The organism is Endozoicomonas sp. SCSIO W0465 (genome assembly GCF_023716865.1).
Lineage (GTDB): Bacteria > Pseudomonadota > Gammaproteobacteria > Pseudomonadales > Endozoicomonadaceae > Endozoicomonas.
The window spans coordinates 3208765-3262908 of sequence record NZ_CP092417.1 but is presented as its reverse complement, the minus strand read 5'-3'; the positions used below and the strand labels follow the sequence as shown (position 1 = coordinate 3262908).

Below are 54144 nucleotides of genomic sequence, written 5' to 3'. Positions count from 1 at the left end.
AGGCCGACAATATAACGGGCGCTGTTGGCGACCAGATCTACAACAACGGAGGCGATTCGCAGATTTCTAGCCATTATCCCAGTACCTTGCGAAGCTGGATGTAGTCGTCATGTTCAGAGCTCATGGCGGGTTCAGTCTGAAGGCTGAAATAGGCAATCCAGCCGGTGAGTTCACTGCAGGGCAACGACTTAATTTCCTGCACGCTTTTGTGAAGGCGCAAAGCCAGATCGAACAACAGACGCTGCCAGCCGTCACGCTTCAGTGCTTTTTTTCCTGCTCGATGGCGTCTGCACCCAGCTGGCTGAACCTCAGCGCTTCGGTGTAAATCGCCATGACACTGCTGGTCCCGAACCGGTCACTGACAGTGACCAGTTCCTTGTCAGTGGGTTCGCGACCGGCCAGTGCCCAGGTGGCCACATAAACGACGTCGGACATGTCCACCTGATCGTCGTCCTCGCTGATCGTGCGCACCCGGTCAATGGCACTGATGGGCAGTTCGTGGATCTGGCAGGTCACGTCATTGGGCAGCGTCACCAGGGTCGTGCGCACCGGTGGGTGCTCCAGCAGTGCGGCCAGTGAATCGTAATTCATGCGGCTTTCTTCAGGGCGGTTTTGGCGCTGGCGAGGGTCCACGTCACGTCACCGGACTGCTTGCCGTAAGCGGTCCAGACCAGTGCCCCATCGCCAGCGGGTTCGTTGATCTGCCAGCCGGACATGACCAGGGTAAAGGTGGCGATCCTGCCGTTGGCCAGCTCGACTTTCATGCTGATGGTGGCCATGGCTTTGGCCAGTGCCAGAAACTTCTCCTGGTTGGCGTCACCGGGTACGTCGTTGCCGGTGATCTCCTTGTCGGGCGGTGTTTTCAGACCGGGGATATAGGTGCGCGTGGTAGCGGCAATGGGCGTGGTTTCGACAAACTCGCCCTGCTCGCCGATGGCACCAATACTCAGGGCTTCAACCAGAGGTAAAAAGGTGTCGGCAGTGTCCGGGTCTTCAAACGACAGGATGCTGCCTGCGCCGATTCTGGCAACGGTGGATGCAGCCATGATAAAGCTCCTATGTTCAGTTTGAGATGAATCAAACCAGTTGCGATTGCTGGGTGACGGGTGACCACAGAACGATTCGCTGACCATTGCGGACGTCAAAATGAAACCAGTCCACATCGTCTTCCATAAAGGTGATGTACGGGAACAGCAGCCGGTTCCGGATAACCTGGTCCCGGATATCCGCCGCCGGGTGTTCTTTGAACTTGCAGTCCATGGCCCGGCCAAAGGTGTGCTGGCTGGTCGGGCTGAACTCAGGGGCATCCGCTGTGCGCAGGCCCGATTGCTCAAACCGGCCATCCCAGTGCCAGTCATTGACGGTGCAGGGGCCGAAGGTGTCACGCAAGGTATCCAGGGTAATCAGCACCCGTTCGTCGATCAGCTCAAAGCTCTTGTCCTTGCGGCTGGCAAAGATCTCCGGCGGCACCAGTTCATAGGCCTGGAAATGACGTGGCAGGTACATAATCAGCCATCCTGGTCCGGCTTGGTGATGGACTTCACCGCCCACATGGCACCGTCCTCAAAGGCGGTCTGGGCCAGTGCCGTGCAACGGTCGTTGTTGCCACAAGCGGCAATCTTGTCAATCAGGGCAGCCGCGATCTGTTTTATCTCGTCCACATCGCTATCACCGGCGGGATTGAATGTGATGCCAACCCGGTATTCGCCTTCGGTCATGAGGTGTCTCCATTGTGGTAAATAACAAACGTCATGATCTGACGGTGCAGTCTGGCGTGCTCTTCAAAGCCATCCATAATGTTGTCCAGCAGCACGCGCTGGACCGGGTAACCACCCAGGTTACCGGTGTGGTTGTGCAGTGCTTTAACTACCTGGTGCGCCAGTTGTTTCGATTGCAGGTATTTGCGGGTGTAAACGTCGATCTGGTAACGGGACGCGTGGATCTGGTCCACGGCAGAGACAGAAATAGAGACAGGATCGCTGATCAGCGTATAGACCACGGCAGGCAACTGCGGACCCCGCAGCAGGCCGTATAGGGAAGCGGTGGGTAAAGCGGTTTTCAGGTAGTTGAACAGACCTTCTTCAAGCAGCATGGCGTCGTGCCTGTCGGCGTCGATAGGACAGCAGCCGCTTCTCCAGCAGCGTGCCGAAATTTTGGGTAATGCCACGCCAGTGGCCATCGATGGCGTGGCGCATAAAGGGCTGCGCCGGTGAGTGTTCGGTACCCAGCTCAACATAGTGGGCATAGGGCGTATAAGCACCGATGCGCACCTTGACCAGGCCGTTGGCTTCGTCCGGTGTGCTGCCAAGATTGCGGTTGCCGTAGCCGGTCTTGTTGATGTAACTGCGCCGGCGGATGCGGCTGCGCAGGAAGCCGGGGCGAATCTCAACGGTGCCACCCTTGCGGCTTTTGCGCTGGCGTGGTTTTGGGTCTTTGGCAACCGGCGCGGTGGCCTGCAGGTGTCGGTACATGGGCAGGCTGGCGGTCATCAGGGCACTGCGGATCACCTTGGCACCGGCGATGCTGTCGTCGTTGCTGATGTCGCGCAGGGCTTGTTCGATGTCCGACAGGCCGTTGATCTGGATGGAGACGTCAATCATGGCAGCAGGTTATCTGAATAAAAGGGTTGTAAATTAGGCCGATTCGGCCTATTATATTCACCAATGGCCGGGCACACCGCCAAGGCCGAACACCGAGAAGCATCGATGAGCGAAAAACGCGAACAACTCGAAATTGTCAAGCTGGAGCTTGAAATCGAAAACCTTAAAAAGGATCTGGTTTACAAGGATTTCAAAATCAAGGCGATAGCATGGGGTCTTTTCTTTTCAGGGCTGACCTTACTGGCAAAACTTAAAGGAGGCGGGGCGTAAGCCCCCCTTTCCAAAGCGAGCGTGACGGCATGACCAACGTTGAAAAAGACATTCAATCCGACCTGGATCGCATCCATCGGGCTGCCCGCTGCGAAGCGAACCGTACCTTGCTGCTCTGGGGTGGATTCGGAGCCTTTTGTGCCATTACCCTATGGTGGCTGCTATGACAGCCACAATCCGACAGCAGGTGCTTGCGCCTTTTTCTGCGCAATGGCCACAGCCGACCGGCAGCGAAGTTCGGGCACTGCTTCAGATGGCCGACCTGACCGGCGGCAAGGCAGCTGCGCTGGTCGGTGTGAACCCACGAACCGTCCGCAAATGGGTGGGTGAGGAACAGAAGATTTCATACTCCAGCTGGGCATTGCTGGCAGAGGCGGCAGGGTTTGGTGAAATCTGGAAGTCGTGAGTTTATAAAATGAACGACGCAGGTCGTCAGACCCGCAGGTCTTCAATAATCATCCAGCTTCAAAATATGCTGATACTCTTCCAGCAATTTTTCATGCCGCTGCTGCAGCTCGGTTTTCTCACTTCGCCGTCTGGCCAGTCCCTTGCCATGAAAAGCACCCATTTTTCTGGAGCACTTCTCGTCGATGACAAAATCGTGCAGTGCCTGCCAGCTGTCCTTGCTGGTTAGCTCACCAGAGAAATACTTGTCCAGCACGGTATAGGTGCCCACTTCAAAATTGGGATCAATCCAGCCCGCGTATTTATAGGCCACCAGTTTGTCGGCCCATGTACCGGCAGTCTTGCCGCCCTTGATAATGGTCAAAGGCGGAATTCCGCCTTTGCACTTGAGCGCTTCAACAAATGCTTTCGTCTGTTCATTTTCAAGAAAGTATTTCGGCCTTGTCTTATTCGCTTCTCCGCTTGCCTTCCACATATCAGTAAGAGAGACCATACCATTCTCGTCGACACGTACTGTTTTTCCACACAGGGTTAAGTCTTTCATGCAATGTACTCCTATCCCGAAACGGGATAAAAAAAACCATCCCTGGCAACCCAGGTTCGTCAGATAGCGATAAGAAGGTGTAACGGTGGCGGGCTATGCCCACCTTCTGGCCAGCAACGCATTGACCGGGTCGATCAGCACGTCACCAAGATCGCGGTTATGAATGCTGTCACTGTCGTGGACAATGGTTTTCACCATGTTGGCATTGATGCCAAACCGGGCAGCCACGTTCTTGTAGGACCAGTTCTGTCTGACCAGCGCCTTGACCTGCTGGCGCTGCTCACCGGTCAGTTCGACCTTCTGCGGTTGCTGCGCCAGGCCCATTTTCTGGCGGTGGTAATAAATGACGTCCCTGGACAGGCCCAGCGCGTTTCGCATGTCCAGCACGGTAGCACCGCTGTCGTGCAGCTGCCGGATCTGGTCGCGCAGTCTTTGGGTCCTTTCGTTGCGGGTCATGAGGGTGCCTTGAAAGTGACGGTAGCGTTTCGGTCATCCAGCAACCGGCGGTTGTAGTCAATGCTGATGCGGCAACGCCGAAAGTCGTCACCGGTCAGCGCCCACTGCTTTTCTGACAGCTGGTCAATGCGCTCATGAATCCATTTCTCTTCAATGGCTTTCTGGTTGTCCGGCACAATCAACTGGTACTTGCTCATGTCAGCTCCGGCATGATCACGTTAACCACTTCCTGCAATGGCTCATCAAAATCGGGATTGTTCAGACGAATGCTGTCTTCGCTGCAACTGGTGAGGATCTTCAGCCACTTATCTCGGGCATCGATGTTCAGCACACCCGCCACGCCCAGCTTTCGGTTCTGCCACCAGATTCGCCAGGTGTGGGTCATGTCGTCCAGCTTCGGATCGTAGCGCACGGTCACCACCACGTCGTTCTGGCCAACAAAACCGCCGGCAGCGAAAATCTCTTTGGCCGATACCGGCCGGATGGCGGCCCAGCACTCGGTGACGGTCTGCCAGCATTGTGGCTCGTCGGTCAGCGGGTCCGCAGGGTCGCAGGCGATGGGCTGCTCAATGATCACCCGGTGTTTCAACTGGCCGGGAGCGGCAGGACGCTTCACGGGTTGCTCCGGATACGGTAATCGTTCAGCAGGTAGGTGTACCCGTAGGGCATTTCCTCCAGGTTCACCTCAAGGGCCGCTTCACGGTTTTCGTTCAGCTAGCTGACCATCAGCAGGGCGGCCTGTTTGATCACCGGGTCAACCACCAGGGCGTGATCCACCGGTGGCTCCATGGCGTCCAGTGCCGCCTGGCTGGCCAGCACCGGGCGGTTCAGGTGCCGTTCGATGCCCAGTTCCACCGCCTCACCGATACCGGTCAACACCGACCGGGTGTGGTCATTATCCACCTCCCGGCACCAGAGCAGCATGTCGTCAATAGATAACCAGTGACTCATGACTTGGTCTGCGGCTGGGCAGCCTGTTGCAGGAATTTCACCGACTGTCCGCTGGCATCCAGCAGCGCGCCGTCGTGGCGGCTGAAGGCCAGGAAACCCACCTGCCCCTTGCGGGTGTAGACGCTGTCGGTCATGCGGAACAGGGTCACGGCCATGACGTCACGGATCAGGTAATTGGACAGCTGGCCAAACAGGATGGACTTGGCATTCCCCGCCGGTGCCGCCATGTACTGGTTAATGACGTAGGGATAACCCAGGATCGTGTCCGGTTCGCTGACGGCGATGCCCGGTATCCACAAGGGACGGCCCTCGTTGTCTTTCAGCATCTTGATGGTTTTCAGCGCCTGGTCGGCAAACATGAACCGGGCGTTCATGCGATAGATCGGGTCAACGCTGTGCTCCAGCTTGATCAGGTCGTCAAAACCCACCGTGGCAGCGGTGGCGGCGGTGGCTCCCTTGCTGGCGGAGGGCACAATGCCATCGGGCTGACCAGTGCCGGTGCCCAGGGTAAAGTGCCGGTTGGTGATGCGGCTGATGCGCTGGGCCAGCAGGCGAACCACGTACGCTTCGATATCAATGCGTGAGTCCTGCAACAGCTCAAACGGCACGGCGACGCCCTTGGAGCTGTACTTCCAGGCACCAATGGTCTTGATCCCGAAGGTGGGGTCTTCGTCGGTGACGGCGGTGTTCTCGGCGACGATCTCACCTTCCTGGTCCAGGTTGTCGGCCACCGGCCATTCGATGGGGACGCCGGAGTCGGTCTGCTGGATGGTGGCCACCAGTCGCATGTTGCCGAACAGCTTCATCTCCTCAATCAGCCGGGTGGCGAAGTCGGTGGGCACCAGGTAGCCACCGGCGGTGTCGGTACCGGTGGACAGGTCAGCGCGCAGCCGGCGCTGTTCTACATACTGGCGCTGATCAACGTCAAGAGATTCCACGCCGCCACGGATAAAGCTGTTAAATATGCTTTTCTCCATGTGGATACGGTTGTCGGCCTCATCGTCAGATACTCCGTCCCGTTCGCCCCGTTGTCGGGTAATGGCGTGGTCGGCGGCTTCGATTTTCAGTTGTTCTTCCAGCCGTTCCAGCTGGTCATCGATACGCCCGATCTCGGCGACAATGGCGTCGTACTGCTGGTTGTGGTCGTCGTTCCAGTGTTCCGGTTCGACGCTGTCCAGTAATTGTCTGGCAGTACTGGCGGCCTGGCTGCGTTGTTCTCTCAGGGTTTGAATATCCATGGTGATTTCCGGTGGTGAATAAAGGGGCGTCGTCCAGCTCGGTGGCCAGCAGGGCAAGGCAGAGCAAAAACGTCCTGTGCATGGTCAGGCAATCAACGCCAGCCGTCGTTCAAGGTGCGCGCGCAGGGCGGCAGGATGGGTTGGTTGATAACTGTCTGGCGGATGCCGGTAGGCACTCAGGTCGAACACCCGGTCTTCGATCTGCGGTTCGGTGTCGGTGATGCCGTTGGCAATGCGGTCGGCAAAACCGTGGCCCACCGCCTGCTGTCCGTTCATCCAGGTCTCGGCGGCCATCATGTCCACCACCTGTTCGTAGCTCAGGCCGGTGCGGCTGGCGTAGGTTTTGGCGATGCTGTCGTCAATGGCGTCCAGCAGTTTCGCGTGTTCACGCAGCTCATCGGCGTTGCCCATCATGAAGGTCCAGCCCTGGTGGATCATGAAAAACGCGCCGTCACTGATGCGCACCTCGTTGGACCCCATGGCCAGAAAGGTGGCAGCACTGGCAGCCAACCCGTCCACATGGGCGATGACGTGTGCCGGATGCTGGGCCAGTGCCGTCTGCATGGCGCGGGCGGTGAACACGTCGCCACCGGGTGAGTTGATGCGGACATTGAGGGTGTCCACATCCAGACCATTGACCTCACGAACAAAGCTTTCGGCATCGATGCCCCACCAGTCGTCAATGACGTCATAGACGTAAACAGTCGCCTGCCGGTCATTGGTCTGTACCCGGATGCCGGAGTTCTTCGGGTTCTTCTGAATCAGGTTCATCAGTTTGCGCGGGTTCATGTTGCTCACCGGTGACAGGTTGATAAAGCGCGTCGCCGTCATCCACGGGCCGCAGGTTCTCTTCCCGGCGGATCTCGTTGACGGTCTTCCAGCCGGGGTTCTGGTTGCCACCCAGGGCAATCTGGTGCGCTTCATTGCGGGCCTTGATGTCACCGCGCAGCAACGCGTTGACGTCAAACTCACTGAAGTGCAGGTGACTTCTGAACAGCTTGCGGTTCAGTTCCTGCTCAATGCGGGTCAGGTGCGGGCGCAGGGTGTAGCGGACAAAGCCGATGGACTGCTGCTCGATGCCGGTGCCCCAGCTGGTCGTGGTCTCCTGCGCACCGATCATGTGCGGTGGCACGCCGAAGATGCGGGCAATGTCCAGGACCTGGAACTTGCGGGTCTCCAGCAGCTGCACGTCGTCGGCCTTGATGTTCAGCGGCGCAAATTCACCGCCCTCGGTAATGATCGGCGGCAGGTGCGCCTGTTCAGCGCCAACCACGTGGGACTTCCAGTACTCGCGCATCATTTCGAACTGCTCGCGGGTCAGCTTCTGCGGGAACTTGATGTAACCGGGACTGGATATCCCCTGCTTGAAATAGAGGCCGGTGAACTGGTCAGCACTGAGGGCATTGCCGACACTGTTCAGCGCCGCCGACTTGATCACCGACATGCCGGTCTTGCCGTTCCAGCCGACGCCGGGAAAGTGCAGGATGTCGCTGGGGTAGAAACCGACAAAGGCAATGTCGTCCCGGGTGGCCCTGGGCAGCTGCTCCCGGTCCGGGCTGATGGCGACGATGTAACTGAGTTCACCCTCGACCAGCCGGACATTGACGCTGGCCGGGTTGACGTAAATCAGCCGCCGGACCCGGCCGTTCAGGTCGCGGTCAATCACCGCGTAGGCGTTGCCGTCCAGCAGCATGTCGGTGACCAGGGTCTCCCAGAACACCAGCGCGGTGACCATGGGCGACGGCTCCAGGCAGAGCTTCAGCAGCAGCGGATGGTGGTCGCTCTCTTCCCGGATGCCATTGGCCTTGCGCTGGTAAACCTTCAGCGGGATCGAGGCAATGGCACCGGAGATCAGCGACACACAGGCAAACACGGCGGCCACCTGCAGGGCGCTCTGGTGGGTCACCACCGAACCGGAGTGGGACTTGATGCCCAGCACGTCCATCAGTTCTTCAAAGGTGCGGCCCCGGCTTTCAGCGGCGTCCGCTTCGGCCCTGATGGTGGCCAGCTCCTGTTTAACCCGGGCCAGTTCCTGCTGCAGTTGTCGTTTGCTGTTGAACCATTTCATCCGGTCATTACAAAATCAGGTATTGGTGTGTCGTGGTAACCGTCGTCCGGTGCTTCTTTCACCATGGCGCGGGACATGGCGGTGATCAGGGCCACCGGGCCGTCGATCTTGTTGTCCGGCGTGTCCTTGTTCGGGAACACGTTCTCGTTGCGGTCGACGCGGGCGGTGACGTTGGACATCATCCAGTTCATCACCGGGTGCTGCTCGTGGTGCAGCCGGCCGTCAATGATCAGCGCCTGGATCTCTTTCATCGGGTCACTGAGTTGCTTGACGGTCTGGCCCACTTCGGTCATGACCCGTTCGTCCTCTTCCGCCAGCTGGGTGGCCAGCTGAGTGGCACCCCACGGGTCGTAGGCGATTTCCAGCGGGTGGTAACGGTCCGCCCAGTCGTTGATGGTCTGGCGAATGGCGTCGTAATCGACGATCTGGCCCGGCGTCAGGGTCAGCAACCCCTGTTCTGCCCAGGCTTTATACAGCTGCTGGACGTGGTGCGACTTGCCGCTGCGCTGGTCGTCTGTCTGCACCTCTGGCAACCAGAAATGCACTTTCAGGTGATAGCGCCGCTCCTGATCGCAGAACAGGGCGACCAGGGCGGTGATGTCCAGCTTGCTGGCCAGGTCAACGCCGAAGTAGCAGGGCAGGGTCTGCAGCTGCTCTTCGCTGGCCAGCGCTGGACATCGTGACCACAACTCCATGTTGAAAAACACGTCTTCACCGGCACCCCAGATGTCCAGCCGCTTGCGCTTGAACTCACTGGCAGCGGCCGGGTTCTGTTGCGCCTTTTGGCACAGGCGCTGCATGTCCTCCAGCTTGACCGAGATGCCCAGGTTCGGGTTGGCCTTGATCCACTGGTCAGGGTCTTTCCACTGCTCCGGGTCGTCCAGGGTGTAGATCATGCCGAAGCAGCTGTCGTCGTCGATGACGCCCTCAAGCACCTTGGTCAGGTAGTTGCGCACCTCGTAGCAGATGCCGGTGCGGTCACTGCCGGCGGTGGTGATGACCAGCAGCAGTGGCTGTTGCCGGGCAGCCAGGGACAGCTCCAGCACGTCGTACACACGACGGTTCTTGTGCGCATGGAGCTCATCGATGATGGCGCAGTGGGTGTTCTTGCCTTCCAGCGTGTCGCTGTCGCTGGCCAGCGGCTTGAAACTGCTGGCGCTGGCTTCGTGGCAGACGCTGTGGTTGTAAGCCTGCAAGTGGTAGCGCAGGGAGGACTGGCGGGTCATGTCGCGGGCAGCGTCGAACACAATGCGTGCCTGGTCGCGACTGGTGGCGGCGCTGTAGACCTCGCTGCCCGCTTCGCCGTCCTCTTTGAGCATGTACAGGCCAACAGGTGCAACAAAGGTGCTTTTGCCGTTCTTTCGACCCACTTCGATATAGGCAGAGCGAAACCGGCGGGTGCCGTCTTCTTTGTACCAGCCGAACAGGTTGACCAGCGAGAAGGTTTGCCAGTCGCTGGGCGTGATGGACTGACCGGCCCATTCGCCCTTGATGTGGGGCGTCAGGTTGTAATAGTCCAGAATGTCCTGGGCTTTTTCCGGACTGAATGCCAAACCACGTTGGTGACCGTGGTGCAGGTCGTCAATGAATCGCTGGCAAGCCAGGCGCACCCATTTGCAGGCGGCTATCTCTCCGTCAATAATCTGGTTGGCGTAATGCCAGGCGTCTTCCCAGTGTCGGGCCACTAAACACCTTCACGGGCCATCCGCCGTTTCTTTTGCCAGGCTTCGTAGTCGTCATCAGGTTTATCAATGTTAGTGTGGATGCGGGTTCGGCTGCTGGGCGTCATGCCAAATTCACGCAGGATCGACAACAGCTGGTCCAGGTACTTCTGTGAAATCTTGAAGTACGGCGACAACGCCGGATGGCCGGTTCTGGTTTTGATCACCGGGCCGTATTCGTCCAGCTTCTCATTGCTTTCCTGCCACTTGGCATAGATCCGGCAGTACAGTTTCAGTGCCTGCACGTCCATAACCGTCAGCACACCGGCTTCCTGTAAATGACCAGCGACCTGTTGCCAGTGCTGTTGTTCTGCTTTGGTCAGGCCGTCGGGCATGGAGATATCAGCCGTTGGTGGTTTTGGTTCCTTGTCGTTCAAACGGCAGGGTTGCGCGGTGCCGCGCAGTACTTTCAGATTGGTCGGTAGTGGGTGTGGGGCTGCCATATCAGGCCACCTGTTGTTCTTTCATGGTGAAGGTCTGTCCTGTGGTTTCATGCACCGCGTCCTTACCGGTGAAGGTTTGCCAGCGACGAATAATGACGTCGCAGTATTTCGGGTCAATCTCCATCAGCAGTGCCTGACGTTTTAATTTTTCGCAGGCGATGAGGGTGCTGCCAGAGCCACCACAGGGATCAAGGACGCGATCACCGGGCTGGCAGGAGTTCTGCAGCATGCGCATGATCAGCGCCACGGGTTTCATGGTCGGGTGCTCTTTGCTGGTATTGGGTTTCTTTGCCTTGATGACGGTTGATGCCATCACGTACTGCCAGGACTTGGCCAGCTTAAGCAGGGCTTCGTGGCTCATGTCGTCCAGTACCAGGTTGGCGTCCATGATGGTGGTCTGTGTCCGGCCACCGTACCAGCTGTGTTCTCTGCCCTCTTTCCAGCCATAGATAATGGGTTCGTGCTGCCAGTGATAATCTTGCCGGGACAATTTGAAATGCTGTTTCATCCAGATCAGGGTTTGCGATAGTTTCCAGCCAGTGTCGGTCAGGGCTTCACGAAAGGCGACGTTTTCACTGTCGGCATAGGCCACGTAAATCGGGCAGCCGGTTCTGGCTACAGCAAAGGCGTTTTCAAATATCCGCGACAAAAACTGGCAAAAGACCGTCGACTCCATCCGGTCGTTTTTGATCGTCAGTTGCTTTTCAGTACCACCCTGGTAATTCACGTTATAGGGTGGATCGGTCCAGATACAGTCGACCGGATAATCACCAACCAGCTTCCGCATATCCTGCTGGATGGTACTGTCACCACACAACAACCGGTGGTTGTCCAGTAACCAGACGTCCCCGGTGCGTGACAAGGTATCGTTATCGTCCGGCAAATCAGGGATCTTATCGTCCTGGTCGGTGCTGCGGGTCATTTTCTCCGGCAACATTTTCTGCCAGTGCTGATCGTCGAAGCCGGTGATCTCGGTATCAAAGTCAACGGCCTTCAGTTCGGTCAGCTCCAGCATCAGCAAGTCTTCGTCCCACCCCCCCCCTTGTTCGGACAGCCGGTTATCTGCAATCCGGAAAGCGCGTTTCTGTTGCTCATTCAGGTGGTCCAGAACAATGCAGGGGATCTTATCCAGCTGCAACAATTGCGCCGCTGCAAAGCGACCATGGCCAGCGATGATTTCACCGTCACTGTCGATCAGCACCGGGTTGTTGAAACCAAACACTTCAATGCTGCGGGCAATCTGTTGTACCTGCACCACGTCGTGCTTTTTGGCATTGCGTGGGCAGGCTTTCAGGTGGCTTATAACGAAATCTTTAATTTTAACTGTGTTTATATACAGTACTTAATAGAAGTTGCACGCACAAAAAAAGAGCTGGACGCGCGCAGTCTTTATTGAAAGGGCCAGAGTTTTGACCCGCCCCCTGCCCCTTGCAGCACTAAGACGTAGCGCCCTGTCTAGTCAAGGCTGGATGCCTTGCGCGGCAAGGGCTGCAGCCAGCTGGCCACAACAGGGCCGGTCGTTGGATTCAGCCTGCGTCTTCAGGCGGTGGCAGGTGTCGCAGAGGCTTTGCAGGTTGCTCAGGGCATCGTCACCGCCCCGTGACTTTGGCCTGATATGGTCAACACAGGTTGCCCTGGTGAATTGACCTGCCTGATGGCAAACCCGGCATAGCCAGCCATCGCGGCGCAGGACCTGTGACCGCAGCCTTGTCCACTGATGGCCATAGCCGCGCTGGCTACTGCTGCCCTGTCGTCCGTTGCGCCAGCCGCCGGATGTGTCGGATGGGCGAACCCGTTGCCGGTCACTGTGCTGCTCACAATAGCCATGGTCCAGCGTGGTTCGGTGGCGGCAGCTTCTGACACGGCAGGGTCGGGCGATTCGGTCAGGCATTACTCGATGACCTCTTCGGTCTCGGCAAAGGTCCGGATGATCTTCATGGGCGTGTAAGGCCGGATGCGAATGGTGCGGGCAACCTGGTCTTTTTTGGGTATGCAGCGCACGCCCATGACGCTGTTGTCGGTGCGGATATAAACCAGTGAGGCCAGGTCGTTATCCTGGCATTCATCCAGTGCGGCCCGCAGGGTGGCACCGGTCATGGGGCGTTGCAGGTGGCTGCAGGCTGGTATCATTATCACGGTCAAAAGGCAAAGCAATCTGAGGCGGTGCATTCAGGTCATCTTGAGCAATGGCAGTTATCGGTGGCTTGATCAGCTGGTGCAGGTTGTATGCCGAATGGATAATGGGCTTCTTGATTATTTTTTCAGCAATGGCAAAATCAGCACGGTCATAGACAATCAGCCTGCTGTCGTTCAAATCCCGATTTTCATGTATCTCTTGTTCTCGTGCGGTTTTGTTTGCAGCTTTAAGCCGTCGTTTGGTCAGCAGTTTGACTGACAGGCCGTCACCAAGTTTTATGGCCTCACGGAAAACATTCAAATCCCAACAAACCGCACTGAGAATCCCCTGCTTTGGGTCATTGCTGGGTGTGGCAAAACAAATCAAAAGATAATCGCAAAACCCGTTTAAGTATTTCTGATGTTCCGTTTCGTAACTATTCAGCACTGAGCAAAGGCATATTACAGTAATTCCGAACAGCTCTATGAAGTGATTGATATATGTCCATTCCCTGTTTTCTGGCAGACGACAAATAGCTGCGAATCCGTGCAAACATAGAACCACCGTCTGCACTCCTGAAGCAGCCTGAGATTTTCTGCTTTAACTTGGCCATTCGAACATCCCGCTCACTGCCATTGTTATCGAAGGGAATGGTAAAATCTGACATGAAGCGCAGTGTCTCAGCCTTGAACTCAGTGAGTCGTTTGAAGAGATTGTAAGCTTTAGTATTCTTGACTTTCTTGCGCTTAAGCTCCTCTCGTTGCTTCTCCATATAGACGACTTCTTTCATTAGAGCCCGCTGAAGCAACCGGTCATAAATCTTCTCGATTCGTTCACAGACAACACTTGGCATCTGTAGCATACCTATGGTCTTAAAGCCCTTGCAGTAATGCCAGGAAAGCCTCAGTAGCTTCATCAATCGCAACGCCAGTTGATTGCTGTCCCTATCAACAACACCCAAAAGCTCCCTCAGGTGATGGGCATTGCAAAGTACGTGAGTTGCCGCATATGCAAAATAGGATTTCCAATGATCATGAACCAGAACGCCTGCAAATGTTAGCAGTATGCCCATCGTGTCCATGGCCTCACGACCTCGCTTTTCAGACAAGTAGTAGAGCGTCCATTGTTCATCCCGCATAACGTGTAGCCAGTGCAAAGAGCCCTCGGCCCGCATACCCGTTTCATCGGCTCCGGCAACAGACGATTCCCGCAAGGCGTCACGAATAACCTCTTCAGTAGAAGCCAGATTTTCATAGGTTCTGGCCACAAAATTGGCGACAGTGCCTGCACTTACACTCATTTTATAGAGAGTATTAAAATACTCTGACACGCGCTTAAAAGGCAGGAAATGGTATTGGTTAAGATAGACGGCCATAGCCTGTGTGGCTGAGCCATATTGTGCGGCAGCGGTAACACCTTCCGGGAATTCAGCCTGATTCCGACAACCACAAGTGCAGATTTTTACTTCAGCTCTATGGGCCGTTACTTCAAATTCACCCGGTCTCCCTGGTTCAAACACCTGTCGTTCAATATATTTGACCGGCTCACTATCAAGAAGAGACGCCTGACATTTATTGCATTCTTTAACCGGAAGGTACTCAATATAGTCAGGGATATCGACCTGTTTAAGACAAGTGCCCTGATGCCCTTTCTTTCCACCGGCTTTATTACCAGAAGACTGTCTCAGACTTTTAGGATTGGGTTTTTCATCCGATGGATCGGTACCTTTATCTGCGGAAAGGTCGTCAGAATGATCTGGAGAATTACTGTTTTTACAAGGTTTTTGATAACCATCAGACGATGGCGGCTTGCTGCTGTTTTGACTGTTCTTGCCAACCTTTTCTTCCAATTCTCGACATCGCTCTTCCAGACAGGCAACTCTCATCCGCAGCTCTGCATTCTCTTTCAAGAGAATCTCAGCCGACATAGTTGCGGGTAGTTCTGGAATCATGCTGGCGAATATTGTGGAAAAATGGTGCTTAAGAGGATGGTATAAAAATCAGAAAATTCCAGATTTATGTGGGGGTGCTGAACAGTTACTCCGTTTCTATATGCGGCCTGCCCGGAAAGTCGTACCTCATGGTTTGCTGATGGCGATACTTGATGTATTGATATCTTCGAATGCGCAGGGCAACGGTTATGTCGCGATTACGAATAATGACCAGATCGGTTGCCTGTTTGGTGTCTTCAAAAAATGAACCATACCGGGCATCACCCAACCAATCCATAACGATCAGTTTTTGTGCAGGCAGAAAGCCTTTGGACCATTCGAACTCGTCAGAAAACATCAATTTCTACTCCGTGCTGTTCAAACCCTTCACGCTTTTCACGGCTGAACATATCAATGCGCGGCCCCGGACTGACCCGCCTGACCAGGTCATAGAATGCATCCGGCTTTCGTGAATGCTCTCTTCGTGGTGCGTCAAAACACAACGGGAAGTTTTTGGTGGTCATGAATTCCAGCCCACCCTTTCTGCCGATCAATACAAATTCACAGTTGTATTGCGGCAAGCCTGCGGGCTGAAACCCGCCGTTTTTATGCCAGACCTGAATCGCCAGGTGTTTGAATCCCCAGTGCGTCAGGAGGTCTTTGGCGCACCAGATAAAGCGCTGTGTGGTCCACAAATAAAGGTGGCACTGGTCAGCAGCCGGCAGATCAATGTCAGAAATATCCTCCAGCGTCATCACCGGGTAATCCAGCTCCGGAGTCTGTTCCGGGTGCAGGTCACGTTCAATCTTCTGCATTGGCCAGGGCGGATCGATGACGATGCAGCGGTACTGGCCATCCGGCGGTGGTGTGGTCAGCGCTTGCTGGCGGATACGGTTATTGGCCTCTTGTCGTTCTATGGCTTTTTTCTGACGGATCTCTTTGGCCGCCATCAGTATGGCTTTTTCACCCAGGCTGACGATGATGTCCTGTTCGTTGGGTGGCAGGGTGGCGATGTCGGCGGCGGTGCTGACGCTGACTTTATCTTCTACTACTCTTTGCGCCAGTCTTTCTGTACCGGTTTTTAATACCTGTTTTGCAGACTTAACTGTTGTAGAACCTACATCAAACTGTTTTGCAGCCTCTGATATTGTGGTTTTTCCCGAAGGACGAATTTGTCCTTCGGAACCCCGTTTCAAATTGTCTTCTTTCTTTGCATCCGCAGCTTTACCAGCGGAAATGGCTTTTTGTCCTTTATTCAAATGCCGCCGATGCAAATTCAGCGACACCACAAACCCGACCGGGTCATCATCCTGGTAATCCGCAAACACCGGCTCCACCCCGGCCGCCAGACATGCCCGGTACCGGTTGCGCCCATCCAGTATCTGCCCATCATACAACCAGATCGGTTCGCGCAAACCGTGTTGTTTGATGTCATCAGTCAGGTCAGCCAGCGGCTGCCCGTCCATCAGCGGAAAAATATCCGCAATGGCGTGAAAGGCCAGTTCAGTCATGGCAATTACCGTTGATTAAGCGCAGCCCATCGCTGGTGACGTTGGCTCAACGGTAACAGGCCAACAACCAGGACAGGCTGCATAAACAGAACCCGAACCAGGGTCTGCCCATGCGAGCAAACAGGTGTCAATTCGGGAAAAAAGGAAGCATCTCGGCCGATTGAAGGATCAATAATGGCGAACGCAACAGCCGACTGCGATTCGGATCAAAACCCATCAGACAGTGGTTTTGATGGACTGGCGAGAAAATAGCCCCGTTGAATAAATAACGGGCGCTAAAAAACCAGCGTAGACTTTAATATAGGTTTAAGTGGATATTTTTCAAAAAAACTTGGTTAGCAGCGCCAATTATCGGACAAACAACAGTGATCAAATGCGGTTTTAGACAGGGAGGCAATGTCCTCATCTTGATAACCACCGCCGGTGCATTCTTTGGGTCAAGCCGATGGGTCAGGCGTCTGGCGACAATATGGGCTTCGCGTTTATTCACTGCCAGTTTCAACCAGCACCACACGGCCACCGTCGTCATGCTCGGCCAGCACCGGTTTGTCCAGTGCTTCCAGCTGATGCAACAGGTCGTCTTTCAGTCCTTCAAGGTCTTCACCGGCAACGGCGTCGGGCTTTGCTGACCAGTACTCAATGGCACCGTCGTCGTCAAAATAGACTTCAATGATTTGATAAATCACGCTAGATTCGTTGTCGGAAGTTTTGATGACCCGGTAGTTCCAGCCAGTCATGGCTCATTCCTTCAGGTCATCAAATTGCCTGGCGTCATAAAGCTTCTCACCGACACTGATAATGACATTGGGTACCACTCCAAACTGGCTGATGCGACCAACCTGGTAGGCTGTTTGATCGCCGATCCAGATTTCAACGATTGGATCGCAGTCGCCTGCATAGTCAACGCACTGGTCAATCAGTGCTTTTAATTGCTTCAGTTTCATGTCCGTTAATAAACGTCCTGTGTACCAATCAGCCTGGCATCGACACCAGTGAGCGCCTTGAACTGCTGCGCTTTCTCTTGGACGTCAGCCAGCCATTCGTGTTCGATGTCACTCACGGCAACATCGGGTACTGTAAACCCGTAAACCGTTTGGGTGCAATCCGCGTCAAAACGTTCACTCATGCTGTCCAGTCCCACCTCGTCCGCCCACAGCTCGAGGGTTCCGTCATAGTCATCGGGTGGATTGAACCGATAGCCGGATTCACCCACAATCATGCCGCCGCTGATATCAATACTCATGGTTCACTCCTAAGATTTTTCGGAAAGCATCAGCCAGTCATCCTTCGCCGAATACGGCTGGACGGGTCGACAGCGGACCGCATGCTATCCAGTAATGTGCCAATCATGTTTTGTCTGTTCATCACCACACCTCCGAACCAGAAAGTGTATTGAGGATTCTGAGATTTGCCACTGATCAAAAGACAGGCAATCGCCGATTACGATTTGCAAAATCGTAATTAATGAAACTAAAATCAGTTACAACAAGAGGTCGCTATTGTTGCAGTACCAGAAGCTATTGGAAAAACTGAAGGACAACCCGAAAACCTTTCCCTGGAAAGATGTGGTCAGGCTTCTCACGGCACTGGGTTACCAGAAGGAAGAGATGTCAGGTTCGCGGGTACGCTTTTATCATAAATCGAATAAACATATGCTTCGCTTTCACCGGCCTCACCCGGAAAACCATCTCAAAGGAGGCGCTTTGAAAGACCTGATTGAAGCATTGAACCAGCAGGATTATTTTTCATGACCCAGTATTTTAACTACAAAGGGTATCAGGGCACCGTTGAACCGCAGATTGAAGACGGCACGCTGTATGGCAAGCTGGCGTTTATCGGTGACCTGGTGACCTATGAGGCGGACACAATGATAACCCTGGAGCAGGAATTTCGGCGCTCAGTGGACGATTACCTGGCGGATTGCGCTGCACTGGGCAAAGAACCCGACAAGCCATTCAAGGGAGTACTGAATGTTCGCCTGGGTGCAGAGCTTCACCGAAAGATTGGATTACTGGTCAATAATCGCCGTGGCAAATCGGTCAACGCCTTTATCTGTGACGCCGTCCGGGAAAAACTGAGTCGTATTGACACTGAAGATACCCTCCACCATCACCGGTAGGTCAGAACAGCTGTCTGACCTGCGCCTTATGGTCGGGCCAGTCATACTGGCCACCACTTTTGGTAATGAACCCCTCTTTCACCAGCTTCTGAAAATACCCGCGCACCTGTTTGTCCCGGTAACCATCGCGAATGCAGGCCCGCTGACTGAGTACCTCTTCACCCTGGTCACGCCGGGCCAGCTGCATTTTTTTAAAGGCCGGGTAACTGTGGGACAAAGTTTCCAGGTTTTTTGCTTTAGGTGCTGGCTCCGGATCGGTGGCAACCCCGGAGTCCGGGTCAACGGGCCGTTGCATGAACAGCACACCCAACGTATCCAGCAACCCGGCCAGCAGCAGGATCACCACGCCGGTGATCACGTCAACGGGTACCTGCATGACGTTGGCCAGCAGTGACAGCACCGCCGCCAGTTCAGAGACCTCCGGCTGTGGCAAACTGGCCAGCTGCTCCCGCAATTCAGCGTTGCGCTGCTGCAGTGGTTGTGCGTGGTTTTTGATACGGTCCATGGCCAGATAGGTCTGGATGGCCTGGTTGTTCTGGTCAATCTCGTCAGATACCAGTCTCCGCTGTTGGTTGATATGGTCTGCACTGTCCAGGTTGATGGTCAGCGCCCGGTGCAAACCACCGGCCGATCCCAGCACCGAAACGGTGATCAACAGACCGGCTATCCAACGTCGCTGGTCGTATAATGAGCACCATTTACCCAGCTCAAACACCAGCGCCATGGTGGCCAGGATTGACCATGAAAACCAGCTGTCAGCGACCGAGGTCAGCAGCAAAATGGACAGGATTGCCGACAAACTGGCGGTGATCAAAAAGCCAGAAAGCTGGACAACAGGATAAGAAACGGGAATTTTCATAATTAATTCGCAATTAATTCGCATTTAATTCGCAATTAATTCTCAGGCTCTGGCCTTAGTGCCGCAAGGAAACCCTGTTTCTGAGAATTAATTCGCACTTTTAAAAAAATTCAGCGTTTTTTGATAATCCGGTTATTAAGCGTCAATGTTTTATAACCTGCTTAAAATGACGTTTTTCTTTCACTTTTAACCAGCCGTTCAGAAAACTTTGACCATAAAATCGATAAATAATCTCGTTGGAAGTAGTTAATGTTAATACCGGCTTTTTTGTTAAGTCATTGTCGTTTATTAGCGGTTGACCAGTGGTCAGTAAATCAAGCTGATTCATAAATGCCTCCACTGATTTGCGCAAAAAGCACATCGTCGGCGGTCAGGTTGGGCACCTCAATGGAGGCTTCGGATTGATACCATCGCCGCAGGGCGTCCTGGTGGGCTTCAACAAACAGGCAAAAGGCATCGAATACATCGTGGTTATCCAGACCATAAGCCTGGAACTGCAGCTTCCGTTCCGGCTTCAGTGTGGGTACACCGTATTTCACAAACTGGTAAATGAGTACATGACAGAACACATAGTCTCCCGGGTTCAGTGAATATCCCTGTGGTTTGTCTGTTTTATCAGTGTTATTAACTTGTATTATAGTGCCAATTTTACCGCTATAAGGGTTTTTCGTCGTACTGTTCTCTAATACCTCTGTATTACTACTCTCCGTTGACTTAACGTCATTATTATTACTGCTAATTAATACTTCGTTACCCTCTATACCTGTTTTTTCTGACCGTACGTTCATGTTATTTTCTGAATCCAAAGAGAGATTCATTCTGTTTAATAAACGGTTGTAACTGTTCAGCACCCCCACATAAATCTGGAATTTTCTGATTTTTATACCATCCTCTTAAGCACCATTCTTAAGGTAGACATTAAGCTCCACCCACTGCACAGAAGCCTAATCTTGTACGCCCTGAACAACCATCCCGTGCAGGGTGTTCTCGTTTCGCATTATTTCCCCAGAAGTCCAGTAGCTTTTTAATGCATGAGACCAATGACTTTCCTGCATTCATCAACGATGAAATCACATTACCAAACAGGTGAGTCCCACTTTTCATCACCTTGTGCGTCGAGATTTCCTCAATGCTCCCACTTTCACAGAGGTTCGCCTGTGCAGCATGGGCAAGGTACCTTTTCAACGTCACAACCACAAAGGACATCAGAATCAGGCTAAACACCAGTGTCGCTGATTTGGTGTTAAAACGATGCCACCCTGAATAGGATTTGATCTCTTTGAAAATCAGCTCTATCTGCCACCGTAGACGATAGGCCTGGAGCACATCACTCAAGGTGAACTCCACCCGGTTCAGGTTGGTCACAACGAAAACCCACTTCTGTTTTTTGTCATTCCAGCGGACAACCAAGCGGAATGGCCAGGCTTTGAATCCCGGCCATTCTACATCCAGGTCGAGGCACTGGTCTTTGGGGAAGCCAGACAGTACATCCTTCAGTTTTTGTCCTTTGTAGCGATTGAGATTCTTGCCATCCTCCCGTACCGCGCTGAGTATCGTCGGGTTGATACTCTGAGGTGCCTTGCAGATAAAAGAACCCTCCCTGTCATCAATAGCGGCAAAGAGTTCCAGCTCAAAATAACCGGCATCCATTAGCATCAGGATATAGGCCATGGATGTTGGCAGTGGTGGCAGACAGTCTCTTTCTGAACGGGTATCTTCAGTCAGCTGCACCCGCACCAGGTTGTTGGTGAGAAGATCCATTGTCGTATGAAGCTCGACGGCAGCAGGACTGACCGTTGAGAACCTGCCGGGAAATGCTTCTTTCAGGGCATCATAGACAGCTTGTGACGAACCGTCCTGAATCAGAATGTGCTCAAACTCTGAAAATGGACTGTCTTCATCAAACGCCATGACTTTGCGGGAAAATATTTCCAGACACTGCACCCATAGCCACAGGATAAGAGTAGGCAGCGCGTCCTTTTTAGCTTGATTTGCCCAAGAACGATAAGAGACATTCAGCCCCGTCAACTCGTTAAATTTACGGTGTAGATCCGCCTGGGTATCGCAGTTTCCATCACCAGCGAGGGCATCGATCAGTGAGAGGATAAAATCCAAAGGACGGATATCTCGCTGTCGTATAGTAAAACCAAGCTGTTCCGCCATACTTAGGAGTTCTGACCGGTCGAAACAGGTCAACAGTTTTTTTCAACTAATCTACTATTTGCAGTACTCATCTTGTTCAGCCATTGATAATGGTTTCGAAGCTTTATTGTGGCTGTTCAAGGTGGGTTCTGCCGCCGGAAACGAACCTTTTTTGAGCTTAATGTCTACCCTAAGAAGCACCATTTTTCCACAATATTCGCCAGCATGATTCCAGAACTACCCGCAACTATGTCGGCTGAGATTCTCTTGAAAGAGAATGCAGAGCTGCGGATGAGAGTTGCCTGTCTGGAAGAGCGATGTCGAGAATTGGAAGAAAAGGTTGGCAAGAACAGTCAAAACAGCAGCAAGCCGCCATCGTCTGATGGTTATCAAAAACCTTGTAAAAACAGTAATTCTCCAGATCATTCTGACGACCTTTCCGCAGATAAAGGTACCGATCCATCGGATGAAAAACCCAATCCTAAAAGTCTGAGACAGTCTTCTGGTAATAAAGCCGGTGGAAAGAAAGGGCATCAGGGCACTTGTCTTAAACAGGTCGATATCCCTGACTATATTGAGTACCTTCCGGTTAAAGAATGCAATAAATGTCAGGCGTCTCTTCTTGATAGTGAGCCGGTCAAATATATTGAACGACAGGTGTTTGAACCAGGGAGACCGGGTGAATTTGAAGTAACGGCCCATAGAGCTGAAGTAAAAATCTGCACTTGTGGTTGTCGGAATCAGGCTGAATTCCCGGAAGGTGTTACCGCTGCCGCACAATATGGCTCAGCCACACAGGCTATGGCCGTCTATCTTAACCAATACCATTTCCTGCCTTTTAAGCGCGTGTCAGAGTATTTTAATACTCTCTATAAAATGAGTGTAAGTGCAGGCACTGTCGCCAATTTTGTGGCCAGAACCTATGAAAATCTGGCTTCTACTGAAGAGGTTATTCGTGACGCCTTGCGGGAATCGTCTGTTGCCGGAGCCGATGAAACGGGTATGCGGGCCGAGGGCTCTTTGCACTGGCTACACGTTATGCGGGATGAACAATGGACGCTCTACTACTTGTCTGAAAAGCGAGGTCGTGAGGCCATGGACACGATGGGCATACTGCTAACATTTGCAGGCGTTCTGGTTCATGATCATTGGAAATCCTATTTTGCATATGCGGCAACTCACGTACTTTGCAATGCCCATCACCTGAGGGAGCTTTTGGGTGTTGTTGATAGGGACAGCAATCAACTGGCGTTGCGATTGATGAAGCTACTGAGGCTTTCCTGGCATTACTGCAAGGGCTTTAAGACCATAGGTATGCTACAGATGCCAAGTGTTGTCTGTGAACGAATCGAGAAGATTTATGACCGGTTGCTTCAGCGGGCTCTAATGAAAGAAGTCGTCTATATGGAGAAGCAACGAGAGGAGCTTAAGCGCAAGAAAGTCAAGAATACTAAAGCTTACAATCTCTTCAAACGACTCACTGAGTTCAAGGCTGAGACACTGCGCTTCATGTCAGATTTTACCATTCCCTTCGATAACAATGGCAGTGAGCGGGATGTTCGAATGGCCAAGTTAAAGCAGAAAATCTCAGGCTGCTTCAGGAGTGCAGACGGTGGTTCTATGTTTGCACGGATTCGCAGCTATTTGTCGTCTGCCAGAAAACAGGGAATGGACATATATCAATCACTTCATAGAGCTGTTCGGAATTACTGTAATATGCCTTTGCTCAGTGCTGAATAGTTACAAACGGTTTAATAATCCAAGATTGATCCGGTACCACAGCCGGATACCGTCGTTCAGCCGTTCATGACGTTCCTGCAGTACCCCCAGCGCTTTCAGCCGCTTGCGGGCCTTCTCCTGCTTGTAGCGCGATAAACAGGTCTCGGCCTGCCATTGATTGCGGGTCTTGTAAAACCAGCCGGAACGTTGTTCAACCGTCTTGCAGTGTGACCAGTAGACACACTGGGCCAGAAACAGGGCACAGTCCGGCGACCCGGTCAGGCGCATGTGCGCCTGGGTAACCCAGACGCCGCGCTCTTTTTGTGGTTCGGGTGTGCTCATGCGGCCACCTCCATGCGTCCGGCTTCACAACTCAGCTTGATCTGCTGAAGGACATCAATAATTTGTTCAGCCGTTGAATCTGAACCCAACACCAAGCATTCAGGTGCAAACTCAGTGGAAAACATCGTTGCACTAACCTGATCTTTGCCTCTGACATACACAATCAGCTCATCAAAAATAGTGCCGTTGTAATAAACATTGACCGCGATATCTGACTGCTGGTTAATATCCATGGCCAGCATCAGGATTTGAATGGTTGCGTGCTTCTTGTATTCGAACGGTTTCATGCCGCCACCCTCCAGCCGCAGATCAGTGCGCCGATCTGGGCAGCCAGTGTGCAGGCTTCGTTGTGGCTGTTGGCCGTAATGGTGGTGTAACGCAGGATGGAGTTGTTGACGCAGGTGGTGCAGGTGTCGGCCAGGATGGCCAGCGTATAGGTCTTAGGCATGACTGCCTCCAGTTGATCAGGTATTTGTCCTGTCACCGGAGGTTGCAATCTCTGATTGGTGACAAGCCGGGTGGGATTGCAACAACCGGCTCAACTGGTACACCGGCCTCCCGAAGGAGTCCCACCCGGCCCGTCATAAAACGGTATGAAATCTGGGTGTGTTGATACAAAAAAAGACGCTTTAACGTGCGTCTTCTGCACCAATTGATTTGTGTACCGGGGTTGCAATCCCGACGTCGCATTGACGCAACAAAAATATATTTTATTATTCCATGACTGTCCATAAATTTATTTAACAATCCAAAACAAATAGCGGTAAACTAACGGTAAGAAATCAGGAAAAACACACGCATGACTTTTAAAAACAATCTATTACAGTCTACCGATACCATCTACATGGAGATGGCCCACTCTCTGGCCAAACTATCAAAGTGTGTGCGCCTGCAGGTGGGCTGCCTGCTGGTCAAGGATGGACGAGTCCTCTCCACGGGAGTTAATGGCACACCATCGGGCTACATCAATTGTAATGAAGCCGACTACGAAGAACACCACGCCTGGTCGCTTCGTCATGAGATTCATGCTGAACTCAACGCGGTTATCTGGGCAGCAAGGCTGGGCACCCCCATTGAAGGAGCTACCGCTTATGTGACCCACAGCCCCTGTGATCAGTGCACCAAGAACCTGTTAGCGGCGGGAATCCAGCGCATCGTTTACGATATCCAGTATGACCGCAACCCTCAGGAAGAACTATCCCGGTTCTGTCGGGAAAACGGAGTCGCTATCGAGCAGGTCACCATTAACAAATCGTAGGCTTACCTTATCACGGAACGTTTCGGGACAGCCTCCTATATAATATCTGAGACATGGTGTGGATCGATGAAACTACGAAAGTCATAGAACTTGTCTGCCAAGTTGCAATAGTCATCAGGGGAATAGCCATACAGTGCCCGACAAGTCTGGTCTTTTTCCCTCTGGCTGGTGAATTCCCAATGAATATCTTTCATCACATGAGCTGCGGTTGAAAATTGAGCGCCTAGCTGTACACGAAATTCAGGATGAACGTGATCGATCAGATATTGAATGTCCTTTTTCAACAAGCCGGGATTACTGAACCAAAGCGATGAAGGCGAACACTGAAAGGCATACTGAAAAATTGACTCCACTTGTTCACGCACACATTGCAAAATAGATAACCGCAACTCTGCTTTTAATGCCTGGATCGATTGACCAGAACGATGGCATTGAGCATAAAGTGCATAGTTATCAAAACTCTTACACCGCAAAAGCCACTCTCTGTTTTGTATAAAATGTAACTTTGCTACCGGGTTAGCTATCTTAGCCACATATTGATTGATGATTGCCAAAATCCCATCATAATCCTCTCGACCAATGTCAAGAAGGAGCAGGCGATTGGTTAAATCATTTCTGAAAGCACGGGTATACTCCCAGTGACGCTCAACTTCTTTTATTGAAAAGCCAACAGGAATTCTAACCCCCTGATCCACAGTCAGCCAAACCGGCCCGGACTTTCCAGTGGCCAGTTGCCATGGAGTCTCAATCAGATTCGGCTCTTGATTATTGGCTTTTTCATCAAATTCTGATCCACTGTTACTATTATTGTTAATATTTCGTTCTGATTTGAGATCCTGTACTTGAATAGAAAAATGTTTCTCTGCATACACGTCAGCTGACTTTATTTTCGAGAAAGTTTCCTGACAAGTTACCCTTCTGTCGGCAGCATGCGGACTCTTTTTCATACCTTTACTTTTCCTGACCGGTCTTCTTTCAGGTTTATTTTCCACAACGCCTTTAGTATAAAATTGAGTATCTGCATCAGATTTAATATCCTTTAACTGATTCTCCAATTCCGAAATTTTTTCACCAACCAGTTTCAACTCCATGGGAATTTTAAACCTTAGCGATCTTATATTACTTTCACTTTCCTGCTTAAGTAAAAAACGCTGGTAAGCTTCCCACTGCTTTAATGATCCTGACAGATCTCCGCGTTTTTCAAGCAACATGGCATAATGTTTATTCATTTCAGGCCTTGAGCCAATCACGGTACGATAGCTAAGTTCTGCTTTGTGGATCAATTCCATAAATTGTTCACTTGATTCACCCTGAACGCTGGCAAGCTTTTCGTAAAGAATACCTAACAATGCTTTTATACAAACATCTTTAATATTGTTCTTTTCAAGAAACTGGATGGCCAATTGGTATTTACCCTTTGATGCCATGGAAAGCCCGAAATAAAGTTCTTTATTTTTATGTTTGGTAAATTCAAGAAGTGCTGATGCCCTGGTGGGATCACCCATCATAAAATAATACAGGGCCATTCTTTCAGAACACAGTTGTGCAGCCGGCGTCGATCCGCACATCACTATGTAAAAATCATACGCTTTATCCATGGATTTCTTGACCATTCCAGCGCATGGATTATTGAGATCACTTATTTCATAATGAATGAACTCCAGATATTCAAGCGCTTTTTCCGGATTCAAGGTAGTTGAGTAAGGCCAATGGGATAAACCAAGATCATTCCAAACCATGATTAACAGCGCAAAAGTATTGTACTTTGCAGAATTATCAGCAACACTCTTAAACGCTCCAACATCCTCAAGAGTTTCTGCGATGATAAAACAGGTACTTTTTGCCAGTGCAATCTCTGATTCTTGTTTAGGGCTTTTCTCCAACGCCGAGTATAGCGTGGCCAACTGGTCCCTGTAATTGGTTTTCCAGCGAAAATTCATCACAAATCCTGAAGCGAGAAGCCTTAAAACCCAAAAGTCTGCGACACGACAGATTCCGCTGTTAATACTGGCAACCACCATTTTTTGCATAATAGTACCGTAATCCCTTGCCTTCTCGAGGGAGACTAATCTTGTACCATTACTTTTTAAACCAGAGTAGCCAAGCCTTAATACAGTGCACTCCATAACCAACCTACTGTAAAGATGCGCTAATGTTTGTAGACAGGCAAAATAGGCAATCTCTTTCTCATAAACTGACAACTCTGTTTCTGATAAAAGCTCGTTAAAGTAATCATCAAAAATGTTAATATTGACTAAATTAATCAACCCGCAACTAGAATCGTTGCTAAATTCCTGGTAAAGATGATGAAAAACAATCACTATTTTATCAAGCTTTGTCAAGATAAAGTCAGACCCCACTCCTCTGATCGTTTCTCCCGACTGCTGTCCCTTTGTTGTGATGTTTTTAACAACGGATTGGGATTCAATCGGATATTGATCCCCCTCTATGTCATTGTAAAATTCATTGCCAAGTTTTTCAGAAATGGAGATGATTCTATCCTGGATATTTTTGTACTCTTTTTCACAGAATGACTCTGAAACAGCAGCACTGGAACTACTGTTATCACGATTTTCTTCTAATGCGTTAACTATTTTTTTCAACTCGCCAACACTCTCCACAAACGACTGGTTCATATCAAAAATCTCACCAACTTTTTTCAACAGTTTATCAGCTTCCTTTAAATGTTCTCTAGCGGAACGTAGCTTCTTTAAATAGTCAACGCTCGATTCAGAAAAGTATTTATCATTATCAGGAAGCCACCACAAATCCAGCACCTTTATGAGAGCACCACCATTTGATGATCGCGGTATCAAGTCTCCAAGAGAAAAAACCTTATCAAATGCTTCCTCCTCACTTGACATACCATACAACATTCTTGAGAGGATATTCTCCTGAATATACAGTGCAGCTAATTTGAATCTTGTCAATTCCTTATGGGGAACATCGCCATGAATCCCGGTGAGATCAATGATCTGTTTTTTTATTTCACCCAGCTTCCGAACTGACACGTCCTGGTTCAGAACAGTTTCTTGTTCACGTTGTTCAGTATCCTCCAGTTTGATGCCCTGTAATGCATCCTCACATAGTGAGACTTGAACTGAATCACCCTGGTTTGATTTCAATAGTGCATGCGTACTGACTCCATGAGATGGATCGGACGCCACAATGACACAAGCATCCCTGTCATCAATACTTTTCCCATTGCCATCTTTGGACGCGCCCACATCAGTGATTGCTTTTTCACCAACCAGGATCGTTGGTGTGACCCTTGCCGGATGTGCATCAGAACACTTTTCGCCATCACCAAAGCTATGTCTTGCCGGCGTGTGGCTGCTACTCAACGGATCCATAACTGATCACCTGCTTATCTATTAATAATTAATTAGATACCGCCGGGTAAGGAACGTTTCATTAAACTGGAACTATGGGTCATAGATTTACATAACCTATATAGTCATATTTCTTTATGCCCCATTAGAAACCAGAAGCGGTCGGGGGTTGAGTTCTGCTACTATAGCCTGCTAGAAAAAATAACACTGGTTACCTTCCATGCTGCAAGCTACACCACACCAAAAAAAAGCCTTCTCTGATTTGCAACAACTGCTGGAAAAAAGGATTCTTATTCTTGATGGTGCCATGGGTACCATGATCCAGGGCTATAAACCAGGGGAAGCTGACTATCGTGGTGAACGCTTTGCCAGTCATGCCTGTGATGTAAAAGGCAATAATGACCTTCTGGTGCTGACTCAGCCGGAGATGATTCAACAGATCCACCGGGAGTACCTTGCAGCCGGTGCCGACATTCTGGAAACCAACACCTTTAATGCCACTGCCATCGCCATGGCGGATTACCAGATGGAAGATCTGGTACCGGAAATCAACCGTGAAGCCGCACGGCTTGCCCGTGAAGTCGCTGATGAATTCACCCGGGCGAACCCGGATAAACCCCGTTTTGTGGCAGGTGTTCTTGGCCCAACCAACAAAACCGCTTCCATTTCCCCGGATGTCAACAATCCCGGCTACAGGAATACCAGCTTCAATGAACTGGTAACCGCTTATCAGCAGGCCGCAACCGCATTGATTGAAGGCGGCGCGGATATCCTGTTGATTGAAACCATTTTTGATACATTGAATGCCAAAGCCGCCATTTATGCCGTTCGTGACCTGTTTAGCCAGCTGGGTTTCTCCCTGCCGATCATGATTTCCGGTACCATAACCGATGCGTCTGGTCGAACCCTGTCGGGTCAGACGACGGAAGCCTTCTGGAACGCGGTGGAACATGCCCAGCCAATATCCGTTGGATTGAATTGTGCCCTGGGGGCCAGTGAGTTACGTCCGTATCTTGAAGAACTGTCGAATTGCGCAGGCACCTGGATAAGCGCTCACCCTAATGCTGGCCTGCCCAATGCTTTTGGTGAATATGACCAGAGCCCGGATGAGATGGCAGAGATTGTCGCCGAGTTTGCCCGCTCCGGTCTGGTCAATATTATTGGTGGCTGCTGTGGTACCTCACCGGCACACATTAAAGCCATTGCCGAGAAGGTTGCTGACATTCCCCGTCGAGCCATTCCGGTTAATCCGGTGGCCTGTCGTTTAAGTGGCCTGGAGCCGTTTACTATCGATCGCGACTCACTGTTCGTCAATGTCGGTGAACGCTGTAACGTGACCGGTTCCGCCCGCTTCAAACGGCTGATTATTGAGGAAGATTACCACACAGCCCTGGATGTAGCCCGTGATCAGGTGGACAACGGTGCCCAGATTATCGACATCAACATGGATGAAGGGATGCTGGACGCCAAAAGTGCCATGACCACATTCCTCAATCTGGTAGCTTCCGAGCCGGATATTTCCAGAGTTCCAGTAATGGTGGACTCCTCTAAATGGGAGGTCATCGAAGCAGGACTGCAATGCATTCAGGGCAAGGGTATTGTCAACTCCATCAGCCTGAAAGAGGGTGAAGACATTTTCCGCAGGCAAGCCCGCCTTTGTCGCCATTATGGTGCAGCCGTGGTTGTAATGGCCTTTGATGAACAGGGTCAGGCGGATACCGAAGCCAGGAAAATAGAAATATGCCAGCGTTCCTACGATATTCTGGTCAACGAGGTTGGTTTCCCGCCCCAGGATATTATTTTTGACCCCAATATTTTTGCGGTGGCCACCGGTATTGATGAGCATAATAACTACGCCGTCGATTTCATCAATGCGGTTCAGTACATTCGAGAGCATCTGCCCTATGCCATGAGCTCAGGCGGTGTCAGCAATGTCTCCTTCTCTTTCCGGGGCAACAACCCGGTTCGGGAAGCCATTCACGCCGTCTTTCTTTACCATGCCATCAAGGCCGGACTGACCATGGGCATTGTCAATGCCGGCCAGCTGGCGATCTATGAAGCCATTCCCGAAGCGCTGAAAGACAAGGTTGAAGACGTCATTCTCAACCGTTCAGCCCATGGGACTGAAGCACTGCTGGCCATTGCGGATCAGTACCGCGAAGGTGGTTCATCCGGTAAGAAAGAGGAAGATCTGGCCTGGCGGGAATGGCCCGTTAACCAACGTCTTGAACATGCACTGGTCAAAGGCATTACCACCTGGATCGTTGAAGATACCGAAGTGGCCAGGCTAGAAGCCAGCCGCCCGATTGAGGTAATTGAAGGCCCACTGATGGATGGCATGAACGTGGTGGGCGACCTGTTTGGTGCCGGCAAGATGTTTTTGCCCCAGGTGGTGAAAAGTGCGAGGGTTATGAAGCAGGCGGTGGCTCACCTTGTGCCCTTTATTGAACAACAGAGAGCTGGAGAGGAGAGCGTCAACAGTGCCCGCTCCAACGGCAAGATTCTGCTGGCGACCGTAAAAGGTGACGTACATGACATTGGCAAAAACATTGTCGGTGTGGTTCTGGCCTGCAATAACTTCGAGGTTATTGACCTCGGGGTCATGGTTCCCTGTGAAACCATTTTGACCACCGCAGTGGAACAAGACGTTGATATCATCGGGCTCAGTGGCCTGATCACCCCATCACTGGATGAAATGGTTCATGTCGCCAGTGAAATGCAGCGTCAGGGCATCAAACGCCCACTGATGATTGGCGGAGCCACCACATCACGGGCGCATACCGCCGTTAAAATTGAGCCCCGGTTCCAGGATGATCTCGCCATCTATGTCACTGATGCGTCACGCAGTGTGGGGATTTCAACCCGGCTGATAAGTGAGTCTCTAAAGCCCACCCTGATCAAAGAGACCCGTTCCGAGTATGAAAAAATCCGGATTCGTCACGAGAAACGCAGCAACAAACGGGCCCTCCTCACTTATCAGGAAGCATTGGATAATGCCTTCAAACCGGACTGGTCCCGTTACCAGCCACCGGTTCCAACATTTACCGGCGTGAGAGTGTTTGATGACGTCCCGCTGGATGAACTGGTCGATTACATCGACTGGACTCCGTTTTTTATCACCTGGGATCTGGCCGGCAAGTTCCCGGCCATCCTGGAAGATGAAGTGGTCGGTGAAGCGGCCACCAGCCTTTATCAGGATGCACGTCAGATGCTGGATAAGCTGATCAATGAACAGTTGATCAGTGCAAGGGCAGCGATTGGCTTCTGGCCTGCCAACCAGGTGAATCATGATGACCTGGCCATCTACAGTGATGAAACCAGAAGCGACGTCAAAGCAACACTGCACCATCTCCGCCAGCAAGGACCAAAACCGGAGGACAAGCCTAATTACAGCCTATCTGACTATGTGGCACCGGAATCGTCCGGTTTGCCAGACTATGTGGGCGGTTTTGTGGTAACGGCAGGTATTGGTGCAGATGAACTGGCCAGGCAATATGAAGAAGCGGGTGACGACTACAACAGCATCATGGTCAAGGCACTGGCAGACCGTCTGGCGGAAGCATTTGCTGAATGCCTGCATGAAAAAGTAAGAAAAGAGTACTGGGGCTACGCGTCCAATGAGCAGTTCAGTAATGAAGAGCTGATCAAGGAGAAATACGCCGGCATTCGTCCAGCACCCGGTTACCCTGCATGCCCCGACCATACGGAGAAAGCCACACTGTTTGCTCTGCTCAACGGTGAAGACAATACTGGCGTGTCACTTACCGAGCACTTTGCCATGATGCCTGCGGCCAGTGTCAGTGGCTGGTATTTCTCCCATCCAGAAGCGAAGTATTTCGGACTGGGTAAAATCGGTAAAGACCAGCTGGCTGTGTACGCTGAACGTAAAGGCTGGCCCTTAGATAAAGCTGAACGCTGGATCCGGCCCAATCTTGCCGATCAGACCTGATGGTTCTGTTCAGTCACCGGAGGGCAGTTTGCCCTGATACTTTTCATTCCACAAGCGTTGAGGATCTATGCTGCGGGCCAGATTACAATCGCGTTCCCTGTGATGCTGTAACAGCTGTATCAGCTCTGATGCCGGTTGCCTGATGCTTTCAGGCCCGTCACTCCGCCCGGAATTTTCGACTTTTTTGATATTTCCTGAAAAATTACAGTCAGGGCAGAACAATGACGGGAGAACAGAGAACCCGGGCGGATCACATGGCACCAATCCAGCCCGGGCGATTACCGATACAAGCCATGTTATATTATCCACTTTTGAATAATCATCACGCCACAATTGATGAAAGAGTCTCATAGCGTCTATACTTATGACTCTTTCTCCCTTGAACCATTGTTGAAATGCCTCATAGCAATACTCAACAGACCGGTTACGGTAAACGTCCCCAACCCACTTTTCTTTACTATTAAACCGAAAAGCCAACGCTGAATAACATTCACTATTGAAGCCAACAAAATCCACCAAATTAACCTCCTTTTTATGATCAAGATCTAACTCAAGATGAACGCCCATGTAGTTAATATACAAATGTTCCAAATCCTTATAACCTAAAGCTCTTGGTACAATCTCCCCTTTTCGAAAATCTGCACTTAAAACAGTCTGGAATTTGATGAACTCTGCATAACTTCTGTCCAGAAGTCTTCCTGTGTCAAACAGCTTGTTTATTTTCATACCATCCAGACTGGGAATACTCTCATCAGGCAAGCGCTGGAATGCCATCGCCTTTACCCATTCACAGAATTCCTTTTTCACGATTAAAACGTTGTTGATATCCAGTCGATCAATACGTTCATGCATACATGTTGAATATTGGATACTATCATCAAGATCAGTAAGCGCCCTCATCAGATCTTTGTAAATATCTGCAAAAGGACAATTTAAAAAACTAACATCGGATAATAAGCACGTTTTTGGATGTTGTTCCAGTCTATCGTGAAGGGGTGACAATAGCTGATTAAGATAGTGTTTCTTTGTGTCATCAGCCATCACTGTTGAGCTTTGATTTTCCGAGATATAGTTATCAAATTGCTCCTTCACCAACCTCAGTTCGTTGTTTAGACTCTTCAGGTTATGAATTGAACATTCCTTGATAGAATCTTCCATTTCCTCCATATCCTCAGTTTCGCAGCTTAAATCCAACGACTTTACATAATCAAAGACTGAACGAATAGGAGCATCAGAGATGGTTTTCTCAACGGCCATTTTAACTGCGGGAGATCGCTCCATAATCCGCAGGAATCCACTGAGCCACCTTAACAGGTTAATACTCAGGGGAAATTTGCACTGTTCCGGGCTAATAATGCACTCCCCCTTGCGAACAGCCCGTGACAATGCCATAACCTCAGCAGTGGTTAATAGTTGTCGGCTTTCCAGTGTTGATAAAAAGTGGAGACTGTCGGCCACAGAACCGGATATTCCACAGCCCCTGATAGCCCTGTCCTGGATAGATTTAAACAAAGAGACCGCATTGCCTTTGCGGTCAAACTGACTATTGACCAATGGTGTATTGGCAACATCAGCAATGGCTCTTGGTAAATCCTGTACATATGGCGGCTTTGATGATGTTATGTCCATAATAATCCAATGTTTGTGTAGATTTTTAATTAACTATCCAGATTAGACTTTTTTTTCACCGATAGTTCACCAGACTGGAGATACTGAAGCTTAATGAAGCAAAGGCTTGCCACCATTTTTCAGTTAGGATTTCCCATCATGCTGGCCATGCTTTCGCAGAGCATGATCAACCTGGTTGACACCGCGCTGGTGGGCCCCCTTGGAGAGAATGCCCTTGCCGCAGTCGGTGCTGGCAGCTATGCGAACTTTGTTGCCCTATCGTTGATGACCGGACTTTCAGCGGCTATTCAGGCTCAGGTTGCTCGCCGCGTTGGTGCGGGCCGTCTCACCGAATGTGCCATGCCGACCAATCACGGATTAATCATCGCATTCTGCTTTGCCTCACCACTGAGTATTATCCTGGTAATGACGGCTCCCTGGTTGCTGGAATTATTTGATCAAAGCTCCCCCAGCTTTACCGGGGAAGCCACTGACTATTTTCAAATCAGGGTCATGGCGCTCACCGCCGCTGCGATGAATCTCTCATTTCGAGGTTTCTGGAACGGCATTGGTCAACCAAACGGTTTTCTTAAACTGCTGGTCTGCACTCATATTTGCAATGTGATTTTCAGCTTTATACTGATATACGGAAAACTTGGCTTGCCTGTTATGGGTGTGCAAGGCGCCGCTCTGGGGACCTTACTGTCCATGTACCTGGGCGCCCTGCTCAATCTGTGCGTGCTCAATAAACGAGCGAGACAATTCGGATTCCTGACTCACTGGAAAAATTGGGCATCATTTAAACGTCTGGTTTATCTGGCTATTCCTGACTCCCTGCAACAGACCCTGTTTGCCCTTGGCATGATGATGTTGTTTGCCATCGTTGCTCAATTAGGTATCCGTGAAATGGCCATTGCCCATGTGTTACTGAATATCTCTCTGTTTCTGATACTACCCGGCCTCGGCCTCGGAATGGCCGCCAATACCTTGGTCAGCCAGAGTCTTGGAGCTCGGGAACCAGAGGTTGCCTGGCGCTGGGGGCAGGAAGTCATGTATACCGCCAGCGCGGTGTTACTGGTACTGAGCCTGCCGTTAATTTTTGCGCCTGAGGCAGTGTTGTCACTGTTTCTTCATGACCCGTCACTACTGGCAATGGGTTTAATTCCACTGCAATTAACCGGCATAGGCGTTGTTCTGGATGCCCCCTCTCTGGTATTTGTTCAGACCTTACTGGGTGCAGGTGCCAACCGAACCGTTCTCTGTATCCGGTTTGTTGCTCAGTGGCTAATCCTGTTGCCTCTGTGCTGGCTCATAGGCCCGGCATTGGGGCTTGGTCTTACGGCACTCTGGACCGTACCGACGCTGCAGCGAATGGTTACCTCCATAAGTTTCCTGGCAGTCTGGCGTTCACGACGGTGGAGTAACATACAAGTGTGAAATAGTGTTAACGAAGTTTGAGTTGAAATTAAAATCAGAAATTTTCCAATTAATAAACTTTTCAGCCCCGTATGGGTCTAACTGATCGTTCTGTTCCCAAAGCCAAATGCTTGTGGTATCTCATTAAAAACCGGTCCGTGTGCGAACCCATGACCACCATCGTCACTTTACTACTGCTCCCCCCTTTTCTGTTTCTGCTGATCGGTCTCTACCAATTGAGATCAATCCACAGTTTTTCATCCTTTGCACTTGATCGTAATGCCTTTGGGACACTGGCCATCTATTGCACAATCCTGGCCAGCGGCGTTGGCGCTGGCATGATTATGGGCAATGCCGAGAAAGCGTATCAGGGCGAATGGGTCTACCCTCTGGGCAGCCTGGGTTTTTCACTGCAATTATGGCTAACCGCACGACTGGCTCCCAGAATTTATCAATGGCGTCATTGCCTCTCCTTTGGTGAAATTCTTGGCCGGGTTTATGATGGCAACGATATCCGCAGCATCAGTGGCACACTCTGGCTGATTTTTTGTCTGGGCATCGTCACTGCCCAGGTGATTGCCATGCAGAGAGTCGTGAACATGCTGGTGCCCGGCTGGGAATTACCAGTTGCTTTATGCCTGATCACCAGCGTTATCCTCTACAGCAGCTTAGGTGGTGTGCGCTCCGTTGTGACGACGGACATAATACAGGCTATCCTCCTGCTGTTTGCTCTGGTGGCGTTGATTGTTTGGGGGATATGGTTTCTTGGTGGGATTGAATCAACTTACCAGCAGTTGCAGCTGAAATATGTTGATAGCCCTGTTAGTGGTAAGACACCCGCTTTACTGGTGATTTTTCTGGGTTTCCTGTTGGGCGATGCCCTGATTCCCATTTCCGTTCAGCGGGTCACCATGGCTCGCAGTCACCGGGAAGCCAGTAAGGCATTGCAATTAACGGCGGGAGTTGTCTTGGTTATCACTTTGTTTTGTGGGTTGATCGGTGTCATTGCCAATCTTCTGGAACCCGGACAGCAAAGCCATCAAACCTTCAACATCCTGTTGAGCTCACAACCATTCTGGCTGAAACTGCTGACCGTCGCAGGCTTGCTGGCCGCCGTCATGTCTTCTTGCGACAGTTACCTGAATACAGCCGCCATCGCATTCTCCAATGATATATTGCCTGCCTTCAGAAGCCACCTAACCGACCGTCAGCGGCTCATTCTCGGGCGTATCGCTACTTTAGTGATCGGTGCTGGAGCAATTCTTATCGCCCTGAATGTGAATGATATTCTTGATGTATTGCTGAGTACGTTCGAATCCTGGGGGCCAACCTTGCTTCCGCCACTCTTTGTTGCACTCTTTTACTCCAGACTCCCAAAACGGAACTTCTACCTGCCCTGCATCTCAGGCATTGTCTGCCTTTTCCTGTGGAAATGGCTCGCCCCCGAGTCGATCGGTGCCTCGGGAGGTCTGTTGGCTGGTACAGCGGGTAATGTTTTCTGTACAATCCTTCTGCTCTGGCGAACAAGAATTAAAAAAGCGGTTGTCATATCATGGCATCCCCACCCTTGAATAGACTATTTTACATCCATCACAAACTATTCTTCTTGCCGAATGTCTAAAGCTTTTAAGATTTATAGATTCCTGAAACTTCAGTAAGGGGATAAATTGTAAAGGAAGCGAGTTGTATGTCTCAGGCTGAAATTGTCCACCATTCGAGCAGTAATGAAAAAGCGCGGGCTTTTTTAAAAGGTGCCGCAGCAATCATTCCGCTGACGGTCGCCGTGCTGCCATGGGGTATCCTGATGGGTTCTCTGGCCATCGAGTCGGGTTTTGATCCTGTTCAGAGTCAGGCATTATCCGGCATCATTTTCGCAGGTGCCGTCCAGCTGGCCATTATGGGTATGATTCAGGCCGGAGTTGGTCTGGGCAGCATCCTGATTTCAGCCCTGCTCATCACCTCCCGACACTTCCTCTACGCCATGGTGATGCGTAAGAACATCAGTCCACTACCCCTCAGATGGCGTCTGGCTCTTGGCTTCCTGTTAACCGATGAACTGTTTGCCATTGCCAACCCCGGCCAGCTGAAGCGCTTTGACCGCTGGTATGCACTGGGTGGAGGGCTATGCTTCTATCTTGGCTGGAATCTTGCCACCCTTGGCGGCATTATCACCGGAGAGAGCATTGAAAATCTGGATGCTCTCGGACTGGATTTTGCTATTGCCGCTACATTCATTGCGCTTGTTATCCCGACCATCAAAAATGCCCCTGTCCTGGTTTGTGTGCTCACGGCGCTGGTGACATCGGTCATTTGTGAGGTAATGCATATTCAGGCTGGCCTGCTGATCTCAGCCCCGATGGCAATGATGGCTGGTTTTGCCTATGGCAAAGCAACGGCCAGAGGAGAAAGTTAATGGATACCTGGGTTATTCTGTTCATCGTAGCGGCCCTGGTTTTTGGCAGTCGCTTTCTCCTGATGGAGCCTTGGTTACCACTCAAACTCAGTGAGCCTATTCAACAGGTATTGAGTTATTCAGCGCCCGCAGTGCTAACAGCCATTGCGGCACCAATTGTGTTTATTCGTGAGGATAAACTCAACCTGTCCATGGGCAATCATTACCTGATTGCCGCCATTATCGTGGTGTTTCTTGCCCTGGTAACAAGAAACACGTTATTGACCGTTATCCTGGGCATGCTGTCATTTCTGGTCTTAAGGCAGATACTATAAGGCCCATTTTCAGTTTATGTACAAATTACTTTCAGCTATATTCCTTATTCTTCTCGCTGCCGGAGTTCTGGCCCGAAGCTTCGATCTGTCAGTATACAAAGATGGCTACTATCTGCGCTACGAATTCCCACGTTATAGCAATGTGTCCTGGTTTGAAGTAACACTGGGTAAACGCCGGGGTTTTGCAGGGATGATTGATCAAGTAAAAAATAAAGCCAGCAAATAATTACCGGCTTGATTTTTTATGCGCAACAGCCTGATTACTTTTTACCGGAGCCTGCAATCGAGCTCATCAGCTTCGACACGGACTTTTTAAAATCTTCAATGGCCGAAATCCCCAGCTTTTTGACATCCATCAGGTGAGGCTCTGCCTTGTCAAAGTACTCATCAAGATGATCCACTTCTTCATGTTGCATATCCTGCCGTTCAGCTTCCAGCTCTTCTTCAAGACGCTTCAGGGTTGCCTTGACCTCTTTGATTTGAGCCTTCAACGCCTTCTTGTGCGCCTTGTATTGCTTGAGTGTTGTCATCATCTTCTCCTCAGGCAGTTATCGCGATCAGCATAGCGGGCAGAATAAAAAAGATACCCACCACATAGACCAGCACCATCCATTTATTCCGGCTGGCCACCTGAGCAAAACGACGGGCAAGGGTTGGCGGTATATTGCGAAGGAATGGAATGGTGTAAATCAGCAGTACCGCTGAAACATTAAACAACAGATGAACAAGTGCTATCTGCAAGGCAAATAGTCCCATGACTCCCTGGACTGCTGTTGCCGCCAGCAAGGCGGTAATGGTCGTGCCGATATTGGATCCCAGGGTAAATGGATATATCTCCTTAAGCTTGAAAATTCCATTTCCGGCAAGCGGTACGATCAGGCTGGTGCAGGTTGAGGATGACTGCACGGCGATGGTCATCATCATACCTGAGAAAATACCGGTAGCAGGCCCCTGCCCAATTGCTTTGTGCAGAATCTGTTTAGCTTTTCCCACCATCAGAAGCTTGAGCAGTTTGCCCAGATAGATAATGGAAATAAAAATAAAGGCCAACCCGGTCAGGGCCAGGCAGACACCCGCCCACAAGTCAGGCAAAGCGTCATAGAGTCCCTTGAACAGATCGACAGAAGGCCCGGTCAGCACTTTAACAAAGTTGAAGCCTTTGATACTCACAGAGTCACCACCGACCAGGATACTGACCAGAAGATCAGAGGTCTTGGCCAGAAACCCCGTCATAACCTCCAATGGAAGAAAAATAAAAACCGCCATCAGATTGAAAAAATCATGAACAGTCGCGGCAGAAAACGCTCGACGAAACTCTTTTTTCTTGCCGATATGCCCCATACTTACCAGCGTATTGGTAACAGTAGTACCAATATTGGCCCCCATAATCATCGGAATAGCGATGGCAACCGGAAGCCCCCCCGCAACAAGACCAACAATCACCGATGTCACAGTACTGGATGACTGAACAACCGCGGTTGCCAGTGCACCTGCCACCAGCCCCATCACCGGGTTGGTGGCAAAAGTAAACAACTGACGTGCACCATCAGCACCACCGGAAGCCCACTTAAAGCCGGAACCTATCATCCCGACAGCGACCAGCAATAGGTAGATCATCAGCGTAACCAATAGCCACTGAACAACCTGACCTTTCGATTGCGTCAACTCGCCTGTATAACTGGGTTGCATTTGGACATCCTGCAAGGTGAATTCACTCAACTATCCAGAAACACTGGACGCCATGGCACAAAACTGAATTAATAATTAAAATTATTATTCCATTTAAGTAGGACAAGCATAAAGAAACCGTATGAGAGTCTCAAGCCTGTCCCAAATAGGACTAAAACAAGAAAACTGCTGACAGGAATTCCAACAGTGAAATGATCAGACCCGCTCCTTGAGGAGCAACATCATCCCCTGATTTCCCGTTACCGAGACTTTGCTACCCTGTGATACAGACCTGTCTGACTCGACCTTCCAGAGTGTATCGCCAATCTGAAGTTTACTCTGCCCTGCTGGTAAGTCATGCTCAAGCACAATGGTTCGGCCAATCAGCTGCGATGCCCGATTATTTAATTCAGGGCTGTCGCTTCTGTTGTTCAATTTACGGAACAGTTTCCAATAGGCGAGAGAAAGCAGCAAACTGCCAATACCAAAAATCACCAACTGAACGGGCCAGCTCATATCAGGTACCAACCAGAGCCAGAAAGAGACAACCGCTGCAGCGGCCGCACTGCCCAGCAGGAAACCACCAGCACCCAGCGCCTCCGCACCTAAAAAGACAAAGAGCAGAATCAACCAGTGCCAGGGTTCCAGAGTCATCGCAATAACCATCACGTTTCCTTTTTGCTTACCTTCTTATTTCCCTTGTCACTTCCGTTATCAAGACTGGCTTCTGCCACCAGCTCTTTGATTCCAGCGATTGAGCCAATCAGGCTACCCGCTTCCAGGGGCATCATGATCACCTTATTATTCTGCGCAGAGGCAACATCCTTCAGAGCTTCTACGTATTTCTGAGCAACAAAATAGTTAATCGCCCGGTGATCACCTTCGGCAATAGCCTTGGATACCATAGCCGTTGCCACCGCCTCCGCTTCTGCCAGTCGTTCCCGGGCTTCTGCTTCTCGTCTGGCCGCTTCGAGCTCACCTTCCGCTTTGAGGATCTGTGCCTGCTTTTCACCTTCAGCCACTTTAATGGCTGCTTCCCGCGCTCCTTCCGCCTCCAGGATCTGGGCACGTTTATCCCGTTCGGCTTTCATCTGTCTTGCCATGGCTTCCACCAGATCTTCAGGCGGGGCAATATCGCGCAACTCAATCCGGGTAACTTTCAAGCCCCAGGGATCGGTGGCTTCATCCACTTTTATCAGCAGCCGCTCATTAATTCGATCCCGGTTGGAAAGCATTTCATCCAGCTCCATTGATCCTAATACCGCTCGGATATTGGTCATCACCAGATTTTTCATGGCTCGATCAAGATCGTTAACCTCATAGGAGGCCTTAACGGCGTCCTGGACCAGGTAGAAACAGACCGCATCCGTGGTCACCTGGGCGTTATCGGCACTGATCACCTCCTGGGGCGGGATATCCAGGACCTGCTCCATCATGTTCATTTTTTTACCAACAGAATCAATCACGGGCACAATAACATGCAGCCCGGGCGTTAACGTACCGGTGTATTTGCCAAAACGCTCGACGGTGTAGTTATACCCCTGAGGAACAATTCGTACACCGGTTGCAATAAGAACAGCAACAAGCACTATAAAGGCCATTGCCGTGATTTCCATACCCATAGGTGACTCCTGTTGGCAGACTTTATTTATTCAGTCCTGTTATCTTATAAAGTACGAAACGACGAGAGATTTACACAATAAATCAGATAATTAACATCACTTGATAGCAAAGCACTTCAGGATAAAGGCATAATTAAAAGCCTCTTCATCGATCCACTCATAACGTTTGCTGGCACCGGCATGGCCAGCATGCATATTCATGTTCAGTAACAACAGGTTATCATCCGTTTTCAAATCCCTTAAGCGCGCCACCATCTTGGCTGGCTCCCAGTAAGTGACCTGCTCATCGGATATCCCCGAGTTGAACAGCATCGGGGGATAATCCTTTGCCTGCACATTGTCATAGGGAGAGTACTGCATAATATAGTCAAAGTCGCCGGCACTGGTCACAGGATTGCCCCACTCCTCCCACTCAGGGGGGGTCAATGGCAAGGAGGCATCGCTGATCGTATTAATGACATCAACAAAAGGGACATCAGCAATCACGCAGCCAAACAAGTCCGGACGCAGGTTGGTCACGGCTCCCATTAGCAAGCCACCGGCACTGCCACCATTGATGGCAATCTGTCCTTTATCGGTATAACCCTGCTCAATCAGATACTCCGTTGCATCAATAAAGTCATTGAAGGTATTCATTTTATGGCGCATTTTGCCATTGAGATACCACTGATAACCCTTGTCATCACCGCCACGAATATGGGCTGTTGCGTAGACAAAGCCACGATCTACCAGACTGAACAGCTTTGATGAAAAACCTGCGGTCATGCCATAACCGTAGGAACCATAACCATAAACCAGAGCTCGATGAGAACCATCCTTGACCAAACCTTTTTTATAAATGATGGTCACCGGAATCCGCTCACCATCCCGGGCTATGGCATACTCTCGTTTAACTTCATATTTTCCCGGATCAAAGTTAGGTGCCTCACGGGTGTATACTGCCGTGGTTTGGACACTGTTCAGGTCCAGTTCAAGAACCGTGCTGGGCATAATTGGCGAGGAATAATCCAGCCGCACGGTTGTGGCGTTATGATCCCAGTCACCGGAAAAATGCAGTTGATAGGCTTCATCAGGCATGGATACTCTCTGCCTGTTCCCGGACACCATATCCTGTACCACCAGCTCATCCAGCGCTTTTTCGTTATTTTTCTGCTCAATAATCAGGTAATGGTTGTAGAAATGAATATCATTAAGGCTGATGATGTCACTTTCAGCCTGAATCAGATGCCAATGTTTCTGGTCCCACTGGTTTACCGACGTTTTAAACAGCTGGAAATTATTGGCACCATTGAGATTGGTTAGAATATAAAAGTTCTCTCTATAGTGATCAAGGTTAAACACGACATCATCAGTACCGTGGGCAAACAAACGAAAATCGGTTGATGTGTGGGGAGCAACATAGACGACCTGACTGGAACCGCTGTTGAGGAATACCATAACGTATTCACGGTCTGTGGTTTCCGATAGCGACAGGAACATCCCGTCAAACTCATCCGGTTTGGAGAATACCAGCTCTCTCTTGTCCGGACCCTGATGAATATTAATTTCTGAAGTTACGCAGCTAACAGCTCTCTCAGCTGCCCCAACGAAGCTTTCAGCCCTGCCATATAGATTTTGGCTCTGAGCTGAAAGTGATTCAGATTTACTTTCAATGACAATACTTCCAACCTGAAGGCTGAGTAAATTGAAAGAAAGATATGATTACTCTGTGTTCTCACAGTATGCGCCGGTGACTTGGCCATTGACGCATTCGATTTCAGCGTTGGCTCTATTTTGATTACGAACTGCTCTACAGTGAAAACTGACTGTAGGTCACGAAAAACAAGGATTGGGCAACATTACCGGACAATATGCTGACAACCTTTGTAGATAAAGGGCTTCAGCAATGTTCAACCCAGTAGCAGTCTGAAATCCTACAAGAGCCTCAGCGTTTTATGGAAGACCTCGACTTTCCACCGTTTCTCGTAGATTGCCTTGAGAGTCTCGGCATCACAGTCAAGATCGCTGCAAACCAGATAGAGAATGCCTGTGCTTCCGTCTTTGTTTTTAAAGACCTGACGGTATAGCAGAACAGGGAAATCGACACCTGCTATCCACCCTTGTACAGGCTTATCTTCTGAAAAATCAACAGTATCTATACGCTGTGAACGGCCTTGTAATTTGTCGTCCAGACTGAGGGATACCTTGCGGTTTGACTTCATCGCCATCAGGAAATGTTTATTACAGTCGTGTCGAATAAACATCATATTGTCGTTTGAGCAAAACCAGCTATCTGCAAGGACATAGCGGAACATAAGCTGGTTATGGCAGCAAATCATCAGCATCTCCCGCATCATTTCATTTTTGGTTTGCTCTGCATATCGTCTTACCTTTTTTGTCTTCAAGTCGGTGTACAGGATGGTTTTCTCGATCAATTTATAGGCGACAGGAATCGACGCATCTCCGGCATGGTAGTGTGCATTGAGCAGATTTATACCTTTCACGGTGCGATTTTTTGTATGATCAAAATGCCAGGTGTTCAGGGCATTCTCTTTGCTGAACTGCTTTTCCTGAATCGTATCGTCAAAGATCAAAACCCCATCACTGCACTCAACCTGTCGCACGACGGGTTTAACGTAAAGCCATAAGTCACGACTGGTAAACTCATTGTTTGAAAGCAATCGGGTGAATTGGTCATGACTGTAGACATTATCCAAAAGCTCTGACACTCCCGTTGCAGTGGTCTTCCCAGACGACGACAACAGGTAGTCAGAATAAAGTTCTATGAGATCATTTTTCATGCCACCAATAATGGCTGATTTTCAGCAAGGTGCGTAACTTGAGTTCATAAACTGGAAAGTCTGCTGTTGGTTTTTCAGTCTGAAAACCACCAGCATATTGCTGCCCTGGGTCGGGCGTTGTCAAACTTTGCTGAGCCTATGAGTAGTCAATTGCCACTGTCAGCGACCGCTGACGGTGAACATCTCTTGTACTGGTTGCTCCCGATCAAACACGCTGGCTTTACCAGGCAGGTGACGGCGCAACTACCGCAATGGTTAGCCCAAAATAGCGCAGGGCTGACACTTGCCCAGCCGTTTGAGATGCAGGCTTATGCTTTTTTGCCGGGGCAAAAACGTGCTGAAAAGCTCAATAACAGCCAATGCATCGTCGTACCAGCCACGCCCACCACAACGCCCACCAAGACTTCCACCACAACGCTCACCAGCGCAGCAGAGGTCGGTAATGTTTCCTAAGGTGCTATTACTGACCGCTATTCTTGTGGAGATGGTTCTGCTGTTGGTCGCCCTGTTACTGATGACCACAGACGTATCAAATAGCCTGCTGGCTCTCTTGTTGGTTGCTCATATCGTCACCTGTGTCATTTATATCAATGGGCTGGAAGCCGTACTGCCTGAAAAGTTACGTAACCGACCAGTAAAAGAGAAATCAGGGCTGTTTCTGTTCGGTTTTTTTATCCCCGTATTGAGCCAGATCGCATGTGTGTTGATGTTTATGATGATGGGGCGATCAGGGAACCGGCAAAAAAACCGGCTGTTCAGTTATGGTAACCTGCCAGAGTTACCCATGCGGTCGCGACTCACTGAAAATGGCAGGCAGACAGACCTACTGCTAGTCAGTGCCAATCTTGAAGAAACGTTACATGATGCATCCCAGGATGCGCAGCGGATTGATGACCGTGTCCGTGCCATTATGTCAATCCGTCATCTTAACCACCACAGGGCTGTCCGGCTGCTCAGGGAAGCACTGAAGGATCCGGCAGATGACGTACGACTGTTGGCGTATTCAATCTTAAGCCACCGGGAAAAATTGATTCAGCAGGAAATTGCCAGCCTGAAGTCCGGACTCAGCCATCAGCATACCCATTACCAGATCAGCTTATTAAAGAGACTGGCACAACTGCACTGGCAACTGGTTGACCAGTCCCTGTTGCACGATAACGAGGCCAGGCAATTGGCAGCGGATCAGGCATGCCAGTTCGCCAACAGTGTATTACAGCAAGGCCATGATCCTGATATGCAGCTGTTGCTGGCCCGTTATTATCTGTGGCAAGAGACACCGGAGTCGGCCCGTTTCCATCTCCTGCAGCCTGGCAATGACGGAAGTAGCGAACGAAACACCCGCCCTAGCCAGTTCCTCCACCGGGAATGGGGACAATTATTTACCTGATTACCACTGATCGTACGTCATGACACAGGGAAAGATAATTTAAGAATATACGTGCAGCTTTTCATTCTTTATGTCTATAACCCGGTAAAGAAATAATAGAACCTCTCCAGTATTACCGGTGGAGCAGGCATCATGACGGCTTGTTCTCCAGATTATCAACTAAATTCGGTTTCATAACCGCTCCGAACAAGCAAAGACCCACATCATCATTCGAAATAATGATATTAATACGTCAACTGACTTTCAATTATCGGTTGATGGCTAACCCGGTTTCCACTGGACGTCTGGCAGTTTGAGAAGTCGATCCGGCATCGGTGCTGTATTGACTGCAGCCCGACCTAGCCTTGAGATCATTGAAGGCATATCAAAACGCCGGTTAAACCGATAGTTGAACTCTGATAGATAACGGCCCAGATGCTTGGGGTCGAGCTTATGGTAAGTACCGGTAATCGCTGTTTTCACGTTTCCCAGCATGGTATTTACCCAGGTGAACAACTCATTCTCCATGGATGCATGCCCACCACCGGTAATGATGGCTGTGTGCTGGCATCCGGCATCTTCAATACCCCGGAAACAGGACAAGCCATCGCTGACGGCCCGGACACCCTTTTTCAGGGCATGTTCTGCCCACTCCTGAATGGTTTTTCGCCGGAAGTTATCAACGGCATTGAACTTCATGTAGATAGGGTGGTTATCAGCATCTGTCTGAACTGCGGCCACGAAGGGGGCTTTGTTCTCTGAGCCTCTGCCCCGGCGGCCTCCGTGGCGCTCTCCGCCCCAATAGGCGTCATCAATCTGAACAAAACCACTCAACTGCCAGCTGTTATCTCTTTCCATCATGACCTGCATGAGTTTGTGTTTCATGCGCAATGCGGCATTGTAGGAAATGCCAAGTTGTCGATGAAGCGTCAGGCAAGAAATCCCCGCTTTATTCTGGGTGACGAGATAGATACCCAGAAACCAGGTAGCTAGAGGCAGCTTTGTTGAGTCAAAGATAGTGTTACTGGTAAGCGAGGTTTGGCAACGGCAGCAATTGCACTGGAATTCAGCTTTCCGGTGAAGCTTGCAGAAACTGCGGGAGCCACACTTCGGGCATTGGAAGCCATCTGGCCAGCGCCAAGAGGACAGCGCGTTCTCACACTGCTCTTCACTGCCGTAATTAGCCAGAAATTGCATAATGCCAAGGCCTTTTTGGAACTGAATGGTGTTTTTACACATCAGTTTTACCTCCAAAACACATGACTATCGACGTTTATTATAGCAGCTGGCTCACGACGTAGGGTCGGTGGTAATCAGGATTATTTATGGCTCTGCGGCAACCGGAGCCCGTAGCCCAGGTGCCGATCAATTTTGGGCTTCAGTCCACTTCTTCCGAGGATGCTTCCCTTGAACCAGCAGACAGTTGATGTACTTTTCCTGTTGGAAGGCACTTACCCCTTTGTTCGTGGTGGCGTTTCCAGCTGGATTCACGAAATGATCAAGGCATCCCCCGAGATCCGCTTTGGGATTATGTTTATTGGTGGCTCACCGGAACAGAACACCGTGCAGTATTATCAGCTTCCTGATAATGTCGTTTACTTTACCACCTGGTTTCTCAGTCAATCGGCCGGGCAAAACCCCGACAGGGTCGCCACCGCTGATCCTGATACCTTCGAGGGTGTGGAGGCGTTTCATCATCAGCTTAAGGCGTGGCATCCGGCCGATGGCAGCCCGGATATCATGCCCTGGGTCTGTCAGGCGCTCAGCACTGGTGATCATCTGAATCATGGCAGTTTTCTGCACAGCCACCATGCCATGAATATGGTGAATGAACTCTACCGGGAATACAGCACAGAAGCGTCTTATCTTACTGAAGTTACGCAGCTAACAGCTCTCTCAGCTGCCCCAACGAAGCTTTCAGCCCTGCCATATAGATTTTGGCTCTGAGCTGAAAGTGATTCAGATTTACTTTCAATGACAATACTTCCAACCTGAAGGCTGAGTAAATTGAAAGAAAGATATGATTACTCTGTGTTCTCACAGTATGCGCCGGTGACTTGGCCATTGACGCATTCGATTTCAGCGTTTTATGGAAGACCTCGACTTTCCACCGTTTCTCGTAGATTGCCTTGAGAGTCTCGGCATCACAGTCAAGATCGCTGCAAACCAGATAGAGAATGCCTGTGCTTCCGTCTTTGTTTTTAAAGACCTGACGGTATAGCAGAACAGGGAAATCGACACCTGCTATCCACCCTTGTACAGGCTTATCTTCTGAAAAATCAACAGTATCTATACGCTGTGAACGGCCTTGTAATTTGTCGTCCAGACTGAGGGATACCTTGCGGTTTGACTTCATCGCCATCAGGAAATGTTTATTACAGTCGTGTCGAATAAACATCATATTGTCGTTTGAGCAAAACCAGCTATCTGCAAGGACATAGCGGAACATAAGCTGGTTATGGCAGCAAATCATCAGCATCTCCCGCATCATTTCATTTTTGGTTTGCTCTGCATATCGTCTTACCTTTTTTGTCTTCAAGTCGGTGTACAGGATGGTTTTCTCGATCAATTTATAGGCGACAGGAATCGACGCATCTCCGGCATGGTAGTGTGCATTGAGCAGATTTATACCTTTCACGGTGCGATTTTTTGTATGATCAAAATGCCAGGTGTTCAGGGCATTCTCTTTGCTGAACTGCTTTTCCTGAATCGTATCGTCAAAGATCAAAACCCCATCACTGCACTCAACCTGTCGCACGACGGGTTTAACGTAAAGCCATAAGTCACGACTGGTAAACTCATTGTTTGAAAGCAATCGGGTGAATTGGTCATGACTGTAGACATTATCCAAAAGCTCTGACACTCCCGTTGCAGTGGTCTTCCCAGACGACGACAACAGGTAGTCAGAATAAAGTTCTATGAGATCATTTTTCATGCCACCAATAATGGCTGATTTTCAGCAAGGTGCGTAACTTGAGTTAATTTTATAGACATTTTTACCACGGGCCTGCTCATCACGCTCAACCACCAGAAGGTGCTCATCATCAATCCAGAGTATTGAGCCAGTACTGTCATGGAAGGTCCACTCACTGTCTTTCAGGGTCTCCAGATTCCGAACCCGAATACTTCGTTCCATGGAACCGGTTAAGTTATAACCATAAGCAAGAAAAGTATTGGCGCGGTTGATGATGGAAGGGCCAAACATATAAAGATCCTTGCCATCAGCCTCTTCGTTAACATCCATATAAACCACTTCAGGCAGATCCATTGAGGCACTGCGACGACAAAGAATGGGATAGTTCTTTCCCTTCTCTTCACGGTAATAATAAAGAAAACCATCTCTTTTCACGGGCCAGGACGATACGGGTCCGGCCGTGCTGAACAATAGAATGGGGAACTTTAGGGGCAACCGGTGCTTTCAAGTGGATTTCCTCAGAGGCAGACAATGTCAAAGCCAGCGTTAGTAAGTAAATATGATTGGATAATATCAACTAAAACCAAGATACAACTTTCTCATTACCGACACACAGTGAGACAAAGCGGTCATAGTTAATGACTTCAAACGGTGCTAATACCTCCACCCCTCGCGCCCGTGCATCGATATCCATTACATAAACAGAGCAACCATCTGGCAGAGCCTTCAGCCTGGTAGCTGGTGACAACAGCTCATAAACAGCATCTTCAATCAACAACACAGAGTCACCCCTGGCAACAGCACGAAGGCAGAGTGCTATCGCCTGACCTGGCTTATTAGCGGTATGCAACGTACTCATCAGAAATTAAACACCCTGGAATGCTGTTGGATAAACTGAGGCAATTCTCCCTCAGCAAGTACTGTCACCCCTTCCTGAAGCGCTTCTGAATTGATCCCCCGTTCATCCAGTGACACCTGATCGACATGGATGGTTTCTATACCATAAAGAGGCAGTACCTGAAGCATGGCTAAAAGGCTCTTTCGTGGAATTTGACCCGCATCCTGTCCTTTCAATAACTGATAGACCCCATCACCGATCAGTAAGAGACTGGTCTCAATATCATAAGAAGCTGATACCAGTGCCGTATCAAGAGCCTCACGGGCTACCTGTCCGCAGTAGGGTGCCCGACTCGAAATAACGCACACAGAATGACTCATCTCAGGCTCCAAACGTTATCAATCGATCAGCCATCAGCGCTCCGTCAAGCAACTGCCCAAGACCGGAAAGCTCATAGCCCTTCCGGAGGTTATGGGCCGGCAGCTGATAACGTTCAGCCTCTGTCTGGTCCACTACTCCTCGTCTTAATGCCGCAGCAATACAAACCACCGCATCCAGGTTATGCGCCTGAACAAATTGTTGCCATTGTTCAGAAAGGTTGGACTCATCCTGAGGTGGCCAGGCAATCGCAGTCGCCGTATTCACCCCATCCTGATAAAAAAACAACCGAACAATTTCATGTCCCTGGGCCACCAATGCCCTGGCAAAGTGCAATGCACTTTGTGGAGCCTGGCTGTTGGCCGGAGCTCCATACACGGCCAGTGCAAATTTCATAAAAATAACCTTGCGTTAACAGACACTGAATGAACCCATGTTAACAGAAATAACAATGGCCAACCTGGTCAAACATCAGTTAAGTAGGTCAGCAATTCCATCAGCGGAATGCTGTTGGCCATGGCCTGATCCACCGGGGCATAAACCATTGAATTCTGGCGTATGAAAGGCTCTCATTAACAGCAGGATCCTGATAAGGATCGATCAGGGGCCATAATCCTGTGTCAGTGATCAAGGTTATAATACCACTGGGTGCCAACGCCCGGGGCATCACCAATCAGCAAGCCAACCTATACGAATATATACGACTTTTTAATTACATTAGTCAGAGTATTGTTGACCAAAGTCCATACTATTTATATGAGAATAAACCCATGGAATCCATACACGGCCATAATGTACTGAACCTGATCAAGGAACAGAAAGTAGTGCTGAACAAAGAGACGCTTCTCACCGCTATCTCAGCAGAGTTTGGTGAAGAAGCACGTTACCACACTTGCTCCGCACGGGAACTGACAGCGGAAGAACTGGCTAAGTTACCGTTAATGGTTGGAAGCACCAATGTTCAGTAATTCTGCTGATCAACCGGCCAACAGTTAATTTTTTTGCTGCCGTCAGTTCTCGCCTCCAGGCCAGATAATGGGGAAGGTAACGAGTTGCAACCCCTTGGAATACGCCGCCAATCCAGCGTTTTAAATGACTGTGATAAGAATTTACAGTCTGGATGTGGTAGATGCCTTCAACAACATGTTGACCTGCTGATGTCACCAGCTCCTTGAAGACAAATCCAAGCTTGTCAGCAAGTTTTTCGTGAGCGAGGTGTGCATCCGCACAGACCGTGGCCTGTATCGATATGCGGCCATTTAAATGCCTGCACAATTCATTAGCACTTTCGTTTTCTAATACACCGTCAACGGTATTTCGATTACGGTCCCGAGCCACCATTACCGGGACTTTTCGGGCTTTGTTGGGATCATTACCCCGCTTTCGGGTTGGCCGTGGAAGGCCTTCTCTTTGCCCTTTGAAGGATTCACGGAAAAATGTTTCATCAAGCTCAGTAATGCCACAAAGCTCTTCTGCTTGATCATTATTAATCACTTCAAGAAAGCGGTGACGCCAGCGGAACGCAGTTTTCAAGTCAATGGCATTCTCAGCAGCAGCTGGTCGCAAGACCATAGAGTGAGTCATACCTGCGAGGTACTTGTTCCATTTTTCAGGGTGCCTGAGCCTTGCCAAAGGCGTTCCACTAAAGGCGTTAAACGTTGAGTCGCAAGTCTTGCAGTGGTAGCGCTGTCGGCCATTTCGTATGCCCCAGCGACCAACGCTATGGCTTTTGCATTTGGGGCACCTGGGGTTTTCGGCAAATTGGGCAAGTATGCTCTTTTCTACGTCAGGTGTTGCATTATCGTTATTGGGTATAGATTCACTGTAAACAGGTTCAGAGTCAGTGGTTTCTACTACCTCGGTAACCTCTATTTGAGTACTAAGGAGCGAGTTGTTAAGAATGTCTCGCTGTTCACTGGTTAATGTTGAAATGGAATCAATAAAATTCTGGAAGAGTTCAGATTGCATATCACTCCCCTACAACGTAGATTTTATGGGAGTTTAGCTGATTCAACCATTAACGGTAACTTAGCCGGAAGAACTTGTTGATCAGTTTGTTGAGAAAGGTAAGCTGATCGAAACGGGTGAAGGCATCCAGTACAAAGGCTGCAACTGCCACTGCCATTGAAACACACCCCCGCAGTTGTTGTTCGACTATTCCTTTGTCTTACTGCGTGAACAGAAACAAAAAACCGGTCACAAGAACCGGTTTCAATATTTTATTGTTGTTGCCTGTCTCATCTTCGTGGCCGTGTGTCACCTCCCCCGCGACGCCAAGGCCTTTTCTGGAGAAATCCCCCTTCTTTCCCCCACCAGGCATAAGCTATATTACGTATTGTTTTTTTCTTTCATATTGACCTACATCAACATTACATCACCTTGACAAAAAACACTGACTTACTATTACCCATAAAGGCGTATTGAAACCGTTTGACAGGAAACTGCTGCAATAAATCACGCTTGGTTAAAATTAATTTAAAGGGATAACTTCAAGCCAGAAAGACGGCTTTTCTCTTGACTTCAGTGAACTCTCATGAGTGCCAATAGAAATATTGAAGCGCAGCCGTGATTCACTAATCCCCTGCTCTTTTAAATACTGAGCAATAGTACCTTGCAACGCCACCATTTTGACCTGCCATGTATCCAGCTCTGAGAGGGTATCGGGTACGGTGCTGTGAATGATGAGCAGTGCATTCATGGATGAATCAGAGTTCATATTTGCTACAAATGCGGTCAGGTCAGAACTTTTTTCAATGCCTGAATGATCCGATGCCAGCCTCAGTATACGGTCGGCAGAGCGTTGTTCTATGACACTTTCAACCCCATAGCCATGAGGTTTAAAGACATCCACCAAGGTATAAATACGACCATTCCCCCGCCTGACAGCATAGACCGTATAAAACGTGTGCTGCTTTTTTCCAATATAAAACGCCTGCTCTTTATCCTGACCATAGAGAGTTGATATCCCGAAGATATCATTAGCCCAGAAATTACTGGCTCCACAGGAAAAGCTACGGCATTCAAACAGGGGGTCTACCCCCTGGTCCCGCAAATGTTTGACATAGAATTCATATCCCTGAGTACTGCTGTGGCCCGGCGGTAAAAGGTAGAGATTTCTGATAAGGTGTCCATCAAACCATTTAGCGTTGTCGGAGGTAACTACCCCATTAACCCGTTTCATTCGATTGGTGATGATCGGATGATTCTGACGATTTTCATCAAGGGACAACGCGACCCGTGCATTTGGATAATCCCGCAGCTCCGCTGTATGGTCTGCTGCATAAACGGGCTGAACAAGTGCCAGCATAAGCAAAGTACTGCTAATTTTTAAGGCAGTGGTTGACGAGTGCAGTTGGAGAGTCTTCACTAGACTCAGGCTTTCTGTAATTACTTTTTTCATGAAACAACCCAAGGCTTCCCCATCTATCCCTCAGACTATCATAAACCACCGCCCAGAACAGAGTTTACTATATCAGCAATGGAATCCACTTGATCATCCATATGTAAATGGTGGCTTCCACTCATCGCGTGGAATTGAATATTGGTAAGCTGGCCCCTGTACTCATCGATAGCGTCACTGATAGGTCCGCTATCAACATAAATCATATGAGCGGGACAGATAATCTGTCGGGGAAACGCCAGAGTCTGCTCAAGGGAGAAGCGAGTTGGTGAGCCAAGTTTTAGCCGTGGGTCGGAGGTCCACACCCAGTCTTCACCATCCCGGGTAATCGAGCGGTCCACCAGCAACTCAGAAGACAGCCTGGAAACTTTGAACTGACTCATGGCACGGGCTCGAACTGCCTGTTGCTTTGATCGATAACGGGCGACAGGGAGCTGAGCAGCCGGTGTTCTGCGTTGATTGATATAATCCATCAACGCTTTGGGTGCATCTTCCGGTTTTCTTGGCCAGGGAAAAAGTCCATCAATAGCCACCAGGCCGGTAACCTGCTCTTTCAGAACCGATCCTGCGGCCATAGCACTGACAACACCGCCCATGGAATGCCCCAGCAGTCCAAACCGTTCAAGTTGCAGTGACTCAGCAATATAAACCAGATCTTCAACATAGTGCCAGACATCATAACTGAACCACTCAGCCCGATGTTCAGATAAGCCATGACCCGCCTGATCCGGGACGATCAGCCTTATTCCTTCTAACTTTGTAGCCATCGGCGTGAAACTGGCGGCATTATCCAGCCAGCCATGGAGCGCAATAACCGGATTCCCCTGAGGATCCCCCCACTCCAGCGCAGCAAACGTTAAATGCGGTGTTTGAATGCTCAGCTCCCTTGGATGCATCGCAGACTCCTTGCAATTCAAAGTATTGTCTTGTTTAGAGAATAACCAAGGCTCAAGGCCTGTTGACTGACTATGAATATCAAGGCTTACTCCATAAAAAAGCTGAATATTAACACAGGGACGCAGCAAGAAAATAAGGCAAATCAGAAAGGAATAGTTTGTTTTTAAAGGGGTTGTATCAACGCCCTACGCGAGAATGGAAACTCCGGTAAAGTGGTTGAAAAAGAGTTGCCATGGTGAGTTCTACCACTCTGAAGTGGTAGAACGTTCATTTCATGCAGCGCCTTCCCTGGGCTTTGGCTCAAACATCGGGGAAAGCATAGGCATTGTCATAGCCTGATGTACCAGTGCCATAATATCCATTTCACAAAGGCGATGAAGGACCGTAATATTGTCCAGGACATAATATAATGGCTGCAAAATATCGATTCGATAAGGTGTTCTGAGTGCTGTCAGTGGATCAAAGGCTGTTCTGACAGGAATATCACTATCCAGAGCGTAAGCCGTTTCACCATAACTGGAGAGAATCCCACCGCCATAGATACGCAATCCCTGCGA

The 54144-nt window shown here is 50.1% G+C and carries 70 protein-coding genes (2 of these 70 cut by a window edge); 18 read left to right on the top strand and 52 right to left on the bottom strand.

Annotated features, from left to right (window positions below; all coding sequences use genetic code 11):
• The 8 genes in view from MJO57_RS14490 to MJO57_RS14460 are tightly spaced (at most 56 nt apart) and all read right to left on the bottom strand, a layout consistent with a single transcriptional unit that may run on beyond the window.
• Nucleotides 1-74, bottom strand: partial view of a phage tail tape measure C-terminal domain-containing protein gene (locus MJO57_RS14490; RefSeq protein WP_252026325.1) — the 5' end (the start) only. Its footprint begins 1858 nt before the window's first position; only the first 74 of its 1932 coding nucleotides appear in the window; it begins with the start codon at nt 72-74; the stop codon falls past the left edge of the window.
• The gene (locus MJO57_RS32780; RefSeq protein ID WP_256493297.1) at nt 74-202 is read right to left on the bottom strand and encodes a hypothetical protein; all 129 of its coding nucleotides are present in this window, start codon (nt 200-202) and stop codon (nt 74-76) included. The genes MJO57_RS14490 and MJO57_RS32780 overlap by 1 nt, the downstream gene beginning before the upstream one ends.
• Nucleotides 203-258: 56 nt before the next feature.
• Nucleotides 259-591: a hypothetical protein gene (locus MJO57_RS14485; protein WP_252026324.1), complete on the bottom strand. Its 333-nt coding sequence runs from the start codon at nt 589-591 to the stop codon at nt 259-261.
• Nucleotides 588-1046 carry a phage tail tube protein gene (locus MJO57_RS14480; RefSeq protein WP_252026323.1) on the bottom strand — a complete coding sequence of 153 codons (459 nt, stop codon included), beginning with the start codon at nt 1044-1046 and terminating at the stop codon, nt 588-590. Before MJO57_RS14480 ends, MJO57_RS14485 begins: the two co-directional genes overlap by 4 nt.
• Before the next feature lie 31 nt (nt 1047-1077).
• Nucleotides 1078-1506: a hypothetical protein gene (locus MJO57_RS14475; RefSeq protein WP_252026321.1), complete on the bottom strand. Its 429-nt coding sequence runs from the start codon at nt 1504-1506 to the stop codon at nt 1078-1080.
• 2 nt (nt 1507-1508) lie between these two features.
• On the bottom strand, nt 1509-1718 hold the full coding sequence (locus tag MJO57_RS14470) for a hypothetical protein (protein ID WP_252026319.1): 210 nt from the start codon (nt 1716-1718) through the stop codon (nt 1509-1511).
• Complete coding sequence (locus tag MJO57_RS14465) at nt 1715-2092, bottom strand: hypothetical protein (RefSeq protein WP_252026317.1); 378 nt, start codon at nt 2090-2092, stop codon at nt 1715-1717. Before MJO57_RS14465 ends, MJO57_RS14470 begins: the two co-directional genes overlap by 4 nt.
• Nucleotides 2082-2600, bottom strand: coding sequence for an HK97-gp10 family putative phage morphogenesis protein (locus MJO57_RS14460; RefSeq protein ID WP_252026316.1), 519 nt, complete (start codon nt 2598-2600; stop codon nt 2082-2084). The genes MJO57_RS14465 and MJO57_RS14460 overlap by 11 nt, the downstream gene beginning before the upstream one ends.
• A 63-nt stretch (nt 2601-2663) precedes the next feature.
• Here MJO57_RS14460 and MJO57_RS14455 point away from each other — a divergent pair, with 63 nt between their 5' ends.
• The gene (locus tag MJO57_RS14455; RefSeq protein WP_252026314.1) at nt 2664-2870 is read left to right on the top strand and encodes a hypothetical protein; all 207 of its coding nucleotides are present in this window, start codon (nt 2664-2666) and stop codon (nt 2868-2870) included.
• 163 nt (nt 2871-3033) lie between these two features.
• Complete coding sequence (locus tag MJO57_RS14450) at nt 3034-3276, top strand: DNA-binding transcriptional regulator (protein ID WP_252026312.1); 243 nt, start codon at nt 3034-3036, stop codon at nt 3274-3276.
• A gap of 42 nt (nt 3277-3318) precedes the next feature.
• Here the strand turns inward: MJO57_RS14450 and MJO57_RS14445 are convergent, their stop codons facing one another.
• The 15 genes from MJO57_RS14445 to MJO57_RS14375 all read right to left on the bottom strand — a co-directional run bounded on the left by MJO57_RS14445 (nt 3319) and on the right by MJO57_RS14375 (nt 14763).
• Nucleotides 3319-3819 carry a KilA-N domain-containing protein gene (locus tag MJO57_RS14445; protein ID WP_252026310.1) on the bottom strand — a complete coding sequence of 167 codons (501 nt, stop codon included), beginning with the start codon at nt 3817-3819 and terminating at the stop codon, nt 3319-3321.
• Nucleotides 3820-3912: 93 nt separating this feature from the next.
• Nucleotides 3913-4275 (bottom strand): hypothetical protein, encoded by a 363-nt coding sequence (locus MJO57_RS14440; RefSeq protein ID WP_252026308.1) that lies wholly within the window; start codon nt 4273-4275, stop codon nt 3913-3915.
• Nucleotides 4272-4472 (bottom strand): hypothetical protein, encoded by a 201-nt coding sequence (locus tag MJO57_RS14435; RefSeq protein WP_252026306.1) that lies wholly within the window; start codon nt 4470-4472, stop codon nt 4272-4274. The genes MJO57_RS14440 and MJO57_RS14435 overlap by 4 nt, the downstream gene beginning before the upstream one ends.
• Nucleotides 4469-4891 (bottom strand): phage head closure protein, encoded by a 423-nt coding sequence (locus MJO57_RS14430; RefSeq protein ID WP_252026304.1) that lies wholly within the window; start codon nt 4889-4891, stop codon nt 4469-4471. Before MJO57_RS14430 ends, MJO57_RS14435 begins: the two co-directional genes overlap by 4 nt.
• Nucleotides 4892-4989: 98 nt before the next feature.
• Nucleotides 4990-5226 carry a hypothetical protein gene (locus MJO57_RS14425; protein ID WP_252026302.1) on the bottom strand — a complete coding sequence of 79 codons (237 nt, stop codon included), beginning with the start codon at nt 5224-5226 and terminating at the stop codon, nt 4990-4992.
• Complete coding sequence (locus MJO57_RS14420) at nt 5223-6464, bottom strand: phage major capsid protein (protein WP_252026300.1); 1242 nt, start codon at nt 6462-6464, stop codon at nt 5223-5225. Before MJO57_RS14420 ends, MJO57_RS14425 begins: the two co-directional genes overlap by 4 nt.
• Nucleotides 6465-6548: 84 nt before the next feature.
• Nucleotides 6549-7295 carry a head maturation protease, ClpP-related gene (locus MJO57_RS14415; protein ID WP_252026298.1) on the bottom strand — a complete coding sequence of 249 codons (747 nt, stop codon included), beginning with the start codon at nt 7293-7295 and terminating at the stop codon, nt 6549-6551.
• Nucleotides 7180-8532: a phage portal protein gene (locus tag MJO57_RS14410; RefSeq protein WP_252026296.1), complete on the bottom strand. Its 1353-nt coding sequence runs from the start codon at nt 8530-8532 to the stop codon at nt 7180-7182. The genes MJO57_RS14415 and MJO57_RS14410 overlap by 116 nt, the downstream gene beginning before the upstream one ends.
• Nucleotides 8529-10217 (bottom strand): terminase large subunit, encoded by a 1689-nt coding sequence (locus MJO57_RS14405; RefSeq protein WP_252026294.1) that lies wholly within the window; start codon nt 10215-10217, stop codon nt 8529-8531. Before MJO57_RS14405 ends, MJO57_RS14410 begins: the two co-directional genes overlap by 4 nt.
• Nucleotides 10217-10696, bottom strand: coding sequence for a phage terminase small subunit P27 family (locus MJO57_RS14400; protein ID WP_252026292.1), 480 nt, complete (start codon nt 10694-10696; stop codon nt 10217-10219). The genes MJO57_RS14405 and MJO57_RS14400 overlap by 1 nt, the downstream gene beginning before the upstream one ends.
• Before the next feature lies 1 nt (nt 10697).
• On the bottom strand, nt 10698-11990 hold the full coding sequence (locus MJO57_RS14395) for a site-specific DNA-methyltransferase (protein ID WP_256493347.1): 1293 nt from the start codon (nt 11988-11990) through the stop codon (nt 10698-10700).
• 165 nt (nt 11991-12155) lie between these two features.
• Nucleotides 12156-12587 (bottom strand): HNH endonuclease, encoded by a 432-nt coding sequence (locus MJO57_RS14390; RefSeq protein WP_252026288.1) that lies wholly within the window; start codon nt 12585-12587, stop codon nt 12156-12158.
• Nucleotides 12587-12793, bottom strand: a complete 207-nt coding sequence (locus MJO57_RS14385; RefSeq protein WP_252026286.1) for a hypothetical protein — start codon at nt 12791-12793, stop codon at nt 12587-12589. Before MJO57_RS14385 ends, MJO57_RS14390 begins: the two co-directional genes overlap by 1 nt.
• A complete protein-coding gene (locus MJO57_RS14380; RefSeq protein ID WP_252026284.1) occupies nt 12759-13364 on the bottom strand; it encodes a hypothetical protein in 606 nt (201 codons plus the stop codon). The genes MJO57_RS14385 and MJO57_RS14380 overlap by 35 nt, the downstream gene beginning before the upstream one ends.
• The gene (locus MJO57_RS14375; protein WP_252017330.1) at nt 13249-14763 is read right to left on the bottom strand and encodes an IS66 family transposase; all 1515 of its coding nucleotides are present in this window, start codon (nt 14761-14763) and stop codon (nt 13249-13251) included. The genes MJO57_RS14380 and MJO57_RS14375 overlap by 116 nt, the downstream gene beginning before the upstream one ends.
• On the opposite strand from MJO57_RS14375, the gene MJO57_RS14370 reads away from it, so the two are divergent.
• Nucleotides 14762-15010 (top strand): hypothetical protein, encoded by a 249-nt coding sequence (locus tag MJO57_RS14370; RefSeq protein ID WP_252026282.1) that lies wholly within the window; start codon nt 14762-14764, stop codon nt 15008-15010. The genes MJO57_RS14375 and MJO57_RS14370 overlap by 2 nt on opposite strands.
• Before the next feature lie 79 nt (nt 15011-15089).
• Here the strand turns inward: MJO57_RS14370 and MJO57_RS14365 are convergent, their stop codons facing one another.
• From MJO57_RS14365 to MJO57_RS14350, 4 genes are all read right to left on the bottom strand, one after another.
• A complete protein-coding gene (locus tag MJO57_RS14365; RefSeq protein WP_252026280.1) occupies nt 15090-16253 on the bottom strand; it encodes an MT-A70 family methyltransferase in 1164 nt (387 codons plus the stop codon).
• Between the two features lie 482 nt (nt 16254-16735).
• The gene (locus MJO57_RS14360; protein WP_252026278.1) at nt 16736-16990 is read right to left on the bottom strand and encodes a hypothetical protein; all 255 of its coding nucleotides are present in this window, start codon (nt 16988-16990) and stop codon (nt 16736-16738) included.
• A 3-nt stretch (nt 16991-16993) separates the two neighbouring features.
• The gene (locus MJO57_RS14355) at nt 16994-17197 is read right to left on the bottom strand and encodes a hypothetical protein (RefSeq protein WP_252026276.1); all 204 of its coding nucleotides are present in this window, start codon (nt 17195-17197) and stop codon (nt 16994-16996) included.
• Between the two features lie 5 nt (nt 17198-17202).
• Entirely contained in the window at nt 17203-17496 is a 294-nt protein-coding gene (locus MJO57_RS14350; protein ID WP_252026274.1) for a hypothetical protein, read from the bottom strand.
• 277 nt (nt 17497-17773) lie between these two features.
• Between MJO57_RS14350 and MJO57_RS14345 the strand changes: the two genes are divergently transcribed.
• Complete coding sequence (locus MJO57_RS14345) at nt 17774-18004, top strand: type II toxin-antitoxin system HicA family toxin (RefSeq protein WP_252026272.1); 231 nt, start codon at nt 17774-17776, stop codon at nt 18002-18004.
• Nucleotides 18001-18372, top strand: coding sequence for a type II toxin-antitoxin system HicB family antitoxin (locus MJO57_RS14340; RefSeq protein ID WP_252026270.1), 372 nt, complete (start codon nt 18001-18003; stop codon nt 18370-18372). Before MJO57_RS14345 ends, MJO57_RS14340 begins: the two co-directional genes overlap by 4 nt.
• A 1-nt stretch (nt 18373) precedes the next feature.
• Here the strand turns inward: MJO57_RS14340 and MJO57_RS14335 are convergent, their stop codons facing one another.
• The 4 genes from MJO57_RS14335 to MJO57_RS14320 form a co-directional block, all read right to left on the bottom strand.
• Complete coding sequence (locus tag MJO57_RS14335; protein ID WP_252026268.1) at nt 18374-19231, bottom strand: hypothetical protein; 858 nt, start codon at nt 19229-19231, stop codon at nt 18374-18376.
• Between the two features lie 142 nt (nt 19232-19373).
• Nucleotides 19374-19559: a hypothetical protein gene (locus MJO57_RS14330; protein WP_252026266.1), complete on the bottom strand. Its 186-nt coding sequence runs from the start codon at nt 19557-19559 to the stop codon at nt 19374-19376.
• Nucleotides 19546-20082 carry a hypothetical protein gene (locus MJO57_RS14325; protein WP_252026264.1) on the bottom strand — a complete coding sequence of 179 codons (537 nt, stop codon included), beginning with the start codon at nt 20080-20082 and terminating at the stop codon, nt 19546-19548. Before MJO57_RS14325 ends, MJO57_RS14330 begins: the two co-directional genes overlap by 14 nt.
• Nucleotides 20083-20149: 67 nt before the next feature.
• Entirely contained in the window at nt 20150-21427 is a 1278-nt protein-coding gene (locus tag MJO57_RS14320; protein ID WP_256491761.1) for an IS4 family transposase, read from the bottom strand.
• Nucleotides 21428-21598: 171 nt separating this feature from the next.
• On the opposite strand from MJO57_RS14320, the gene MJO57_RS14315 reads away from it, so the two are divergent.
• Nucleotides 21599-23113, top strand: a complete 1515-nt coding sequence (locus tag MJO57_RS14315; RefSeq protein ID WP_252017330.1) for an IS66 family transposase — start codon at nt 21599-21601, stop codon at nt 23111-23113.
• Here the strand turns inward: MJO57_RS14315 and MJO57_RS14310 are convergent, their stop codons facing one another.
• Genes MJO57_RS14310 through MJO57_RS14300 form a run of 3 tightly spaced genes read right to left on the bottom strand, consistent with a single transcriptional unit; the run spans nt 23114 to nt 23882 of the window.
• Nucleotides 23114-23434 (bottom strand): hypothetical protein, encoded by a 321-nt coding sequence (locus MJO57_RS14310; protein WP_252026262.1) that lies wholly within the window; start codon nt 23432-23434, stop codon nt 23114-23116.
• Nucleotides 23431-23721: a hypothetical protein gene (locus tag MJO57_RS14305; RefSeq protein ID WP_252026260.1), complete on the bottom strand. Its 291-nt coding sequence runs from the start codon at nt 23719-23721 to the stop codon at nt 23431-23433. The genes MJO57_RS14310 and MJO57_RS14305 overlap by 4 nt, the downstream gene beginning before the upstream one ends.
• Nucleotides 23718-23882 (bottom strand): hypothetical protein, encoded by a 165-nt coding sequence (locus tag MJO57_RS14300; RefSeq protein WP_252026258.1) that lies wholly within the window; start codon nt 23880-23882, stop codon nt 23718-23720. Before MJO57_RS14300 ends, MJO57_RS14305 begins: the two co-directional genes overlap by 4 nt.
• Nucleotides 23883-24233: 351 nt before the next feature.
• Here MJO57_RS14300 and MJO57_RS14295 point away from each other — a divergent pair, with 351 nt between their 5' ends.
• Nucleotides 24234-24692 carry a deaminase gene (locus MJO57_RS14295; protein ID WP_252026256.1) on the top strand — a complete coding sequence of 153 codons (459 nt, stop codon included), beginning with the start codon at nt 24234-24236 and terminating at the stop codon, nt 24690-24692.
• Nucleotides 24693-24727: 35 nt separating this feature from the next.
• Here MJO57_RS14295 and MJO57_RS14290 read toward each other — a convergent pair whose 3' ends face one another.
• The gene (locus tag MJO57_RS14290; protein ID WP_252026254.1) at nt 24728-28045 is read right to left on the bottom strand and encodes a hypothetical protein; all 3318 of its coding nucleotides are present in this window, start codon (nt 28043-28045) and stop codon (nt 24728-24730) included.
• Nucleotides 28046-28244: 199 nt separating this feature from the next.
• Here MJO57_RS14290 and metH point away from each other — a divergent pair, with 199 nt between their 5' ends.
• On the top strand, nt 28245-31973 hold the full coding sequence (metH, locus tag MJO57_RS14285; protein WP_252026252.1) for a methionine synthase: 3729 nt from the start codon (nt 28245-28247) through the stop codon (nt 31971-31973).
• 9 nt (nt 31974-31982) lie between these two features.
• Here metH and MJO57_RS14280 read toward each other — a convergent pair whose 3' ends face one another.
• On the bottom strand, nt 31983-33602 hold the full coding sequence (locus MJO57_RS14280) for a hypothetical protein (RefSeq protein ID WP_252026250.1): 1620 nt from the start codon (nt 33600-33602) through the stop codon (nt 31983-31985).
• A 93-nt stretch (nt 33603-33695) separates the two neighbouring features.
• On the opposite strand from MJO57_RS14280, the gene MJO57_RS14275 reads away from it, so the two are divergent.
• The 5 genes from MJO57_RS14275 (at nt 33696) to MJO57_RS14255 (ending at nt 37950) form a co-directional block, all read left to right on the top strand.
• Nucleotides 33696-35018 (top strand): MATE family efflux transporter, encoded by a 1323-nt coding sequence (locus tag MJO57_RS14275; RefSeq protein ID WP_252026248.1) that lies wholly within the window; start codon nt 33696-33698, stop codon nt 35016-35018.
• 149 nt (nt 35019-35167) lie between these two features.
• Nucleotides 35168-36568 carry a sodium:solute symporter gene (locus MJO57_RS14270; protein WP_252026246.1) on the top strand — a complete coding sequence of 467 codons (1401 nt, stop codon included), beginning with the start codon at nt 35168-35170 and terminating at the stop codon, nt 36566-36568.
• Between the two features lie 116 nt (nt 36569-36684).
• Nucleotides 36685-37410, top strand: coding sequence for an AzlC family ABC transporter permease (locus MJO57_RS14265; RefSeq protein ID WP_252026244.1), 726 nt, complete (start codon nt 36685-36687; stop codon nt 37408-37410).
• Nucleotides 37410-37724, top strand: a complete 315-nt coding sequence (locus tag MJO57_RS14260; protein ID WP_252026242.1) for an AzlD domain-containing protein — start codon at nt 37410-37412, stop codon at nt 37722-37724. Before MJO57_RS14265 ends, MJO57_RS14260 begins: the two co-directional genes overlap by 1 nt.
• Before the next feature lie 16 nt (nt 37725-37740).
• Nucleotides 37741-37950: a hypothetical protein gene (locus tag MJO57_RS14255; protein WP_252026240.1), complete on the top strand. Its 210-nt coding sequence runs from the start codon at nt 37741-37743 to the stop codon at nt 37948-37950.
• Nucleotides 37951-37984: 34 nt separating this feature from the next.
• Here the strand turns inward: MJO57_RS14255 and MJO57_RS14250 are convergent, their stop codons facing one another.
• The 6 genes from MJO57_RS14250 to MJO57_RS14225 form a co-directional block, all read right to left on the bottom strand.
• Nucleotides 37985-38257, bottom strand: a complete 273-nt coding sequence (locus MJO57_RS14250) for a hypothetical protein (RefSeq protein WP_252026238.1) — start codon at nt 38255-38257, stop codon at nt 37985-37987.
• Between the two features lie 7 nt (nt 38258-38264).
• Nucleotides 38265-39413: a Na/Pi symporter gene (locus MJO57_RS14245; RefSeq protein WP_252026236.1), complete on the bottom strand. Its 1149-nt coding sequence runs from the start codon at nt 39411-39413 to the stop codon at nt 38265-38267.
• 195 nt (nt 39414-39608) lie between these two features.
• Nucleotides 39609-40058 carry an NfeD family protein gene (locus tag MJO57_RS14240; RefSeq protein WP_252026234.1) on the bottom strand — a complete coding sequence of 150 codons (450 nt, stop codon included), beginning with the start codon at nt 40056-40058 and terminating at the stop codon, nt 39609-39611.
• Nucleotides 40058-41014 carry an SPFH domain-containing protein gene (locus MJO57_RS14235; protein WP_252026232.1) on the bottom strand — a complete coding sequence of 319 codons (957 nt, stop codon included), beginning with the start codon at nt 41012-41014 and terminating at the stop codon, nt 40058-40060. The genes MJO57_RS14240 and MJO57_RS14235 overlap by 1 nt, the downstream gene beginning before the upstream one ends.
• Before the next feature lie 96 nt (nt 41015-41110).
• Nucleotides 41111-42553: a prolyl oligopeptidase family serine peptidase gene (locus tag MJO57_RS14230; protein WP_256493346.1), complete on the bottom strand. Its 1443-nt coding sequence runs from the start codon at nt 42551-42553 to the stop codon at nt 41111-41113.
• Between the two features lie 374 nt (nt 42554-42927).
• Nucleotides 42928-43794 (bottom strand): transposase, encoded by an 867-nt coding sequence (locus MJO57_RS14225; protein WP_252026228.1) that lies wholly within the window; start codon nt 43792-43794, stop codon nt 42928-42930.
• Nucleotides 43795-44025: 231 nt separating this feature from the next.
• Between MJO57_RS14225 and MJO57_RS14220 the strand changes: the two genes are divergently transcribed.
• A complete protein-coding gene (locus tag MJO57_RS14220; protein WP_252025794.1) occupies nt 44026-44247 on the top strand; it encodes a hypothetical protein in 222 nt (73 codons plus the stop codon).
• Nucleotides 44237-45181, top strand: a complete 945-nt coding sequence (locus tag MJO57_RS14215) for a HEAT repeat domain-containing protein (RefSeq protein ID WP_252026226.1) — start codon at nt 44237-44239, stop codon at nt 45179-45181. Before MJO57_RS14220 ends, MJO57_RS14215 begins: the two co-directional genes overlap by 11 nt.
• 261 nt (nt 45182-45442) lie before the next feature.
• Here the strand turns inward: MJO57_RS14215 and MJO57_RS14210 are convergent, their stop codons facing one another.
• Nucleotides 45443-46399: an IS1595 family transposase gene (locus MJO57_RS14210; RefSeq protein WP_252017306.1), complete on the bottom strand. Its 957-nt coding sequence runs from the start codon at nt 46397-46399 to the stop codon at nt 45443-45445.
• A 168-nt stretch (nt 46400-46567) separates the two neighbouring features.
• Between MJO57_RS14210 and pelF the strand changes: the two genes are divergently transcribed.
• Entirely contained in the window at nt 46568-47107 is a 540-nt protein-coding gene (gene pelF, locus MJO57_RS14205; RefSeq protein ID WP_252026224.1) for a GT4 family glycosyltransferase PelF, read from the top strand.
• On the opposite strand, the gene MJO57_RS14200 is transcribed toward pelF, so the two are convergent.
• From MJO57_RS14200 to tusD, 5 genes are all read right to left on the bottom strand, one after another.
• A complete protein-coding gene (locus tag MJO57_RS14200; RefSeq protein ID WP_252017920.1) occupies nt 47037-48095 on the bottom strand; it encodes a transposase in 1059 nt (352 codons plus the stop codon). The two genes, pelF and MJO57_RS14200, sit on opposite strands and share 71 nt — an antisense overlap.
• A 21-nt stretch (nt 48096-48116) precedes the next feature.
• The gene (locus MJO57_RS14195) at nt 48117-48509 is read right to left on the bottom strand and encodes a hypothetical protein (protein WP_252026222.1); all 393 of its coding nucleotides are present in this window, start codon (nt 48507-48509) and stop codon (nt 48117-48119) included.
• A 142-nt stretch (nt 48510-48651) separates the two neighbouring features.
• Nucleotides 48652-48933 carry a sulfurtransferase complex subunit TusB gene (gene tusB / locus MJO57_RS14190; protein ID WP_252026220.1) on the bottom strand — a complete coding sequence of 94 codons (282 nt, stop codon included), beginning with the start codon at nt 48931-48933 and terminating at the stop codon, nt 48652-48654.
• Complete coding sequence (gene tusC, locus MJO57_RS14185; protein ID WP_252026218.1) at nt 48933-49292, bottom strand: sulfurtransferase complex subunit TusC; 360 nt, start codon at nt 49290-49292, stop codon at nt 48933-48935. The genes tusB and tusC overlap by 1 nt, the downstream gene beginning before the upstream one ends.
• A gap of 1 nt (nt 49293) precedes the next feature.
• Complete coding sequence (gene tusD, locus MJO57_RS14180; RefSeq protein WP_252026216.1) at nt 49294-49686, bottom strand: sulfurtransferase complex subunit TusD; 393 nt, start codon at nt 49684-49686, stop codon at nt 49294-49296.
• 227 nt (nt 49687-49913) lie between these two features.
• On the opposite strand from tusD, the gene MJO57_RS14175 reads away from it, so the two are divergent.
• Complete coding sequence (locus MJO57_RS14175) at nt 49914-50258, top strand: YecH family protein (protein WP_252026214.1); 345 nt, start codon at nt 49914-49916, stop codon at nt 50256-50258.
• Here MJO57_RS14175 and MJO57_RS14170 read toward each other — a convergent pair.
• The 3 genes from MJO57_RS14170 to MJO57_RS14160 form a co-directional block, all read right to left on the bottom strand.
• The gene (locus MJO57_RS14170; RefSeq protein WP_252017335.1) at nt 50218-51258 is read right to left on the bottom strand and encodes an IS1595 family transposase; all 1041 of its coding nucleotides are present in this window, start codon (nt 51256-51258) and stop codon (nt 50218-50220) included. The two genes, MJO57_RS14175 and MJO57_RS14170, sit on opposite strands and share 41 nt — an antisense overlap.
• A 502-nt stretch (nt 51259-51760) precedes the next feature.
• Entirely contained in the window at nt 51761-52597 is an 837-nt protein-coding gene (locus MJO57_RS14165; RefSeq protein ID WP_252026212.1) for a DUF4892 domain-containing protein, read from the bottom strand.
• Between the two features lie 131 nt (nt 52598-52728).
• A complete protein-coding gene (locus MJO57_RS14160; protein WP_252026210.1) occupies nt 52729-53586 on the bottom strand; it encodes an alpha/beta fold hydrolase in 858 nt (285 codons plus the stop codon).
• Between MJO57_RS14160 and MJO57_RS33285 the strand changes: the two genes are divergently transcribed.
• Nucleotides 53551-53631 carry an OapA N-terminal domain-containing protein gene (locus tag MJO57_RS33285; RefSeq protein WP_371924879.1) on the top strand — a complete coding sequence of 27 codons (81 nt, stop codon included), beginning with the start codon at nt 53551-53553 and terminating at the stop codon, nt 53629-53631. The two genes, MJO57_RS14160 and MJO57_RS33285, sit on opposite strands and share 36 nt — an antisense overlap.
• A 228-nt stretch (nt 53632-53859) precedes the next feature.
• Here MJO57_RS33285 and phhA read toward each other — a convergent pair whose 3' ends face one another.
• Nucleotides 53860-54144: the end of a phenylalanine 4-monooxygenase gene (gene phhA, locus MJO57_RS14155; RefSeq protein WP_252026208.1), read on the bottom strand. It continues 516 nt past the right edge of the window; only the last 285 of its 801 coding nucleotides appear in the window; its start codon lies off the right edge, out of view — the gene reads right to left on this strand; it ends in the stop codon at nt 53860-53862.

Bases quoted from the DNA above. Each gene is read 5' to 3' on its own strand.
- MJO57_RS14365 (WP_252026280.1), bottom strand. From the start codon at position 16,253: ATGACTGAACTGGCCTTTCACGCCATTGCGGATATTTTTCCGCTGATG.
- metH (WP_252026252.1), top strand. From the start codon at position 28,245: ATGCTGCAAGCTACACCACACCAAAAAAAAGCCTTCTCTGATTTGCAA.
- MJO57_RS14420 (WP_252026300.1), bottom strand. From the start codon at position 6,464: ATGGATATTCAAACCCTGAGAGAACAACGCAGCCAGGCCGCCAGTACT.
- MJO57_RS14270 (WP_252026246.1), top strand. From the start codon at position 35,168: ATGACCACCATCGTCACTTTACTACTGCTCCCCCCTTTTCTGTTTCTG.
- MJO57_RS14210 (WP_252017306.1), bottom strand. From the start codon at position 46,399: ATGTGTAAAAACACCATTCAGTTCCAAAAAGGCCTTGGCATTATGCAA.
- MJO57_RS14390 (WP_252026288.1), bottom strand. From the start codon at position 12,587: ATGCCTGACCGAATCGCCCGACCCTGCCGTGTCAGAAGCTGCCGCCAC.
- MJO57_RS14450 (WP_252026312.1), top strand. From the start codon at position 3,034: ATGACAGCCACAATCCGACAGCAGGTGCTTGCGCCTTTTTCTGCGCAA.
- tusC (WP_252026218.1), bottom strand. From the start codon at position 49,292: ATGAGTCATTCTGTGTGCGTTATTTCGAGTCGGGCACCCTACTGCGGA.
- MJO57_RS14415 (WP_252026298.1), bottom strand. From the start codon at position 7,295: ATGACGGCGACGCGCTTTATCAACCTGTCACCGGTGAGCAACATGAAC.
- MJO57_RS14315 (WP_252017330.1), top strand. From the start codon at position 21,599: ATGATTCCAGAACTACCCGCAACTATGTCGGCTGAGATTCTCTTGAAA.
- MJO57_RS14295 (WP_252026256.1), top strand. From the start codon at position 24,234: ATGACTTTTAAAAACAATCTATTACAGTCTACCGATACCATCTACATG.
- MJO57_RS14355 (WP_252026276.1), bottom strand. From the start codon at position 17,197: ATGAAACTGAAGCAATTAAAAGCACTGATTGACCAGTGCGTTGACTAT.
- MJO57_RS14245 (WP_252026236.1), bottom strand. From the start codon at position 39,413: ATGCAACCCAGTTATACAGGCGAGTTGACGCAATCGAAAGGTCAGGTT.
- MJO57_RS14300 (WP_252026258.1), bottom strand. From the start codon at position 23,882: ATGCCTAAGACCTATACGCTGGCCATCCTGGCCGACACCTGCACCACC.
- MJO57_RS14160 (WP_252026210.1), bottom strand. From the start codon at position 53,586: ATGCATCCAAGGGAGCTGAGCATTCAAACACCGCATTTAACGTTTGCT.
- MJO57_RS14335 (WP_252026268.1), bottom strand. From the start codon at position 19,231: ATGAAAATTCCCGTTTCTTATCCTGTTGTCCAGCTTTCTGGCTTTTTG.
- MJO57_RS14265 (WP_252026244.1), top strand. From the start codon at position 36,685: ATGTCTCAGGCTGAAATTGTCCACCATTCGAGCAGTAATGAAAAAGCG.
- MJO57_RS14485 (WP_252026324.1), bottom strand. From the start codon at position 591: ATGAATTACGATTCACTGGCCGCACTGCTGGAGCACCCACCGGTGCGC.
- MJO57_RS14165 (WP_252026212.1), bottom strand. From the start codon at position 52,597: ATGCTGGCACTTGTTCAGCCCGTTTATGCAGCAGACCATACAGCGGAG.
- MJO57_RS14250 (WP_252026238.1), bottom strand. From the start codon at position 38,257: ATGATGACAACACTCAAGCAATACAAGGCGCACAAGAAGGCGTTGAAG.
- MJO57_RS14310 (WP_252026262.1), bottom strand. From the start codon at position 23,434: ATGAGCACACCCGAACCACAAAAAGAGCGCGGCGTCTGGGTTACCCAG.
- MJO57_RS14470 (WP_252026319.1), bottom strand. From the start codon at position 1,718: ATGACCGAAGGCGAATACCGGGTTGGCATCACATTCAATCCCGCCGGT.
- MJO57_RS14360 (WP_252026278.1), bottom strand. From the start codon at position 16,990: ATGACTGGCTGGAACTACCGGGTCATCAAAACTTCCGACAACGAATCT.
- MJO57_RS14375 (WP_252017330.1), bottom strand. From the start codon at position 14,763: ATGATTCCAGAACTACCCGCAACTATGTCGGCTGAGATTCTCTTGAAA.
- MJO57_RS14255 (WP_252026240.1), top strand. From the start codon at position 37,741: ATGTACAAATTACTTTCAGCTATATTCCTTATTCTTCTCGCTGCCGGA.
- MJO57_RS14170 (WP_252017335.1), bottom strand. From the start codon at position 51,258: ATGCAATCTGAACTCTTCCAGAATTTTATTGATTCCATTTCAACATTA.
- MJO57_RS14460 (WP_252026316.1), bottom strand. From the start codon at position 2,600: ATGATTGACGTCTCCATCCAGATCAACGGCCTGTCGGACATCGAACAA.
- MJO57_RS14445 (WP_252026310.1), bottom strand. From the start codon at position 3,819: ATGAAAGACTTAACCCTGTGTGGAAAAACAGTACGTGTCGACGAGAAT.
- MJO57_RS14475 (WP_252026321.1), bottom strand. From the start codon at position 1,506: ATGTACCTGCCACGTCATTTCCAGGCCTATGAACTGGTGCCGCCGGAG.
- MJO57_RS14340 (WP_252026270.1), top strand. From the start codon at position 18,001: ATGACCCAGTATTTTAACTACAAAGGGTATCAGGGCACCGTTGAACCG.
- tusD (WP_252026216.1), bottom strand. From the start codon at position 49,686: ATGAAATTTGCACTGGCCGTGTATGGAGCTCCGGCCAACAGCCAGGCT.
- MJO57_RS14260 (WP_252026242.1), top strand. From the start codon at position 37,410: ATGGATACCTGGGTTATTCTGTTCATCGTAGCGGCCCTGGTTTTTGGC.
- MJO57_RS14400 (WP_252026292.1), bottom strand. From the start codon at position 10,696: ATGGCAGCCCCACACCCACTACCGACCAATCTGAAAGTACTGCGCGGC.
- MJO57_RS14275 (WP_252026248.1), top strand. From the start codon at position 33,696: ATGAAGCAAAGGCTTGCCACCATTTTTCAGTTAGGATTTCCCATCATG.
- MJO57_RS14370 (WP_252026282.1), top strand. From the start codon at position 14,762: ATGCTGGCGAATATTGTGGAAAAATGGTGCTTAAGAGGATGGTATAAA.
- MJO57_RS14385 (WP_252026286.1), bottom strand. From the start codon at position 12,793: ATGACCGGTGCCACCCTGCGGGCCGCACTGGATGAATGCCAGGATAAC.
- MJO57_RS14465 (WP_252026317.1), bottom strand. From the start codon at position 2,092: ATGCTGCTTGAAGAAGGTCTGTTCAACTACCTGAAAACCGCTTTACCC.
- MJO57_RS14330 (WP_252026266.1), bottom strand. From the start codon at position 19,559: ATGAATCAGCTTGATTTACTGACCACTGGTCAACCGCTAATAAACGAC.
- MJO57_RS14290 (WP_252026254.1), bottom strand. From the start codon at position 28,045: ATGGATCCGTTGAGTAGCAGCCACACGCCGGCAAGACATAGCTTTGGT.
- MJO57_RS14225 (WP_252026228.1), bottom strand. From the start codon at position 43,794: ATGAAAAATGATCTCATAGAACTTTATTCTGACTACCTGTTGTCGTCG.
- MJO57_RS14200 (WP_252017920.1), bottom strand. From the start codon at position 48,095: ATGAAAAATGATCTCATAGAACTTTATTCTGACTACCTGTTGTCGTCG.
- MJO57_RS14425 (WP_252026302.1), bottom strand. From the start codon at position 5,226: ATGAGTCACTGGTTATCTATTGACGACATGCTGCTCTGGTGCCGGGAG.
- MJO57_RS33285 (WP_371924879.1), top strand. From the start codon at position 53,551: ATGCGGTGTTTGAATGCTCAGCTCCCTTGGATGCATCGCAGACTCCTT.
- MJO57_RS14215 (WP_252026226.1), top strand. From the start codon at position 44,237: ATGTTTCCTAAGGTGCTATTACTGACCGCTATTCTTGTGGAGATGGTT.
- MJO57_RS14305 (WP_252026260.1), bottom strand. From the start codon at position 23,721: ATGAAACCGTTCGAATACAAGAAGCACGCAACCATTCAAATCCTGATG.
- MJO57_RS14480 (WP_252026323.1), bottom strand. From the start codon at position 1,046: ATGGCTGCATCCACCGTTGCCAGAATCGGCGCAGGCAGCATCCTGTCG.
- MJO57_RS14455 (WP_252026314.1), top strand. From the start codon at position 2,664: ATGGCCGGGCACACCGCCAAGGCCGAACACCGAGAAGCATCGATGAGC.
- MJO57_RS14435 (WP_252026306.1), bottom strand. From the start codon at position 4,472: ATGAGCAAGTACCAGTTGATTGTGCCGGACAACCAGAAAGCCATTGAA.
- MJO57_RS14350 (WP_252026274.1), bottom strand. From the start codon at position 17,496: ATGAGTATTGATATCAGCGGCGGCATGATTGTGGGTGAATCCGGCTAT.
- MJO57_RS14240 (WP_252026234.1), bottom strand. From the start codon at position 40,058: ATGGTTATTGCGATGACTCTGGAACCCTGGCACTGGTTGATTCTGCTC.
- MJO57_RS14235 (WP_252026232.1), bottom strand. From the start codon at position 41,014: ATGGGTATGGAAATCACGGCAATGGCCTTTATAGTGCTTGTTGCTGTT.
- MJO57_RS14410 (WP_252026296.1), bottom strand. From the start codon at position 8,532: ATGAAATGGTTCAACAGCAAACGACAACTGCAGCAGGAACTGGCCCGG.
- MJO57_RS14280 (WP_252026250.1), bottom strand. From the start codon at position 33,602: ATGGACATAACATCATCAAAGCCGCCATATGTACAGGATTTACCAAGA.
- tusB (WP_252026220.1), bottom strand. From the start codon at position 48,933: ATGAGTACGTTGCATACCGCTAATAAGCCAGGTCAGGCGATAGCACTC.
- MJO57_RS14440 (WP_252026308.1), bottom strand. From the start codon at position 4,275: ATGACCCGCAACGAAAGGACCCAAAGACTGCGCGACCAGATCCGGCAG.